Consider the following 40953-nt stretch of genomic DNA (forward strand, 5'->3'; position numbering starts at 1 on the left):
CGCGCGGTTCGCTCCGCGAACACAACGCGCCGCCGCTACGCGGCGGAAAGGAATTCGCGCTCCGCGCGAATTCGGTCAACTCCGTTGACCGGGGCACGAATTGCTCCGCAATTCGGCCGATTGGAATTCGCTCCGCGAATTCCAAAGGCTGGCTAGGGGATTGGGGGGTGGCTCCGTTTCCTGGTGTCTAAATCCGAAATCGGGGAAATAGTATCGAATGTGACGAGTACTCAATTCCTGACCGCCAATGCCGATTTCGAAAATCACCCTTCCTCCCTTCCGTGCCCGAACTCACTTCGACCCAACCAAACTGAGGGTAGCTCAGAGCGCCGCGTCAGCGCATGGCCGAAGAATAATCCTCGGGCCCTCTATGAAGCTCTGAGCGATGTAGCGCCTGATCGGGCACTCTTGCGCCTCGACAGCTGCCGACCCGCTCTCGCTGTTCCACAGCGGACACCCCCTCACCCGACGGCCCATCAACAAGACCGACCAGCACAGACTTTCGGGCTCTGGGCCGGCTACACCGTCCTCTGGTTCGTTAATCATGAGTGACCGGATCAGTCGAGGCGCGGGGACGATTCACTCAGTTTCCGAGCGGTGCGGAGAAACGCGGGCCAGCAGCCGCTTCACAGTCCGGGTGCCCGCCAGGCCGCACAAGGCAACCGCAACCCACTCATCGACCACCCCGAGCAGCGGCTGACCTCCCCCGCACCGCAGCCGTGACCAACTGGCCGCCGACTGGCACAGGCTGCGGGCGCGACCGACCTTGCGGCCGCCACGGGGCGCTGCCCGACCAGATCGCCTGCGCGATGCCGGAGCCCAGCAGCGGCGGCAGTGATGGAAGCCCTTCGCCCTGTCCCCGCAGGGGGTTGCTCATCAGCGTTGGGGGAACCGTGCGCATGCAGTTCGCGGCGATCCTGGGCGTGCCGACCGGCGGGAACCTCTCCTGCTGAGGCACTGAACGCTGCCAACCCCCATAAGACGGCCGCGGGCGGGGAGAGCCACCCTCCCCCGGCCCGCGGTCATGTCACGTCCGGTCGGCGGCGGCAAGCTGTTCCTGGAGCCGGGCGTGGCGGAACTGGTAGACGGCCCCCGCCTGGCGCAGGACGCCCCGCCGATGAGCTTCGTCGAGGAACGCCATGAGCCGCCACGGCAGCCTGCCCATCCCGCACAGCCACAGGCGGACAACGAGCAGCCAGCCCCAGGCGCTCAGGGCGATGGCCAGCAGGCCGATCGGCAGCCAGACGACCATGGGCAGCCCCATGCTGCTCTGACTCATCGGCAGCGACCTGAGCAGGAAGACGCCGAGCGTGGTCCCGAACGCCATCACGACGATGCCCCGCGTGACCGCCGTCGCCCTGTCGCTGCGCAGGCCCGCCAGTGGGCTGGACGCCCGTGCGATGTCGACCGGAGTGGCCAGCCACCGGTGCACCCCGGCCGCGACACCGGTGATCACGCCGATGCTGAGGCCGAATGCCAGTCCGAAGGTCAGCGCGGCTTCGAAGAGGCGACGGGGAGGGACGGCGTACAGCCAGTCCTCGACGCGTGGTGGCAGTTCGTTCTGGAACCCGGTGTCGTCGGCGAAGACGCCGTTGGGCAGCCCCACGCGCACGTTCGTGTAGCTGCCCCGGGAGAGGTGCAGTTCGATGGGACCGTAGAAGGTCGTGCATTCCGGCTCGTGCGCGCAGTCCCGGACCTCGTCCGCTCCGAACCTCGCGTAACTCCTGCCGTCCCACGTGCTGACGACTCCGAGCACCGGTCCGGGAGTACGGACGAACCGCGTCCCGTCCGGGTGCCGGCCGTAGTGCCAGCCACCCGTCGTGAGGGCGTACGCGCCTCCGTCCGCCGTCCGGTGCACGACGGCGCCGGACGGGAAGTCGGCGTTCATGGAAGCCCGTGCGCCCAGCGTCGAGGCGTGGGCCAGGCCGAACGCGGCCCCCAGACACAGACCGCCGAGCAGACCGACGGACAGCGGCCGCAGCAGGGCCGGGCCGGGACGACGGCGTCGCTCCCGCCTGATCACCGGTGCCGCCGCCCGGCCGGTGACGCCCGGCCACACGGCGAGCGCGACGACGAGCCCGGCCAGCGCGCCGATCGCCAAGGACACGGGCTCGGAGACGAATTCGGTTCCGAGTACGAAGGCGACGAAGGCCGCCAGCAGGACGGCTGCCACGCTCAGCACGCCCAGGACGGGAGACCGGAGCCTTTGGCGTCCGAGAAGCGGCATGGTGGACGGGCGGACGTCTCCGGCAAGACCGAGAACAGCGAGCATCGTCGCGGTGGCAAGACCGGCGGCCATCGCCGCGGCAACCGGGCCCAGCCGTCCGCCCGCGTTGAAATGGATCGGGTTGAAGTCCCCCCAGGCGAATCCGAGACTGCCGACGGACCCGACGGCGACCCCCAGGGGCGCGGCGACCGCGACCGACAACACCAGCTCGCGCGGTATCCGCCACCGTCCGGCCGGCTGCCCGGAAAGACGCGCCACCCGGCCGGGTTCCGCCCATGTGCGGCCGCGCGACAGGACCACGTGTCCCGTACAGACCCCGGCGACGAAGGCGAGGGGTGTCGTGGGCTCCCCCAGGCCGACGGAGACCGCCGTCGCCATGCATCCCAGGAGCAGCACCGGCCCAAGGCTCCTGAGCAACCACGGTAGTGCCAGCCGCAGTTCCCACCATGCCAAGTCGCGGGTCCGCCGCCGCTCCAGGTGCCGGGCCAGAAAGCGGAGCCAGTGCCCGGCCCGGTCGGCGTCGGGGGCGTCCCCGAAGGCCGCGGGTACGAACGCGTCGAGGAGGTGCTGCTCCAGCGCCTCCGGGCCGGAGAAGCGCCCGCCGTCGAGCAGTTCCATGGGGTCGGCGCCGGTGTCGCCGTACACCGTGCGGGCCATGGCCACCATCAGCGGTGTGCCGAGGACCTGCTGCAGGGCGGCGCCGGACGGGTCCCCGGGGTGTTCGCGCAGCCGTGTGAGGACGGGGTCCCAACACGTCGAGCGCTGTCCGTCGCTTCCCCTCAACGGGCGGGAGGTACGCACCAGATAGCGGCTCGCCTCCTTGAACGACAGCGGCTGGAGCTCGACCACGGCCGCGGAGGTGAAGACGTCCCCTGCCTCCACCACCTCCCCGTACACCTGCGTACGGCAGGTCAGCATCACCGGACTGCCGGGGTCCAGCTCCGCGTTCAGCCGTCGCACGGCGTGGGCCCGCAGGGGTGCGGCGAGTTCGTCGAGACCGTCGAGGACCGGCAGGATGCGCTCGGCGGCCAGCAGCTCGCCGCCCCAGGTGGCACCCGGGTACGTCTGCGCGATATGGGCCGCCATCCAGGCGCTCAGCGTCTCGCGGTCCGGCTGCCAGGCGGCGAGCGGGAAGACCACGGGAACGGGCGCGCCGGGCTGCCACCGCTCCAGCGCGTCCAGGGCGTAGCTCGACCACGAAGGAGAACTTCCCCTGGTCGAAGACACGTTGATCCGCCTGAAAGCCGAGCATCTGTCGAGGGAGCGGGATGCCCCGCAGGTGCCAGTCCTCGCAGACGCTGAGACCGCTTGCAAGTCTCCTACGCTCATGCCGGGCTGACGCAGCCGAGCAAACTTGCTGTCGTCCGGGGCAAGTTGCGGCATAGCAGGTCAACGACCCACGCGCCAGAGATCCACAAGGAACGCTGCAAGTCAACCACTCCCCCGCAGCCCTCCGAACCTACTTTGAAGTGCTGCAGCTCAGAGGCCATGCGAGGCAAAGTTTCATCTATCGCTGGTCGTGACAGGTAGCGTGGTCAATGGCCGTCGTTCAGGCGGCGATGCGCTCCGCGGTGCTCGTCTCAGGGCGGCTGTCCACGGCGCTGGCCGCCAGTTGCGCGCCGGCACCCTCGTCGCTGAGCTTCTGGGCGAGCGACTCGGCCACTTCTTTCTGGCCCGGCGTGGTAGGCGAGGCGGGCGGCGTCCAGCAGCAGCGGCGCATAGCTGGTCTCCTGGCCCCGGGCCTCTCCTTCCGGGGCAGCCACAGCGGTACGCAACGCAGCGGAGATGTCGTCGATGATGGTACGGATGCGCAGCTGCACCGCCAACAGGCGCCCGGTCGCAGAGGGGGCTGGTGGTTCCGCTGCGACGATGACCATGCGGTCGACATCAACATCAACATCAACGTGATACCGGCCAAGCGGAAGATGTCCGTGGGCGAACTCGCCGAGCGCGTCGGGATCACCCCGCGAACCTGGCCGTACTCAAGAACGACCGCGCCAAGGCGGTGCGCTTCGCGGACCCTCGCCGCGCTCTGCGAGGTGCTGGAGTGCCGGCCGGGGGACCTGCGCTGGGAGCCGGAGGGCGACGGGTGACGCGGTCCGTCGGCGGGAGTCGACCCGGCCGTGGCCCGATACCGCCCGAAGGCGAGAAGATCTGACCATGGCACCCTCAGCACAGCAGGCACCGGGCACCTTCGACGAGCTGGTGGCACGGCTCCAGGAGCGCCTCGACAGGCTCACCCCTTCACATCGGCTGCTCGCCGAACGGGTCATGGCAGACCCGGAAGGCGTGGCGTTCATGACGATCTCCGATCTGGCCTCAGCGGTCGGTGTGAACGAGGCGACGGTGGTCCGGTTCGCCACGGCCCTGGGACTGCCCGGCTATCCAGGGCTGACCCGCCTGTGCCGGGAGCGGCTGCGTGAGCAGGCCCAGCTGCTGCGGCGGTACGACAACCTGGAACAACTGAACCTCGAGGGCAGCGACCTGCTGGACCGCGCCGCCGCCCAGGACCGCGCGAACGTCGCCCGTACCTTCGCCCGGATTGACCGCGCCGAGTGGGACGCCGCGGTCACGGCCCTGGCGAAGGCGCGGCGCGTCCATGTGATGGGCCTGCGCAAGTGCCACGCCCCGGCGTATCTCCTCGGCTACCTCCTGCGCATGCTGCGCGAGGAGGTGGAGGTCGTGGCGGGAGGCGCGGGCACGCTCACCGACGAGCTGCGGCGCGTGCGGGAGGGCGACTGCTTCGTGGCGGTGTCCATCCACCGCTACTCCGCGGAGACGGTACGCGCCTTCGAGTGGGCCCGGACCCGTGGGGCCCGATGCGTCGCGCTGACCGACAACCCGGGCTCCCCCCTGGCTCCCCTCGCGGACCACGCGTTCTTCATCGATGCCTCCGGCCCCGCGGTCCTGCGCTCCATGACGGCCTTCACCTCGCTGGTCCAGGCCCTCGCCGGCGGTGTCGCCCAGGCCGCAGGACAGCAGGTCCGCTCGGCGCTGCTGCTGGAGGAGGAGCTGCTGGAGGAATTCGGCGTCTACGCCGTCGGGAACCGGCGCGCGGTGCCGGGCAACTCGCACGAGTCGGCACCGGAGGCGGACTGATCCCGGCTCCGGGTCCCTCGGAACACGCCCTCACAGCGACGCGGTCAGGCAACCAGCGCGTCCTGCGGGACGCGCACCGCGCACCCGGTGCGCGCCACTATCTCGCCGGCCTCGACACCGGGAGCCGTTTCGAGGAGGTGCAGTCCGTCGTCGTGTACCTCGAAGACACCGGGGTCGGTGATGATCTGCTGGACGCACGCCCGACCGGTCAGCGGCAGCGTGCAGCGTTCCACGAGTTTCGGGGAGCCGTCTCTGGCGGTGTGTTCCATCAGGACGATCACCGGCGGGCGCCGTGGACGAGGTCCATCGCCCCGCCCATCCCCTTGATCATCTTGCCGGGGACGGTCCGGTTGGCGAGGTCGCCGCCCGAGCTGACCTGGAGGGCGCCGAGGATCGCGAGGTCGATGTGGCCGCCCCGGATCATGCCGAACGGCAGAACGGAGTCGAAGAAGGAGGCGCCGGGCAGCACCGTGACGGTTTCCTTGCCGGCGTTGATGAGGTCGGGGTCGACGCCTCCCGCCGCGGGCTCCGCGTCGTCGTCCGGGTACTGGCCCAGGCCGAGGATGCCGTTCTCCGACTGGAGCACCACCTCGACGCCGAGCGGCAGGTAGTTGGGGACGAGGGTCGGAAGCCCGATGCCGAGGTTGACGTACGAGCCGTCGGTGAGCTCGCGGGCGGCCCGCGCCGCCATGTCCTGCCGGTTCCATGCCGTGTCTGTTCTGCCCCACGAGGGTCGTGGCGGCGCGGGGCCGCCGGAGGGCCGGGGTACGGCCGATCAGGGACGCTCAGCGGAGCCGGACGGTCCGCTTCTCGATGTGCTTGTCGGCGGCCTGCTCCGGGGTGAGGGCGAGGACGCGCTGGACGAAGACGCCGGGCACGTGCACCTCGTCCAGGTCGAGTGCGCCGGGCTCGACGAGTTCCTCGACCTCGGCGATCGTGATCCGCCCGGCCGTGGCGACCAAGGGGTTGAAGTTCCGCGCGGAACGGGCGAAGACGAGATTGCCGTGACGGTCTCCACAGGCGGCCCGGACCAGGGCGAAGTCGGTGGTGACGGCGTGTTCGAGGACGAAGTCGGTGCCGTCGAACGACCGGACCTCCTTCGCTGGTGAGGCCGTCTCCACACCGCCGTCGCGGCCGTAGCGCCACGGCAGACCACCGTCGGCGACCTGCGTGCCGACGCCGGCCGGGGTGTAGAAGGCGGGGATACCGCAGCCACCGGCCCGCAGCCGTTCGGCCAGGGTGCCCTGCGGGACTAGTTCCAGTTCCAGTTCCCCGCCCAGATACTGGCGGGCCGGCTCGCCGTTCTCGCCGACGTAGGAGCCGTTGCCCGGGCATCCGCCCCGCGTCCAGCAGGACGCCCAGGCCGATCCCTTCGACGCCGCAGTTGTTCGACACGACCCGCAGGTTCCCGGCTCCCTGTTCGTACAGGGCATGGATCAGTACGGACGGGATGCCGCACACCCCGAAGCCGCCCACCCCCAGCGACGCTCCCTCGGGAATGTCCACGACGGCCTGCGTCGCGCTCGAAACCGTCTTGTCCATCTGCGCACTTCCTTCCTTCGGCGCCGGCTGCTCGGATCTGCCCTGCGTCCGGATCCCTGCGTGCGGATCCGTGGGTTCGGATCAGCCCTGGGTGAGGCCGGTGAGGGCCTCCCGCAAGTGGTCCAGGGAACCGGCGATCCAGGGCAGGGTCAGCGGGGCGTCGCCGCGCAGGGCGGTCCAGCGCTCGTCGGCCGACTCGCCGTACAGCAGGCTGGTGGCGACCCGGGCGCGCAGTGCGCGCGGCTCGTCGCCGAAGGCTTCCCCGGCGAGGAGTCCCACGCCGTACCGCTCCAGCAGGACGTGCGCCAGCTCGGCGCCCGTGGTGATGCCCTGGCGGGCGAGGTCGTCGCGGACGGGCTCGAAGTCGGGGTAGAGGTAGAAGCCGGCCTGGGGAGCACGGCAGAGAGCACCGGCGCGGATGAACTCGTCGTACACGGCGCGGGCCACCGTGGCATGGAGGCGGCGTGCGGCGGCGATGTGGCCGGTGACCTCGTCGGGGTCGGTCAGGATGTGCGCCGCGGCGGCCTGCATGGGGGCGGCCAGGCTGGACCACACCTCGCTCGCGACGCCGATAAGGTCGCGCATGAGTTCGACACCCCACTGGTTGTCCGGAACGCGGGCGAAGCCGATGCGCCAGCCGCCGAGGGCCATCGACTTGCTCAGGCCGCTGGTCACCACGGTGCGCTCGGGCAGGTACGCGGTGGCGCTCGGGGCGGGCTGTCCGTCGTGGCAGAGTTCGGCGTAGATCTCGTCGGACACGACGGCGAGGCCGTGGCGCTCGGCGATGGCGCACACCGCACGGACGTACTCCGCGGGCGCGACGGTGCCGGTGGGGTTGTCGGGCACGGTCAGCAGCAGCACGCCGGGGTTGGCGCCGGCGGCCTTGGCCTGGGTGAGGGCCTGCTCCAGGAGCTCGGGGTCCGGGATGCCACCGCACTCGGCCGGGATCGGTACGTCGATGACCCGCTTGCCCACGATGGCCGCCTGCGCGGCGTAGCTGACCCAGGCGGGGCAGGGCAGTACGAGGTCGCCGGGGAGCGCGGCCAGCAGCGCGAACAGCAGGGCCTTGCTGCCCGGGGCGAACAGCAGCTGGTCCGGCTCGGTCGGCAGGCCCCGGCGGCCGAACCATCCGGCGGCGGCCTCTCGCGCTTCCAGCGAGCCGACGACGGCGCCGTAGCTGTTGCGTCCGGCGGCCCGGGACACAAGGGCGGCGATGTCGTCGGGTACAGGCAGTCCGGCCTCGCCGAAGCCCAGGTGGAGCACTTTCTCACCTGCCGCCTTGCGGGCCTGGAGTGTCTCGTTGATCGCCAGGGTCGCTGAATGCATGGTCACGGGATCCCACTCTCCTCGGGTGGTCGCGCTGCAAGAATACATACGTGATTCCGATTTTATGCAAATGAACTTGCATCATCATCGAATGAAGTCCCCGACCGCCCTGGGGTGCGGGCGATCGGGGACTTCCCCGCTCGGGCAACGGCGCATCAATCCGAGCGGAGTCGACGGGCGTGCCGCCCGCAGGCCGCCCCGGAGTCGGCCCGCATGCTGCGCGCAGTCCTCACGGAGTGGCAGGCGCGTACGCACAGGCCCCCGCCCGGGGGTCCCGGGCAGGCTGCGCGCAGGCCGTCATGGAGCGGGGACGGCGGCGTCCTCGGGGGCGGGACGCGATCCGGAGGAATCACCCCGGGGCCGTACCCGCTGGTGGATGAATCCGGCGACCACGGTGATGGCGGTGACGAGCAGCGTCAGCATCAGGGAGCGCCGACTCCCCCCGCTCACGGCCATACCGCCAATGACGGCCAGCAGCCCCACCAGCGCCAGGATGTCGAGATACGGGTACGCCCACATCTTCACGCGGCGGTTCTCGAAGCCACCGCGATCGAGCCTGGCGCGACCGCGCAGGTGGGTCACGACGATGGCCAGGTACACGATGACCGCGACGCTGCCCGAGGAGTCGAGGAGGAACTGGTAGACGGCTGCCGTCGGCAGGAAGTAGTTCGCCACGACGGTGACGAGGCCGACGCTGGACGCGGCGATGATGGCGGGGGCCGGGACACCGGAACGCATGGTGCGGGTCAGCAGCCGGGGTGCTTCGCCGCGTTTGGCGAGCGAGTGCAGCATCCGGGAGGAGGCGTAGATCCCGGAGTTGAGGCAGGACAGCACCGCCGTGAGCACGATGAAGTTCATGACCGTGCCGGCGTACGGGATACCGAGGTGGTCGAGGACCGCCGAGTACGGGCTCTCGGTGACCGCGGTCGAGTTCCACGGGAGCAGGACGACGACCAGGGCGATGGAGCCGATGTAGAAGAGCAGGATCCGCCAGACCACACTGTTGATGCCGCGCCGTACCGCGCGAGCGGGATCCTTGGCCTCGCCGGCGGCGATGGTGACGACCTCGGTACCGAAGAACGAGAAGAACACGATGAGGGACGCCTGCAGAACGGTCAGCCAGCCCTCCGGGGCGAAGCCTCCCTGGCCGGTGAGGTTGGACGCGCCGGGCGCGGGGGTTCCGGGGACTGCTCCGAGGATGGCCGCGAGTCCCAGCAGGAGGAAGGCCACGATCGCGGCGACCTTGATCATGGCGAACCAGAACTCGAAGGTGCCGAAGAACTCCACCCGGGCGAAGTTGACGCTGATCAGGGCGACCATCAGGACCAGGGCCGCGAGCCAGGTCGGGATCGAGGGCAGCAGCTGGTGGGTGATGGCGGCCCCCACGACCGCCTCGAAGCCGACGGTGACGCACCACTGGTAGGCATAGAGCCAGCCCACGGAGAGCCCTGCCCAAGGACCCAGGTCCCGGCTGGCGTAGCTGGAGAACGACCCGGAGTCGGGCTGCGCCACGGCCAGTTCCGCGAGCATCCGCATGACGAGGATGACGAGCACACCGATGGCGGTGTAGGCGACCAGGACGGCGGGGCCGGCCTGCTTGATGGCGCTGCCGCTGCCGACGAAGAGGCCGGCGCCGATCACACCACCGATGGCGATCATCGACATCTGGCGGTTGCCCAGCGCCGGACGCAGGGTGGCGGATTCGACCGGTGGACTCGGTCTGCTGGGGTGCTGCATGGGGACTGCTCCTCACCGTGGCAGGGGACGGGGACACACTTCGGGGCGGGGGAGGCACACACATGGACTGCAATTACGCTTGCGTCTACTATTGATCCTGCAATCTCATTGGCGTCAAGCCTCTTGCGAGTTCCATTCCGAAAACTTCGGAGGCGAACGTTCCGCGAACATCGGGGATGAACGCCGGAAAGGCGCGGTACATGAGCGTCGTCGTACGTGAGCAGCAGCTGGCCGGTCTGCGCTGGCTCGTGGTGTCGGGACCCCGGCGGGCGGTGTTCCAGGCCCTCGGCGAGACGGCCAGGGCGGACATCAGGGCCGTACAGCAGGCCATGCCGGAGCGCGACGGCCTGAGCCGCCATGTGAGCACCGAGGACGGCGGTGCCCTGCTCGAGCGCGTACTGCGCGCCACGCGCGAGCGCCATCCGCAGGAACTCGCGGAGCTGGAGGCCCTGGCGGAGGGCGCCGGAGTCGACTTCGACGACCTTCTCCTGGCCAACCTCCGCGGCGACCTGGGCACAGGCGACGGAACCGGGTGCACCGACCTGATCTGGCGCGGCGACCGCTCCTTCGTCGCCCACAACGAGGACGCCGCGCCCGCGCTCGACGGCCGTCTGATGCTGCTCACCCTGGCGATCGACGGCCTGGAGCCGGTCACGGTCCAGTGGTATCCGGGGTTCGTGCCCGCGAACACCTTCACCGCCACCGGTCATGGACTCGTCTGGGGCATCAACCACATCCAGGTCGTCCATCCGGTGGACGGCGGCGCCGGACGCCACTTCGTCGCCCGCGCCATGCAACAGGCCGCCACCCTGGATGCGGCCCTGGACCATCTCTGCACGCGCCCCAGCGCGGGCGGCTTCTCCTACGCCTTCGGAGAGCGCGCCACCGGTCGGGTCGCCATCGCGGAATCGGCAGCCGGCCTGACCGCCGTCGTCGAGTCGACACCGGCCGAACCACTGCACTGGCACACCAACCACCTGCGCCATCTGCCCGACTCCCTGGACAGGGCGCCGGAGGGACCCGCGGACGGCGTCGCCCCCTCCACCGACTCCCTCGGCCAGTACGAGGAGAGCGTCGCGCGGGGCCGCGCACTGGAGAAACTGCGCCCCGAGGGGCCCACGCCGTCGAGCGCCTGGTTCCTGAACACCCTCACCGGAGCCCCACTGCCGTGCGGCGTCCATCGCACGGCCGCCGACGGCGACCCGCTCATGACCCTGTGCACGGTGGTCGCCGACCTGACCGCCGACCGCATCGTCGTACGCGGCCCCCAAGGCGGGACCGCCGAGCTCCCGCTGTCCGACTTCGCCCGGGGCATCGCACCCGAGCGGGCCGCGGAGCCGCCCTCAGCCCGGGCGAGTTCGCCGGACTCGCCGACCCCGAAGTGATCACCATGGTCATCACCTTCGCCGTCATCGCCTCCGCCGAAAGCATCCTCAGTGCCGCCGCCGTCGACAAGATGCACGACAAACCACGTACCCAGTACAACGCGGAACTGTTCTCCCAAGGCGTCGGCAACACCCTCTGCGGACTGGGCTCACCGCTCATGACCGCAGTGATCGCCCCCCGACGGGGGACGACACCGCACAGCTCACGTGCCGTCCGCCGGCCCACGGCGCAGTTCAGAGCCGCAGGAGGCCCACTCCGGTGCCTTCGTAACGACGATGCAGCGGTCCCGGACTACGTACGGCCACGACAACGCCGCCCCGCCCGTCTACTGGGGTCTCGAGGACGACAAGGCCGCGCATGCCTACTGGTAAGGAGTCCGAGGGTGAGGTCGCGTCGAGGCGACCGCAAGTGACCGCAAACAGGCCGAATCTGACCCACTGAGACGTACGCGCTGCGGTTACTGACCGTTCGGCGTACGGTTCGTTCCTCCGCCTCCAGACCCTCACCTTGCACTTCGGCGAGCAGTACACGGCCGTCGACCTGCGGTCCACACCAGCTGTCCACCGGTCCCCGCACACCGGGCACTCCATCTCACCGGCGCCGGCCTTCACCGCCGCCAGACGCTTGCGTAATCGCCGTTCCGTACGCCACTGCCTGGCACGACACGACCCAGGCCAGAACCGGGCCTCAGGCCGGGCACCCGGCCTGAGGCGTTCGCCACAAGCCCGACAGATCCTGTCCCGGGACCGGCCGACGCCCTCGGACACAAGGCCACCACAGGCCCCAAGGCTACTCAGGAACGGGGATCAGAAACAGGTACTCATGCCCCCAGGTGACGGCGGCACTTGTAGGGCAACAGCCGTCAGCCGGTGGGCCGGCCTTGCAGGGGACCCGTACACCCGACGTCCGTGGTGCGTGGCGCAGCCGCCCAGGCTGTGGTGAGGGGGCTTGGCGGCTCACCACGCGGGTGCGCCGCAGTTGGGCGCATGTTTCAACGGGGGCTGCGGTAGCGCGACGTACAAGAAGACCAGCAGCAACTCGTACGCCCCCCTCAACATGTCGGTCAAGGACAACAAGTGCGACGGCCATCCCGTCTACCTCCGGGCCGGTGTCCTGGACGGCACCTACCCGCGGGGATACTGCCCGGGCTTCGGGCCGCCAGTGGTGAGGCGGCCGTCGGCCGCGACTCGGGCGGGCGTGAGCCCACCGGTCACGCGCCGCCCGGTCTCCTGTGCGGCGGCGATCATCTCGGGCAGCGGGGCGGGGAACTGCTGGAACTCGTCGGAGTCGGCGAGCAGGTGCCGGCCGGCCCCGGCCTGCTCGCGCGGTGCGTCGCGGGGTTCGGTGCTGGTGTGCTCGTGCCACGGGCCGGTGCTGCCTGTCCGGATGCTCAGTGGCCGATGTCGCGGGCACCGGCTTCGACGAGCCCGCTCTCGTAGGCGAAGATCACGACCTGGGTGCGGTCGCGCAGGCCGAGCTTGATGAGGATGCTCGACACGTGCGACTTGACGGTCGCGGCTCCGATGAAGAGTTCTTCGGCGATCTCCGAGTTGCTGGACCCCCGTGCGACGGCGGCGAGCACGTCACGTTCGCGGCCGGTGAGGCGTTCCAGGCGGCGTGAGACGGCGGTGTTGACGTTGGGCGGCGCGGCGAACCTGCCGATGAGGCGCCGGGTGATCGACGGTGCCAGCAGTGCCCCGCCGTCGGCCACGGTGCGGACGGCGGGGGCGAGTTGTTCGGGTGGGATGTCCTTGAGCACGAAGGCGCTGGCACCGGCGCGCAATGCCTGGTAGACGTACTCGTCCGGATCGAACGTGGTCAGGATCACCACCCGCACGTTCCAGTCTGCTTCGGCCAGGATCCGGGAGGTCGCCTCCAGGCCGTCCATCTCGGGCATCCGGATGTCCATCAGGATCACGTCGGGGCGGTGCCGGCGTGCCACCTCGATCGCCTCGAGTCCGGTTCCGGCCTCGGCGACGACCTCGATGTCGTCGTGGGTGCGCAGGATCATGGTGAGGCCCCCGCGGACCAGTGCCTGGTCGTCGACCACGGCGACGCTGATGCTCATGCCGGCTCGCCTCCGGTGGGCAGGTGGGCGACGACGCGGAACCCGCCGCCCGCGCGCGGCCGGGCGTCGAGGGTCCCGCCCAGCAGCAGTGCCCGCTCCCGCATCCCGACGATGCCATGGCCTTGCGCACCGCCCCGGGTGAGGCCCGGTCCGGGTGGGACGGTGGCGCCGTGACCGTCGTCGAGCACCTCGATGACGATCCCGCTCCGGTCGGCGCCGAGCCGCACCTCGGTGTGGGCACCGCGTCCGGCGTGCTTGAGCACGTTGGTGAGCGCCTCCTGGACGATGCGGTACGCGGACAGGTCCACGCGCGCCGGAAGCCGGCCCGGCACCGCCTGTGCTGTGGGCAAGGAGTCCACCAGCGTGACGTCCACACCCGCCCTGCGGACCTGCTCGAGGAGCTGGGCGAGATCGGCGAGGCCTGGCTGCGGGCCCAGCCCGTCGGGGCCGGTTTGCGGTCGCAGGACCCCGAGCAGGTGGCGCAGCTCGTCCAGTGCCTGGCGTCCCACCTCCTCCACCGCCGCCATCGCCTGGCGGGCGCCCGCGGGGTCCTCGGCGGCCACGGTCCTGGCTGCGCCCGCCTGCACCGTCATCAGGCTCACCCGGTGGGCGACCACATCGTGCAGCTCGCGCGCGATACGGGTCCGCTCCTCGGTGACGATCCGGCGGGCCTCGGCGGCCTGTTCCCGCAGCAGTTGGGCGGCGCGCTCCTTGCGCAGGCGCAGGCGGCGCCCGACGTACCACGCCCCGGACAGGAAGACGGCGCCGACGACAGCTGTTTCCACCCACGGGGCCGGATCGTCGAGGGCATCGATGTTGACCACGACGATGGCCACGGCGAGGCCCACCTGGCCCCACCGGTCGTTGGTGGTGTGCCGCCCCGCGCTGTACAGGGCGATGATCGCCGCCCCGCCCACGTCCGTGTTGCTGCTTGCGAGCGTCATGGCCCAGGCGCCCAGCGTCACGCCCAGAACGGCCAGGGGCGCGCGCCTGCGCCAGTACAGCGCTGCGCCGGCGGCGGCAAACACCGGCAAGGCAGCGAACGGGACATCGCCGAGGGGGCGGATGACCAGCATATCGCCGGGTCCCTCCACCACGAACACCATGGCGAGGAAGGTCACGGTCGCCAGGACGGCGTCCGCGCTGCGGGGCCAGCGGGTGAAGGGGCCCCGGAACCTGCCCGGGGCATTGCCCAGCGGCGTCAGGGATCGCAGCGACGCGCGGTTCACTATCGCTCCACGGTAGGGCGGGCGGTGGCCGCGCGGGTCGTCAGCGGTCACCGGCTCACCGTAGGCCAGGGTCGCGGGCGCGGTCATCAGCCTGCAGGCGGATGCGGCTCTCCGCCCTGCGGGGGGAGAGACGCGCACCGTCCACCCGCACGGCCCGCCTGCGGAGGGGAGCGCCGCCCCGCCCTGAGGCGGGCGACGGTGCCGCTCTGGGCACGCACAGTAAGACCACGCCGTCACCGCCGGCACATGTGCCGTCCGGCCCGCGCCACCGAAGGAGCACCGTTGTGCATCGCCTCATCCGCCGCATCGGCGACGCCAGCGCCCGCAGACCCTGGGCCACGATCGGGGCGTGGCTGGTCACCGCCGCCGTCGTCATCGCACTGGCCGCTGGTGCCGGTGGTGCGTTCGTCGACGACCTCGTCGCTCCCGGCAGTGAGAGTGAGCAGGCGATGGAGCTCCTCGAGGAGCGCTTTCCGCAAGCGGCCGACGGCAGCGCCGTAGCGGTTTTCGCCGCGCCGCCCGGGGAGCGGCTGGAGCGCCACCGGCCCGCCGTCGACGCGGCCATCGCCCGGATCTCCGAGGTGGAGCATGTCGACGCGGTGGTCGATCCGTTCACCGCCGGCACGGTGTCGCCCGACGGGCGCGTCGGCTTCGCCGACATAGCCTTCGACCTGCCGTCCGGCGACCTCGGGCCGAAGCCGCTCGGCACGATCAGCGACGCGATGGAGCCGGCACGACACAGCGGCGTCGCGGCCGAGCTCGGCGGCGAAGCAGCGTTCATCAACGCCCAGAGCGAAACCTCCGGCGCGGAGGCGGCCGGTCTGCTGGCCGCAGTGGTCGTGCTGGTCGTCGCGTCCGGGACGATCGTGGCCGCACTGGTCCCCATCGCGCTCGCCCTGGTGGCCGTCGCCGTCGGCCTCGGAGGCATCCTGCTGCTGGCCAACGCGATGGACGTCTCAAGCGCCGCGCCGACGATCGGCGCGATGATCGGGCTCGGCGTGGGCATCGACTACGCCCTGTTCATCGTGGCCCGCTACCGCGAGAAACGCGGCGCAGGCCAGGACAGCGCCACCGCCCTGTCGAACGCCATGAGCTCCTCGGGCTCCGCCGTCGTATTCGCAGGCGGCACCGTCGTCGTGGCGATGACCGCGCTCGTACTGACCGGCGCGGGCTTCCTGGCCTCGATCGGCCTCAGCACCTCGCTGGTGGTGCTCTTCGCCGTGGCCACCGCGCTGACACTGCTGCCGGCACTGCTGTCGCTGCTCGGCGACCGCATCGACGCGGGACGGCTCATGCGCCGCCGACGCCTCGTCAAGCGGCCCCAGAACACGGCATGGTGGCGCTTCTCCCACCGCGTCTGCGGCCGGCCATGGCCCTACCTGGTCCTCGCCTCAGTGGCGCTGCTCGCGCTGGCCGGGCCCGCGCTGCGGATGCAAACAGGCTTCCCCGACGCCGGCGACGATGCGAGGAGCACCACGCACCGTCGCGCCTACGACCTGCTGGCGGAGGGGTTCGGCCCGGGCATCAACGGCCCGCTCCTGCTCGTCGCCGACCTGCGCAGCCCCGGCGTGAGCGCCCAGACCATCGAGGCGCTGTCGAAGCGCGTCGCCGCCGACCCCGGCATCGCCAAGGTCGGCACGCCGCGGCTCTCCCCCACCACAGACACCGTCGTGCTGCCCGTGATCCCCACCACCGCGTCCTCGGACGCCGAGACGTCCGCGACCCTCGAGCGCGTCCGCGACCTGCTGCCCGCCAATGTCGCCGTGTCCGGCCTGACCGCCATGACCGACGACCTGACCGAGCAGCTCGCCGACACCCTGCCGATCTTCATCGCCGCGATCCTGGCCGCGTCCTTCCTGCTGCTCATGGTGGTCTTCCGGTCCATCGCGGTGCCGCTCAAAGCCACCGTGATGAACCTGCTGTCGATCGGCGCGGCCTATGGCACGGTGGTCGCCGTGTTCCAGTGGGGGTGGCTCAAGGACGTGTTCAACCTGGACGAGACGCTCCTGATCGCCTCGCCGCTGCCCACGATCTTCTTCGCCGTCCTGTTCGGCCTGTCCATGGACTACGAGGTCTTCCTGCTCTCGCGTATCCGCGAGGAGTACGACGCCACAGGTGACAACGCCGAGTCGGTGGCGCGCGGCATCGCAGGCACCGGCCCCGTGATCACCTCCGCCGCGCTGATCATGACGGTGGTGTTCCTCGGCTTCGTCGCCCACCCGTCGCCGATCGTCAAGATGATGGGCCTGGGCCTGGCAACGGCGGTCGTGCTCGATGCGACGATCGTCCGCATGGTGCTGGTGCCCGCGGCCATGGCGCTGATGGGCCGTGCGAACTGGTGGATTCCCCGCTGGCTCGACCGTCGGCTGCCGCACCTGAGCAAAGAGAGCACCGGCATCCCACGCCGGCCCGAGCCCGTACTCGACGACACATCCGAAAGGGCTGACGCGACGGCATTGAAGATGCCGACGACCGGCAGCTGAGCACGGCCATCGCCCGCTACGGACGCCGTCGGGCTGTTCACCGCACGCGCCGCGGACCACCGTGCCACGGTGGTCCGCGGCGCGGCGGCCGGTGCACCGGCTGCAGCCGGCCGCGCGCTGACGCGCACCGGCCTGCGATCCGGCCACCGATGAGCTGCACTGGACCGTCCGCCACCGGGTGGGAGAGCCTCATCCACCGCCAACGCCCCGATCGGGCCGCGCAACTGAGCCAGCCGGGCACGGCGGCAAGAGGGGAACCGGCGCATGCGGCGCGTGGGGTGACGCAATGCCCGGTGAGGGTCAGCGTGCTGAGGGGCCTTGCCGAGTCCGGCGACGTTCGTGCCGGGGCCAGTTCCCGGCCGTGGCGGGTGGGCGAGCGCGGCGGGCCTCGTCGGTCCCTCGGCGGCAGCGCCCGGCTTTGCGGCCCCGGCCAACCGAGCGGGATTTGCGGGCCGGTCCGGCATGGTGCCGGGCCGACGGCACGAGGTGACCGGATGCTGGCGGCCTCCGAGCCATGCGGGAGAGACCGTGGACGACCCCAGCCTTCAAGGAGCCGGGAAATTGGCGACCACCGGCGCGGGCCAGGACACTTCCAGTCAGCCGGGGGTCATCGGCATTGCGCTCGCCGCCGTGCTCACAGCCGCGCTCGCACAGGGTTCCTGGCAATGGTTCGCCACCTACGTCGGGGTGACGCTTCTTGCGCTGATCTTCACCTTCTACCGGCTGCCGGCATGGATGCCTGGCGCCCTGTCTGCGTACATGCGGAATCTGACTGCGTACTCGCTGGTCGTCGGCCTGTGCGTAGCGATCACATTGGCCCCGGCGCTGCAGCGCTGGGCGTGGCTGTTCCCGATGCAAGGCACCCGCGGCGCGTGTCCTGAGCTGGGCAGGTACGAGGGCATCCACGCGGAGGCCGCACTGGCCAACCTGGCCGGCCGCGACCCTGCCGCCATGACTCACGCGCAGGAAATCCAGAGCGAAGCCGCCGTTTCCGACTGCCTTTCGGCCACTACGACCCTGTGGCTGCCGGTCTACGCGGCCGGGGCGGCCGTACTGGTGGGCCTGTGCGCGTGGTCCCTTGACCGGGCTCGGGTCAGGAAAGAGGCGGCCGCGGCCGGCCGGCCTCGCCAGGGCTGAACGCGAGTGCGGACATGACAGGACGGCGAGGAGCAGCTGCCGGGCCGCTGCCGGCCTGTGAGCGACCGCGACGATCGGCACCATGACGGTGATGAGGCATGGGTCCAGGTCAGACGACATGGCCAACGGTGATGCTCAACCGGCCAACTGACGTGCTTGCCGGGGACCTTCACGTTTCAACACCGGACCTGCGCACATGTCGAGCCACGTTTGTGCAGGTCATCGCATTCTGTCGGTTCCTCAAGGGGGCAGCGGCAACGCCTGGGTGCGGTCGCACAGGAGCAGCTGCTGCCTGGCACAGAGGTCACCGGGGCGCGTTGCGAAAGTGACTCAAAGGGTTCGTTCGGTGTCTGGTACGGGTCGTGTGATGCTGGCGTTATGACTGATCAACGCGAGGCTGTCATCGTCCGCTGGCCAGGTCAGGGCCCTTGTGAGGAGGCCGGCTTGGCCGAGTTGCTGGCGGCCTACCATCTGCGGACGGAGGCCGAGAAGGGCGAGGCTGTGGCCGATGCGGACGGGTTGCCGGACCGCTACCGGGCAGAAATCTCGGACCCGCGGACCGCGTTCGCCGACGATGTCGTGCTGGTGGCCCTGAGCGGGGACACTGCGGTGGGCTGCCTGGTGGTGAAGGCCCCCGTGGGCGGCCGGTCAGAGGCCAAGAGGCTCTGGACGGACCCGGCATTCCGGGGCGGGGGCATCGCGTCCGCTCTGGTCAGCGCCGCGCTGGCACATTGCGCGGAAAGCGGCGTCAGCACGGTAGGGCTGTCGGTGTGGAAGTGGCGGGCGGGTGCCATTGGCCTCTACGAGCGGCTCGGTTTCACCGTCACCGAGTCCTGGGACGAGCGGGATCAGCTGGTGTGCATGGAGCGTGCCGTGTGAGTGGTCACAACCACTCGTTGATGGCTGCGACCCGTACGGTTGCCTCGTAGCGGACGGCACGCCCGGCCGCACCGCAGACACCAGAGTCGTCCTGCGGCCACCGTTAGAAGCGAGCCCGGCCGCGTCGATGCCTGTCTCGGCCCCCTGCAGCCCGCCGTTGGCCTGGGCACCAAATTGAGTCAGCATGCTCCTGGAATTCGGCGGGTTCAGCGCCCGCTGATCGCCTCGGCGCAGACCTTGTGGCAGGGCTCGCTCTGGTCGTCGAGGAGGATCGAGCAGTGCGGCGTGGGGGGAGCGGGGCGCCCCTCCTCCCCTGTCAGCCGGTGCGTCCGATGTGAACGACGACGATGGTGACGGTCCTGTCGGTGATCTCGTAGAGAACGCGGTAGCGGCCGACGTGCATGCGGCGCAGGTCGGGTGAGCCGTATTCGGCGGTGCCGTCGGGCCGGGGGTGGTTGGCGAGGAGTTCGATGGCGTCCATGAGCTGGCGCAGGCCGTCGGGGTCGTCTGTGAGGAACTGGGCGTCCGCGTTAATCGCGGGCTCGTCCCAGACGATCTCGTAAGTCAAGAAGTCGGCTCCAGGCCCAGGCGGATGCGTACGTCATCGTGGGGCACGGTGGTAGCGGTGCCTGCTGTCTGCCGGGCGCGGTACTGGGCCAGAGCGAGGTCGTCTTCGAGGTCGGCGAGTTCCTGCGGGTTGATGAGGACGGCGGCGGGCTGTCCGTGGTCGGTGATCGTGATCCGTTCGCGGGCGTGGGAGGCTCGGCGGACCAGCGAGCCGAACCGTGCGCGCGCTTCGGTAATCGGCAGCGTTTCACTCATGTACAGAAGTGTACACTTCACGCGGATTTCGGGAAGGGGTCTGCTGCGGCTGACCGGGGGCAGGGGCGCAGGGCTCAGGTGAAGTCGCCAGCGGCGGTGAGGCCTTGGAGGAAGGCGGGGAAGTCGGCGGCCAGTGCGAGCTCCGTGCCGAGGTCGGCGTCGAACCAGGTGACCGAGGGCCCCCCGGGGGCCACAGGCGCGGTAGTCGAGGGCAATCCAGCAGTGTCTGCGCCGGTGAGCAGCACGAGCGGTGAGGGCAGGTCCCATTCCCTGACCAGGTAGGGGGTCTCCAGGAGGGAGGGGGTGCGTGCGCGGCGGCCGATGCCCATCAGGTCGGTGAAGGGGACGTGGTCCTGGCTCCAGGAGGTGGGCGAGCTGGTGGGGAAAGCGGTGCGGGCCAGCAGGGCCGCGGGGGGCGTACCCCGAGGGCGTGTTCGGCGTCCCGTACGGCCTGCTCGGTCAGGGGCGGCTGGACGCCCCCGTCACCGGTGCCCCAGAAGCCGGGAGCGGCCTCGTCTCCTCGCGTCATGCCAGGCAGCCTAGGGCGCAGCCGACCCGGGCGCAGGCACGTGAGGCAAAGGCCTATCGGCCAGCTTCCAGCGCGGCATCACCGCCCCTGCGCCAGTACACCGAACGCGAAGGAACCCCCGCTCCCCCGCGCTCCCACCGCCAAAGGCATCGTCGAGCGCACCTTCGGCTCCCTCAACGCCCTGTTCTGCCAGCACCTGCCCGGCTACACCGGCCCCAATGTCACCCGCCGCGGCCCGGACGCCGAACGCGAGGCCTGTTTCAGCGTCCCCCACGGGTTCAAGGCTCCTTCGCCGTGTTGGCCTGAAGTAGGGCTAGCCCCCATGTAGTTGTTGAATAGCCGATTAGCCTCTGGCCATGGACTGGGGGACCTTGGTCGGTACCGCGCTGGGCGCGGCTGTCGGCGTGGGGACAACCATGCTGGCCGAGCGTTCGCGCTGGAAACGTGATCATTCCTCTCGTGAGCAGTCCGTCAAACGACAGCTCTACGGTGAATACCTTGCGGCGCTCTCCCTGACCACGCACCGGTTGCGCGATCTCAGACGGTCCCCATCGCTGACGTTGGAGGACCGGGTGCGGCAGGCAGGCGAGATCCTGGGCTCCGGCGGCGCCTACGGGCTGCGCTATCAGATGCTGATCACGGCCCCCGAAACGCTGGGACACATGGCGGATCAGGCATTCACGAGACTTCGTGATCTGCGTGACTGCTTCGATGAACCCGACGTACGCGCCAACTCCCAGTGGAACGAGGCACTATCGGCGCTCACCGACGCCCTCAAAGCGCTCCGGGCAGCCATGCGGGACGATCTCGCCGCTTCCTAGACATGCGGGGTCTTGCGGACAGCTTCGAACGGCGTTTCGGGCTTGGTCACCTGTGCCGGTACTCGCCCGGCATGGAGGCGGCCCCAGCCCCAGATCACCAGGTCTGGGCCGGCTCCGCCTGCACCGGCCAACTTGTCGGCCGGTCCGACGACTTCCTCCACATCACCCTCACGACGGTCTCCCGGCCTGCGATCGCGGAGGAACAGTCCGCGCAGGACGGATCAGACCGCATCGACTGCCACCGCCTCCTGCACGGCCTCGCCCAGACCGGCCGCAAAGTGGCCGCAGCCGTGCCGGCCGGCGCCGGCCTCGGCCTGGCCGCTTTCTGCACGCACCAGCACCGGCCCGGCCGGCCGAGAACGGCCAACCCCCGTCAAGTCCGAGCGGACTTGACCGACAGCATCGGCCCGGGTTCACGACACCCACGGGAAAACGGCCTCTCCACGCCTCCGAGCGAACTTGCCGTCGTCCGCAGCGCGTTGCGGCACCACAGGTCAGCGCGCACACGTTCCAGGCCGAGGCGGAAGTCCGCAGCTCAGCAGTTTCCGCCCGCCGCCTGCTCCTGCCTGAAGCCGGGCAGGTCACAGCCCTCGATGGACTGCATCTCCCGCTGGACGCGGCAGGGCACCGCACCGGCATCCGCCGGTGCCCCTCCCGGCCGCCGCGCACCCTGCTCCTGGCCTTCGGCAGTGGATACGACAGGCCCGTCGGCCTCCGCGGCAGGGTGCTGCGCACCGGTCATCCGTGCCGGCGCAGGTCGTGGAAGAAGTCCGCGATGACGTGGAGCTGCCCGGAGCGGGCCGTCTGGTCGTAGACGTATGTGCCGACGGCGAGGTCGAGTACTCCGAGGCCGAAGGGTGAGAACACCAGGGGCCGGTCCGTGGGGGGTGTCACTCGTCCGGTCATGACGTCGTCGAGTGTGCCGTTGAGGAAGTCGCGGTTGCCGGTGAGCTGTTCGGCCAGGTGCGGGGAGGTGTTGGCGGTGAGGCAGTGTTCGACGTCGTCGACGATGTTGGCCGAGGCGAGGATGATCTCGGGTGCGAGGTCGCGCAGGGACACGTGCAGGACCAGGGGGTTGTGGCCGAACCAGGCCACATCGCTGATGTGCGGCTCGCCGGCGATGGTGGCGAAGACGACGAGGTCGCTGGAGCGGATCAGTTCCTCGGGGCTGTCGTGGACGGTGATCTGTCCGGCGGTGCCGGTCTGCTCCAGACAGTCGCGGAAGCCGGCGGCGCTATCGGGGGACAGGTCGTGGACGCCGATCTCGTCGAAGGTCCAGCCGGTGCCGGTCAGGAAGGTGTGGATGTAGCGGGCGATCAGGCCCGTGCCGAAGAACCCGATGCGGGTGGGGCGTTGCCGGTTGCCGGTGAGGTGGCCGGCGGCGAGGGCGGCCGATGCGGCGGTTCTGGTGGCGCTGATGATGGAGCTTTCCAGGCAGGCGAAGGGGTAGCCGGTGTCGTGGTCGTTGAGGATGAGCACGGCCGAGGCGCGCGGGATGCCGGCCTGGACGTTGTCGGGGAAGCTGGAGATCCATTTGAGGCCGTCGACGCGCACCCGGCCGCCGATCGAGGCGGGCAGCGCGATGATCCGGGAGGAGGGGCGGTCGGGGAAGCGCAGGAAGTAGGAGGGCGGGTTGACCGACTCTCCGGCGGCGTGCAGCTGGTAGGTGGCCTCGATGAGGTCCACGATCTGCTTTTCCCGGTCCCCCAGGGCCTGCTGGACCTGGGCGCCGGAGATCACGGCGAACGGGGGCACGGGGGACGGCTGGGACACGGGGGGCTGGGACACGGGGGGCTGGGACACGGGGGGCTGCGTGGCGGGCGGGCGCTGGGCGGTCATCGGGGGCTCACCTCGGCGGTCGGCGGGCAGTGGGCCAGGTGCAGCGGCTCGGCCATGGCGACGAGTACCTCGCGGGGTCCCTCGTAGGCCTCCCTGCTGTGTGCGGTGCGCAGGTTGTCGACGAGCATCAGGTCGCCGCTCTGCCACGGTTCGCGGAGGGTGTGGGCGGTGTAGGTGTCGCCCAGGAGCCGGATGATGTCCTCGCCGATCGGGTCGCCGCTGCCGAAGCGGGTGTTGAACGGCAGCTGGCCGGCGCCGTAGACGTCGATGAGGTATTCGCGGATCTCGGGTTCGATCGTCCATTCGTTGAGGAACGCGATCTGGTTGAACCAGCAGCGGCGGCCGGTGACCGGGTGGGCCGTCACGGCCGGGCGGTGCTGGCGGGTGCGCAGGCTGCCGTCGCTCTGCCAGGCGAAGTCGATGGCGTGGGTGCGGCAGTAGTCCTCGATGGCGGTGCGGTCGTCGGTGCCGAAGGCCTGGGCGCAGGGGACGCCGATCTCGTCGTTGTAGGTGCGGGTGAGCAGCCAGCCTTCCTGTTCGAAGCGGTGGACCAGCTCGGTGGGCAGTGCCTCAAGGACGGTGGGGGCGTCGGCGATGGCGGTGGCCCCGCCGGTGGCGGGTGCGCTCAGGCAGGCGAACAGCATCAGGCCGGGGGGCCTGTGGGTGTAGCTGAGTTCGTGGTGCATGCACATCGGCTGGTTCGGCGGCCATGCCGAGGAGGAGTACACGCCCGGGGTGCAGGCCTGGCGGGGCGCGAAGGCTTCCTTGTCGGTCATCAGGGCCGGGGCCAGTTCGTGGAAGACGGCGCCGGCCTGGTCCGCGTCGCGCAGGTGCAGGCCGCGGATGAGGAGTGCGCCGTGTTCGGTGACCAGGGTGCGCAGTGCGTGGTGGTGCTCGGCCGCCCAGGCCGGCGCGTCGTGGGGGGGCCGGTGTGCAGGATCGGGGGTGTGCCGGGGTGCAGGTCCGCCTCGGGCAGGGACTGCGGGATCGGGTACGGCATGGTGCTTTTCCTTTCGATGTGGTTCAGGAGGAGGCCGGCGGTTGGGTTGCGTGGCGCTGGGGTGTGCTGTCGAGCAGGGCGGCGAGGTCGGTGAGGACCGGGTGTGCGGTGACGTCCCCCAGGGACACGGCGCGGTCCAGGGCGATGGCGAGCTTCACCGCGGAGAGGGAGGTGCCGCCGCGGTCGAAGAAGTGGTCGCGGCGTCCGATCCGGTCCTCCTGGACGCCGAGGACCTGTCCCCAGGCGGCCGCCAGCCGCTGCTCGGCCGGTGTGGCCGGCATCTCGTGGCCGTCCTCGGTGGTGCCCAGTTGCGCGGCGAGCGCCACCAGCGCCTTCTTGTCGGTCTTGCTGTTGGCGGTCAGCGGCAGGCTTGCGCGCCAGTGGAAGGCGGAGGGGACCATGTAGGCGGGCAGCGAGGCACCCAGCCGGTCGGCAAGGGCCTGGGTGTCGAGGGGGCGGGGGCCGCAGTAGAAGGCGACCAGGTGCTTGCTCCGGTCGGCGCGTTCGGACACCACCACCGCGCCGTCGCGGACACCGGCAAGGCGCAGCAGGGTGTTCTCGATCTCGCCGATCTCGATCCGGAACCCGCGGATCTTGACCTGGGCGTCGCGGCGGCCGAGGAACTCCAGCTTCCCCGAAGGGTGCCAGCGGCCGTAGTCGCCGCCGAGGTAGAGCCGCATGCCTTCGCGGTGCGGATCGGCCAGATAGGCCGCCCGGGTGCGTTCGGGGTCGTTGATGTAGCCGCGGCCGACACAGACCCCGGAGAACGCGATCACACCCGGGGCACCCAGCGGCACCGGTGTGAGGTGTTCGTCGACGACGTAGACGTGCACGTTGTTGACCGGGCGGCCGAGCAGGATGCGCTGCGGCGCCCGGTCCATGACGTCGTGGTTGGTGTCGTCGCAGGTCTCGGTGAGTCCGTAGGCGTTGACCAGGGCGATCCGGGGCTGGGCGGTGAACCAGCGCTCGGCGAGTTCCTTCTTCAGCGCCTCGCCGGTGACCGACACGTAGCGCAGGTCGGGCAGCGTGCGGGGGCGCTGTTCGAGCTCGGTCAGGACGGCTTCGAGATAGGAGGGCACGACCTGCAGGACGGTGACCTTGCCGTCGGTGAGGGTGTCGAGGAAGCGGGGGACGTCGAGGATGACGTCCTGTTCGACCAGCAGGGTCCGCCCGCCGGCCAGCAGCGCGCAGAGAAGTTGCCACAGGGAGATGTCGAAGCACTGCGGCGCGGTCTGGGCCACCACCTGTCCCTCGCCGACCCTAAGGTCGTCGATCTTGGCGTAGAGGTGGTTGAGCATGCCGGCGTGTTCGCACATCGCGCCTTTCGGCTCACCGGTGGAGCCGGAGGTGAAGTAGATGTAGGCGAGCTGGTCGGGCGTGACGTGGATGCCGAGATCATCGTCGGCGTGGTCTTCTTCGCAGGCCGCCTCGATCAAGAGCCTCTCGGTTCCGGGCAGGGAGTCGAGTGCCTGGTCGAGGGTGGTGGTGCTGCCGGGTTCGGTCAGCACCAGGGTGCATTGGGCGCGGGAGAGGGTGGCAGCGATGCGTTCGGCCGGGAAGTGCGGCTCGACGGGGAGGTAGACACCTCCGGCTTTGAAGACCGCGATGACGGCGGCCAGCCAGTTGAGGCTGCGTTCGCTCACCACCGCGACGACGCCTTCGCGGGCAAGCCCGCGGGCTGCAAGGGCGCGGGCCAGCCGGTTTGCCCGGGCGTTGAGCTCCCCATAGGTCCACTGCCGGCCGGCGTGCACGGCGGCGAGCGCATCCGGATGCATCCGCACCCGGTCCTCGAACAGCTCATGCACCCGCCGGTCGGGCAACTCCCGGACCGCTCCGGCCAGTTCCTCGAGCTGGAACCGCAGCTCGTGGCCGGACAGCAGGCTCTGGCGTGCGTGTTCGGCATCGGGGTCGGCGGTGATCAGCGCGAGCGCGGTCAGGTGATAGCCGGCGATGCGGGCGGCGCTGTCGGCGTCGAGCATCTCGGTGCGGTAGCGCAGCCGCAGTACGAGCCGGCCGTCGTGCTCAGCGATGCCCACCCGCAGCGCGGTGTCCCCGGTGAGGTCTGCGCCGGCGCCGGTGGGATCGAGGACGGTCTCGAACGACGGGCCGGTCAGGCCCAGTTCGCGCCGTTGAGCGTCGATGTCCCGGGCCGGGACGTGCTGGTGGGCCAGCAGTTCGGTGGCGGCCTGGTGGGTGTGGTGCAGCAGTTGGCGCCATGAGGCGGGTGCGGTGGTCAGCCGGCACGGCAGCAGGCGGCCGCCCTCGGCGACGTAGCCGGTGGTGATCTCCTGCTCGCCGGACAGTGCCGCGAGCACCTTGGCGTGCGCGGCCAGCAGGAGGGAACTGAGCGGCACCGCCAGCTCGCCCGCCAGCCGGCGCAGCCCGGCCACGGTGTCGTGGGGGGCCGGTGTCTCGTACTGGCCCACGCCGGTCACCGGGTGGGGGGTCCAGCGCGGGGCGGGGGTGAAACCGCCGGCTGTCAGTACGCCGCGCCAGTACTCCCGGCCGGTCTGCGTGCGACTCATATGCGGTGCCATCGGGTCTCTTCCTCTGCTTGTTGCCGGTGCCGCGGTGTCAGGTGCGGTCCGTTGCGGTCAGTTGCCGGGTGCCCAGGTGGCGTGGGTGGCGGTCTGTTCCCGGCGGGCCTCGAGGCGGGTTGTGTCGTCCCGCATCTCCCGGGCCGGGTTGCCTCCCCACCGGGCGTGCGAGGGGATTTCCTCGCCCTTCATGAGGAAGGAGTCGGGGGCGAGCAGGGCGCCGTCGCCGATCGTCACGCCGTAGTGGACGAAGGCGCCGACCCCGAGGGTGCAGCCGGCACCGATCGTGCTGTGGCCGGACTTGAAGGCGCCGTCCTCCTGCGAGTGGCACTGGATCACGGTCCCTGCGTTCAGCGTGCTGTCGTCGCCGACGGTGACGAGGGTGCGCTCCGGGAAGGAGCAGCCGTCGTCGAAGACCCGCTTGCCGATCCGGGCGCCCAGCAGCCGCCAGATCATGCTCTTGAAGGGGGTGCCGTTGAAGACCTGGATGTAGCCGGTCGAGGCCATCTTCCAGAAGCGTTCATGGCGCCAGAAGGAGGGCTCGTAGATCGAGCAGTACAGCGGCCTGTGGGCTTTGAATCCCGTGACGGCCCGTTCGAACAGAGCGAAGTGGACCACGGTGAACGCGAGGGTGAGAACGCCGGCCGGCGCGAACGCCGACGCGCCGATCGAGGGGTAGAGGTCGGCTGCGCCCATCGTGATGAGGGTGATCACGAAGAAGTGGATCCACCGCGCCAGCAGGTACAGGCCGGCGGTGGCGGCATTGTGCTTGTTCTTGGCGGCCAGGCGGCGGCGCAGCTCGTCGCCGGTCTGAAGGTGGTTGAACTGGTTGTCACGCATCACCGTGCGCGGGATCTCGAAGCTGGGCGAGCCCAGCAGGCCCGTCCCCTCGCGCACCGGTCCGTCGATGGGGACCATGACCTTCGTCGCGAGCAGGCAGTTGTCGCCGGTCTTGCCCTGCGCGGGGTAGGCGATGTTGTTCCCGAGGAAGTTGCGGGGCCCGATCGAGGTGCGGGACACCCGGAAGGAGGTGCTCGAGAAGTCGGCGTTCATGAGGGACAGTCCGTCGGCGACCATCGTGCCGGTGCCGACAGCGCTCAGATACGGACTCTCGTGCCGCACCTGCGTGCCGAAGTTCGACCCGGTCTGCTCGACGCCGGACAGGTCGTATCCGAGGTAGCGCAGGTAGTGCACGATGCCGGAGCTGTCGCCGAAGAGGGTGGTGAAGAACCTCCGGTTGGTCATCAGCGCGATCGCCCGCTGGATGCCGTAGTGGAAGCCGTACAGCGGATAGACCTTGCCGGGCTTGATGAGCCGGTTGAGCACGCGTGGCACGGTGCCCACGACGAGGAGGCCGGCGAGCGCGGCGCCGAAGAAGAGGACGACGGAGACGGTCAGCGCATCCAGGTAGAACGCCGCGCTGGTGAACGCCACCGGCTCCGGGCGCAGGAGCGCCTTGAGCTGCGGGATGCCGGCGAGCAGGGCGCTCACGCCGCCTATCGCCAGCGGCAGATACACCGCCAGGATGTTCAGCAGCTGCCAGGCGCCGTAGAGGGTCCTTTTGACGGTGGAGCAGTCGGCGGGGGCGACCGTGCGGTAGTCCACCTCGGCCGGCTGCGCCGGGGACCCGTGCCGGCGTTCGCCGTCGGGCACCCGCTGTCCGGTGTGCAGGCAGGAGGCGTGGCCCAGCTGGGCACCGTCGCCCATCGCGGTCCCGATGTCGAGGACCGTGTGCTCGCTGACCAGGACGTGGCTGCCGAGCGTGACGGGGCCGGTCTGGATCAGGCCGGCGTGGGCGCGGTAGCAGGAGATGCGCACGTCCTTGCGGATGACCGTGCCCTCCTTGATGGTCAGCAGGTCGGTGCAGACCGGGATCGTGCGGGTGAGGATCGTGACGCCTTTGCCGATCCGTGCGCCGAGCGCCCTCAGGTACAGCACGTAGAGCGGCGAGCCGGCGAACAGGCGCAGGGGGCTGGTGCGGATCAGGGTCTTGACGACCCAAAAACGCAGATAGGCCATGCCCCACAGGGGGAACTCGCCGGCTTTCCAGCGGCCGATGAGTGTCCACTTCGCCAGGACGGGCAGGGTGCACAGGCCCAGGAAGCCCGCGCCGGCGAACAGGACCGACCGCAGGTAGGAGTCGGGCAGACCGGAGCCGGCGGAGATCCACTCGTAGCCTTCGACGGCGACGAGGGCGGTGAGGCAGGAGTAGCCGAGGAAGATCAGGAGCTGCAGCGCTGCGCACAGGACGTAGCGCGGCGTGCCGGCCGGTGCCGGCGCCGCGGCCGTGGCCGGCACCCGGGCCGGCGCCGGGTCCGTGCCCAGGGCGGGTGACGGGGCGGGGACGGCGTCGGCGTCGGCGTCGGCGTCGGCGAGCGCGGTGGCCAGGCTGCGGAGGGTGGGGTGCCGGTAGATGTCCTTCATCGACACCGTCGGCAGGTCCGCCCGCTTCCTGACCCGGGCGCAGAACTGGGCCATCACCAGGGAATCGGCGCCCAGGTCATGGAAGAAGTGACTGTCGGCCGGCACCTGCTCGACGCGCACGACGCCGGCCAGCACCTCGGCCAGGAGCCCCTCGGTGCCGGTCGCCGGGCGGGCGTCCTGGCCGTCCTGGCGGGTCGGGATGCCGGCCGGATCGGCCGTCAGGACCTCGACAGATTTCCCTGGCACATGAGCTCCTTGAAGACGTTTGGGTCGGCGTCGGTCGGTGCGGGGCACATTTCGTGGTGCCCGCCTCTCCAGTAGGCCCGGCCGGGGAATTCCTGTCCTGCCCCTGAAATTCGGGGCTTGACGCAACACACCGGTCTTGATAAGCCGACCGCCCGGCCGGTCGTCGCCGCCGTGTTCTGGTGCTTTGTGTGCACGTCGCCCGGCACTCGGCCGCGTATCACAGGCACGGGCCCCCTCCGCACGGAAGCCGCCCGGCATTGCTGGTGACCGCCCCTGTGGCCCATCGATTCCCGCGCACCGGGTGGGCCGGCAGGACAGGCCCCCCTTTGCGGGCCGGACACGGCTGTGGCCAGGGACGCAAGCCGCGGATGACCCGGTGTGGGCGGTCAGCTGCGCCCCCCGGGGCGGGCACGGGCAGGGCCGCCTATGCGCGAACGGGGTGTGTGTCAAGTCCCGAATTTCGGTGGCATGACAAGGCTCCTCCGATTCGGGCGTAGTGGAGATGTTCCGGCGAGCCGCAATCCCGCCGCGAATTCTTCCCCGGGCCGCGCCGAGACGGATGAGCGGCCGGGGGCCGCTGATCCGCAGCTGAGGAGACGACCATGCCCGTCATATCCGTTCCCCAGTCCTTCAACGAGGACGACCTCTACGTCGACCTCGAGGAAATCTTCGGGCAGTCGCTGTTCCTCAAATGCGAGGGCTTCAATTTCGCCGGCTCGATCAAACTCAAGGCCGCCACCGAAATGGTCGAGGCCGCCGAACGCGACGGCCTGCTGAGCGCGGACTCGGTCCTGGTCGAGTCGTCCTCGGGCAACCTGGGCGTGGCCCTGAGCGTGATCGCAGCCAGCAAGGGCTACCGGTTCCTGTGCGTGACCGACTCCCGCTGCAACCTGTCGACCAGGATGATGATGGAGGCCCTGGGCAGCCGGGTCCACGTCATCACCGAGCCCGACCCCGTCGGCGGCTTCCTCGGCGCGCGCATCGACCACGTCCGCGCGCTGTGCGCCCGCGACGACCGCTATGTGTGGCTCAACCAGTACACCAACCCCAGCAACGGCATGGCCCACTACCGCAGGACCGCCCCGGCCATCGCCCGGCAGTTCCCGGACCTGGATGTGCTGTTCGTCGGGGCCGGCACCACCGGGACCCTGATGGGCTGCGCGCGCTATTTCCGCGAGTGGCACCGGCCGGTGCGCATCGTGGCCGTCGACAGCGTGGGCTCGGTGACCTTCGGGGGCGCCCCGGGCCGGCGGATGATTCCCGGCCTGGGCACCAGCAGGCGCCCGCCGCTGCTGGACGAGTCCTATGTCGACGATGTGGTGTGCGTGGCGGAGGCCGACACGATCCGGGCCTGTCACCGGCTGGCCAGGCGCGGGTTTGTGTTCGGGGGTTCCACCGGCACAGTGGTCAGCGGCGCGGTGGACTGGCTGTCCCGGCAGCAGGGACGGGAGCTGACCGCGGTGGCCATCGCCCCGGATCTGGGTGAGCGGTATCTGGAGACCGTCTACCAGACCAACTGGGTGCAGGACCTGTACGGCCAGGACGTCCTCGGCTCCCCGGAGCTGACCGCCGCATCCCAGGCGGCCTGACCCCCGGCACACGGTGAAGCCCCGGAGCAGGAGCCCGGCCTTGGAGGAACAGGCTCGGGTGAGAGTTGCTCAAGCAACCGGAAAACGAAGGCGGCCTGGTCTGCGCCATGCGGGTGGCGATCTGACTCCGCATCTGCGAGCCCGCCACTGACAGCGGCTCGTCGTCTCCCCCGTCGGCCCTGCTTGACCAGCTCGTCATCACGGTCCCGGGGCACCCTGCCGGCCATCGCGGACATCCGCACCCGCCCTCACGGGCCCGGACGCGGCATCCTTCATGCCGCCGGCTCGCCCCGAAAACCCGTCACTTCGCACCGTCCGACGGCCGCCGCCTGCCGGGGCGCACGGCCGCGGCGCGTGAGCGGCCCCGCCGGGACAGAACACGCGGCCTCACGCCCCGCCCTGTTCCGTGCGCCCGCCCCGCCCTGTTCCGTGCGCCGCCGATGCCATGCCCGTTGGCGGCAGCGGGCAGAGCAGTACCGTGCCGAGGAAGGATGCTGCGCCCTGAGGGTCCAACCCACGCCGCACTCACGGCAGTTCAACGTCATCGCGGTCTGGATCGCCTCGGTCCCCGCCCGCGTCCCCCGCAGCCGGCGCCAGTGCCGCGAGCGGCAGGCCGACGAACACAACCCCGCCGTCGACTTCGCCGACGGGATCAGCGGACCACCGCACCCCCGGCACAACCAAGGGCCCGCCCCGCGGTCATCTCTGGCCACGGCAGTCTCAGCCGACCGCCCCTCGCATCCCCCCACGAGGTACCACTCCGCCCGCTGCCCCAATTGTCATAAGCCGGGCCCGGATTGTCACCGAGGCGCACGCCCTGGCTCAGCGCGCTGAGCAAGCAAGCCCCCTGCACGACCTCCGCCTCCGGATGCATCAGGATCGTGCCGGCACTTGCTGCACTGCATGACGCTGTGAGCAGCACACACAGGTTCAGACACAGCTTCTGAGCCTGTTCTTCAACCTCTGGCCGCTGCGCAGTGGCCGGTGGGACACCTTGCGATGCGTGCCGACAGCACGCTGGTCGGACTCGCGGACATGACTGTGAAGATCACCCGCATCAACCCCGGGCAGTCGCATGAGACGCCTGGCTGCCACCACATCACCGTGGTGGGGATGGGCCGTACGGCCTGTCTGGCAGGGCAGTGCCCGCTTGAGCGGAACGGTGACCCCGTCGGTTCCGGTTGCCTTGAGACGCAAGTCGACCAGGTGGGCGCGAACGCGCTCGCCGCCCGCACAGCGGTGCGGGCCCGGCCGCAGCATGCGGTGCGGTCAGTGATCTACGTGCGGAGCGAGACAGGGATGCTCTGGGAGCCTGGTGGCGTTGGCTCACCGGCTCTGCCCTCGGTCCGGCGTTCACCACCGCCGGCACACTCGTGGGCGTCACCCAACTGGGCTTTGCCGGACAGCTCGTCGAGGTGGACCTCACCGTGGCGCTGCCTGACCGAATCTTCTCGTTGCCGGGCCTCGCCCGGCAGGCGTTCCTCCGGCGTTTCGACCCGGAGCACACCTTCGGCTTGTTCAAGCAGACCCTTGGCTGGACCCGCCCCCGGTCACGGGAACCGGAAGCAGCCGACCGCCGGACCCGGCTCATCGTCGCCGCGCACACCCGGCTCCGGCCCGGCCCAGGGCCGAGGACCTCCGCCCCCCCTGGGAAAAGCCGGCCGCATCCGGCCGGCTCACCCCGGCCCGGGCCGGCGGACGTTTCGCAACCTCCGCCAGCACATGCCCTGTCCCGCCAGAGCACCAAAACCCCACCGTCCCGGGCCCGGAGGACCGGCCGGGACGAAGAACAGATGCCGGGCACCCCGCTACGACGCGGGCAAGACCCTCCGCCGTGAGAAGACCCTGGTCGCACTACAGAGGCTGAAGAGGTGAAGAACAAGCCGAGTAGGTGTGTCTCAACCTCGAAGGCAGGTCAGGCCCTGGTTGGTGTGCGCTCGTGGAGGTATGCCTCCAGCCCGGCGGCCCCGGCCAGCATCGCGCGCCCGCGGGCGGACAGCCGACCGTGCCACTCGCGCAGGGCGGCCTCCAGCGGCTCCAGCCCGCCGGCCGCCCGCACCTGGGCGATCAGCGGGGCGATCTGCTCCAGCAGGTAGCCGCCCCGCCTGAGCTGGCGGGCCAGCCGGGCATCCCGCACGTCGGCCTCGCCGTAGATGCGGTAGCCGGTCTGCGGGTCGCGGCGCGGGCGCACGAGCCCGGCGCGCTCCCATTTGCGCAGCGTCGCGGGTCGGATCCCGAGCTTGTCTGCCAGCGGCCCGATGAACGTGCCGTCGGTCCCGGGCACCGCGGTCGGCTCGGGCTCGGACGCCCCCGGACCCTCCAGGTCGCGCAGGGCGCTCTCCACGGCCTGGAGGGTCCGGCGGTCGTCGAGGAGCTGGGCGTGGCTCTCGTCGATCAGGCGGAGCGCCTGATCGGCCGCGCCCTGGTTCACCGCTCGCATGATCGACGTCGCCGTCTGGTGGCCGTGGCCGGGCACCAGGGCAAGAAACGCGCGCAGGGCCCCTGCGTGCAGCGGGGTGTAGGTGCGGTAGCCGTGGGGTGTGCGACCGGCGGCCGGAAGGATGCCGGCCTCCTCGTAGTTCCTGATCGCCTGCGTGGACAGACCGTGCCCGCGTGCCAGGTCCACCGGCCTGAGCCGTTCACCGTTTTGAAGGTTTCGTCCCATGGTCCTGCCGATATCGCGGGAAAGTTTCAACCGAAGGTTCAACGATAGCGTTGAAGGCATGGCTACTGACATCAAGGACACCGCCCATGCCGTCGAGGCCGCCGCCGTCATGAGGCTGCTCCCGGCCCGGCCGCGGCTGCTCGCCCTGGGCGAGCCCACCCACGGCGAGGACACTCTGCTCGACCTGCGCAACGAGCTCTTCCGGCAGCTCGTCGAGCAGGAGGGCTACCGGACGATCACGATCGAGAGCGACTGCATGAGGGGCCTGGCCGTGGACGACTACGTCACCTCGGGCACCGGCACCCTCGACGAGGTCATGGAGCACGGATTCAGCCACGGCTGGGGCACCTTTGCGGCCAACCGCGAGCTCGTGCGCTGGATGCGCGCCTCCAACGACGGCCGGCCCGCCTGCGAGCAGCTCCGCTTCGCCGGTTTCGACGGCCCGCTGGAGATCACCGGCGCCGCGAGCCCCCGGCAGGCCCTCACCGCACTCCACGGCTACCTCGCGGCCCGGGTGGACGCGGACCTGCTCCCCTGCACCGGGGAAACACTCGACCGCCTGCTCGGCGCAGACGACCGGTGGACCAATCCCGCCGCGATGAGGGACCCGGCCCAGTCCGTGGGGCAGTCGGCCCAGGCCAGTCAGCTGCGGCTGCTCGCCGACGATCTGGGAGCGCTGCTCGACGCGCAGAGGCCGCACCTGATCACGGCGGCCCCGCGGGACGACCGGGACCGGGCGCGCCTGTACGGGCGCACCGCCACCGGCCTGCTGCGCTACCACTACTGGATGGCCGACACCTCACCGGCCCGCATGACCCGGCTGGTGGGCCTGCGGGACCAGATGATGGCCCACAACCTCCTCGCCGTCGCCGAACGGGGCCCGGCACTCATCCACGCCCACAACTCCCATCTCCAGCGGGAGAAGAGCACGATGCGGATGGGCGGGATGCCGCTGCAGTGGTGGAGCGCCGGTGCACTGGTGAGCGCCCGGCTCGGCGAGGGGTACGCCTTCGTGGCCACGGCCCTCGGCACGATCCGGCACCAGGGAGTGGACACCCCGCCGCCCAACACCGTCGAAGGACTCCTCTACGCGCTCCCGGAGGACCGCTGCGTCATCGACGCCCCGCGGCTGGCCACCGCCCTCGGCGACACGCGGCCCGCGCCCCGCGTATCCCCCTGGTTCGGCTACTCCCCGCTGGACCCGGCCCACCTGGCGGACAGCGACGGCATCGTGTTCGTCAAGGACGTCCCGCAGAGCGGGCCCCGGCTATTCAGCGAAACGGGTCGAGCTGACACCTGACGGCAGAAAGACGTCGCTGACCTGCGAGGATGCGCATGCCGAGGTCGTATCCGGTGCCGAAGTCCGGGCGCCTGGCCGATGACGACACGCACCCTCGTCCTGCCCTTCGGCGGGCAGGCGGAACGTCTGGACACCCAGTGCCGATCCTGATCAGGAGCCGGCGCCCAGTTGCCGGGCCTCTTCGTCCACTGACTGGTGCGGGGGCTCTTGCGGGTCGGGCGTGGGGTCATCATGGTGATGAGCGCCCGGTTCAGGCGGGCTTCGCAGTGCTGGGGCAGGCGCTCGTGGTCGCGTGCGTTGCGGCGGGCGTTCCTGCACCGGCCGATCGTGCGTGCGCCTTTCCAGCGGCGGGACAGGACGACGAAGCCCCTGGCGCCCTGGGGGGCGGGAGGCGATGCGCAGGGTGAGCCGGAGGCGTTCGCGGGCCCAGTCCACGCGTTCGCCGGCGCAGCCGCGCGCGGCCCAGATGTGGGCCGCGCGCGGCTGCGCCGGCGACGGCAGGCCCTCACCCGGCAGCGGTCCGAGCAGTACACCGCCGCCCTCGACCGCTCCACCCCCACCGTCCACGGCCGCCCGCACCCCGGGCACTGCGCCTGCTCACCACACTGCATCGCGATGACCCGCTGCCGGGTCCGCCGAAGCCTCCGCCACCGCCGCGGCCTGCACCGACCCGAGCAGAACACCGCCTGCGCCGCCATCGTCTGCGCCGGCGGACCACCGCACTCCCGGCCCTACCGCCGAGCCGTCCCACCAGCCCCCACCACCCAGACCCTCCAGCCGTACCCACCTCACGGCCAGGGATCAAAAACACCCGCTCAACCGCCCACTGCAGGACACGGATAGCCACCGGCTCAGCCAACGCCGCCGCAGCCCCGGCCGCACAGCCCCGCTCCCGGCCCCCCGCCACCACGCGAGGCCGTGCGGCGGTGCGAGTGTCCGGGTGATGCGGCCGAGGTGATGACCAGTGGTGGCGGGCGGCGGTGGCGGGCGGCGCGATGGCCTGGCCCGCCCGCAGCGGCCCGGGCCACGCCGCCGCCGGGGCGCTGGAGGCCGGCCCGTGCTGTGCGGGCGAACGGCAGGACGAGCCGGGCGAGTTCGGCGTGCAGGCCTGTGCCGTCGCCGCCGCCCGGGCGCGGGACGTGGCCCGGGGTGATGGTGCGGTCGGCGCAGCAGTGACAGCAGCGGGTCACCGTGTCCAGCACGGCGTGGGACAGGGCCTTGCGGATAACGCCGCGTTCGCCGATGCGGACACTCGTGGTGATGCCGCGGGCCATGCCGGTCTTCTCGCGCGGCGGGTGCCGGGGACATGCACGGGCACCGGACCGGTTCCCGGCGGTCTTGCACCCCGGTGGCCGGGTGTCACAGTCCCAGGGAGATGGCCAGCCGGGTGAGTTCGGCCGTGCTGGTGATGTCGAGCTTGGCCCGGATACGGCGGAGATAGGCGTCGACCGTGTGCTTGGAGAGCCCCATGTGGCGGGCCGTCTGCAGATAGGTGCGCCCAGCGGCGATATGCCGCAGCGTCTCCTGCTCACGCGGGGCCAGCGCAGGTGCGGGGGCGGCGTACGGCGTGGTGAGGGTGAGGCTCATGGGATTTCCTCCGACGGATCGGCACGGTCATCACTGCTCACACCCTCGGAAGCAGGGAACAAATGCCCGAATACTGCAATTTGTCCTCTTTCAAAAAGGCTGCCCGGGCGACTTCATGACGGTGTCCGCCGACTGTCACAGGCCTGTCACAGGCCACGCCCACGCCCACAGCCACAGCCCGGCCGCAGCCCGGCCAGAGAGAAGAGCCGCACGGCTACGGAGATGATCTGCCGTCTCCCGGTCGGCTTGTGGGGCAGGACCCCTGGTGACAGCGCCGGGTTGGTGCTCCGTGCCCCTGAGGATCATGCTTGTCAGGAGGGCCCCGGCCGTGCAGGTTCCCGAAGGGCGAGATGAGCGGCGATGGAGCGACTTCCCACCCCTCCCGGTGAGCGGCCGGACGAGTCGGACGCCTGTCCCGGGTCGGCATACACGGCCACGGCCACCGTCAGTGAGCAGGGCATCGTGACGGGGTGGAGCGAGGGTGCCCGGCGGCTGCTGGGCTACCTGCCCTCGGAGGCCGTGGGGCAGGCAGCCGCCCGGCTGCTCGCCGATGACGTCGGCGAGGCGGCGCGGCGCGATGCGGCCGGGCGGGAGAGGTGGAGCGGCACCGTGGCGCTGCTCCACCGGGACGGCCGCCGGCTTGAGCGGGCACTGCTCGCGCACCGCCGGACGCCGCACGGCCCGGCCGCCGAGTGGCTCCTGGTGTGTGCGGTGGCGGGCAGGCCCGGCACGCCCGGGAGCGAAGCGCTGAGGGAATGGACCTTCACCCAGTCCCCCGACATCCTGGCCGTCTTCGATGCGGACCTGCGGCTGGTACGGGCGAACAGCGGCATGGAGCGCGCGCTGTCCCTCACCGAGGACCAGATGCGCGGGCTGCGCCTGCCGGAAATCGCGCCGTATCCGGTGAGCGAGGAGGCCGAGAGCAAGATGCGCCTCGCGCTGGAGAGCGGCGAGCCGCAGCAGGTGGAGGCCTACATCCGCCCCACCGGTGTCAGCGCGGAGCGCGGCTGGTCGACCTCGCTGGCCCCGCTGAAGGACCCCGACGGCCGGGTACGCGCCGTGTGCCTGACGGCGCACTCCGGGTCCGGGGGGTACCTCGCCCGGCAGCGGATGCTCCTGCGCAGCGACGCCGAAGCCCGCATCGGCACCACCCCGGACATCCAGCGCACCGCGCAGGAACTGGCCGACGTCGCCGTCCCCCGGCTCGCGGACTTCGCCGCCGTCGACCTGCTGGATACCCCCCAGCAGGTCGACCAGCCGCCCCCCGTCCCGCCGGCAGGACCCCTCACCCTGGGCCGCACCGCTGTGCGCTCGGTCCTCGAAGACAGCCCGCAGTCCCTGGCCGCGGTGGACGAGAAGACCACCTACCCGGCGCTGTCACCGGTGGCCGAGTGCCTGGCCCGGGGCCGTGGCGCCCTGTACGGGGGGAGCGACCCCGCCATCGCCCGGTGGGCGGCAAAAGACCCCCAGGCCGCCTGGATCCGCGAGGTGGGGACACACTCGGTGATGGTGGTGCCGATGCGGGCCCGCGGCACCACTCTCGGCGTGGCCTTCTTCAGCCGCCACCAGCGCCAAGAGCCCTTCGAACCGGACGACCTGCTGCTGGCCGAGGAACTCACGGCCCAAGCGGCCCTCAGCATCCACAACGCCCGCGGGCACAGCCGGGAGCGCACCACCACCATGACCCTGCAGCGCAGCCTGCTCCCGCACACGCTGCCCGACCAGGCGGCACTGGAGATCGCCTCCCGCTACCTGCCCGCCGGTACCCAGGCCGGCGTGGGCGGCGACTGGTTCGACGTGATCCCGCTGTCCGGCGCGCGCGTCGCCCTGGTCGTGGGCGACGTGGTCGGCCACGGCATCCGCGCCTCGGCCACCATGGGCCGGCTGCGCACCGCGGTACGCACCCTGGCCGACGTCGAGCTGCCGCCCGACGAGCTGCTCACCCACCTCGACGACCTCGTCATCCACCTGTCCGCCGACGAGAGCGGCACCCAAGGCGCCGCCGAAACCGCCGGCGGCATCGGCACCACCTGCCTGTACGCGGTCTACGACCCCGTCTCCCGCCACTGCACCCTGGCCAGGGCCGGCCACCCCCCGCCCGCCGTGGTCACCCCCGACGGCGCCGTCTACTTCCTCGACGTCCCCGCCGGCCCCCCACTGGGCCTGGGCGGCCTGCCCTTCGAAACCATGGAAACCGAACTGCCCGAAGGCAGCCTCCTCGCCCTCTACACCGACGGCCTGCTCGAACCCCGCCACCACGACATCGACGAAGCCCTCGACAAAATGTTCCAGGTCCTCGCCCGCCCCGCCCCCACCCTGGACACCGTCTGCGACAGGGTCCTGACCGCGCTGCTGACCCACCGCCCCGACGACGACATCGCCCTGCTCATCGCCCGCACCCGGGCCCTGCACGCCGACAAGGTCGCCGCCTGGGACCTGGCCTGCGACCCCGCCATCGTCGCCCAGGCCCGCAAAAACGCCACCGACCAACTCACCGCCTGGGGACTGGACGACGCCGCCTTCATCACCGAACTGACCGTCAGCGAACTGGTCACCAACGCCATCCGCTACGGCAAACCACCCATCCAGCTCCGGCTCATCCACGCCGACACCACCCTGATCTGCGAAGTCTACGACTCCAGCAACACCGCCCCCCACCTCAGACGCGCCCGCACCTACGACGAAGGAGGACGCGGCCTGCTCCTGGTCGCCCAACTCGCCCACCGCTGGGGCACCCGCCACGCCCCCATCGGCAAAACCATCTGGGCCGAACAAACCCTCACCGCAGACTGAAGAGCACCCAGGCCGACCCGTGCACCCAACCCCCGCCCCACCACCCGCCCACCGCCACGGAAACCAGTCCTGCCCCCGCGGCAAAACCGTCCCGGCCAAGCAGCCCCTCACCGCAGACTGAAGAGCATCCAGGCCGGCCGTGCACCCAACCCCCGCCCCACGGCCCACCCCCCACCGCCACGGGCTCGTGCACCGAACCTTCGCCACACCACCCGCCCACCCCCCACCGCCACGGGAACGAGTCCTGCCCCCAGCGGCAAACCCGTCCCGGCCGAGCAGTCCCTCACCGCAGACTGAGGAACATCCAGGCCAGCTCGTGCACCGAGCCCTCGCCCTACGGCCCACCCCCCACCGCCACGGAAACGAGTCCTGCCCCACCGCAGATGCGGCGGGGCAAGAACCCACAAATCCTCACGAGCCTTCCAGCCAGGCAACACCCGGCACCATCACCACACCCGACAACAGGGCAAGGAGACCGTCCGGGACCACCTCCGCAGCTCTGCACCCTGAACCCCCGGCGTGTTCCCCCGCTCGGTCACCTGACGACGACGTCGCCGGCCGGAGCCTGCGGAGCCGGCTCAGGAACAGAGGCACTGCCGGTCTCCTCCTCCGGCGGAACCGGCGCGTCAGGAACAGAGGGGGTACCGGTCTCGTCCTTCGGCGGCGCCTGCGGAGCCGGCTCAGGAACAGAGTGGCCGCCGGTGTCCTTCTTGGGCGGGTCCTGCGGGGCCGGCGCGTCAGGAGTGGAGGGGCTGCCGGTGTCGTCCTTGGGCGGAGCGTGCGGGGCCGGTGTGTCAGGACAAGGGCCGCCGCCGTTGCCGTTGGTGCCCGTACCATTGCGGCCGTTGCCATCACGGCCACCACAGCTGCCCCTGCCGCCGCGGCCGGTGCCGCCCGTGCCGGTGCCGCCCGGAGCCTGGCAGACGGGAGCGTTGCTGCCCGTCCCGTTGCCGCCGGTGCCATCCCCGCCCGTGCCGCTGCGGCAGTAGTCGTCGTGGCTCCCACGCTTCTTGTGACCGTCGTGCTTTCCGTGGCCGCCACGCTTCTTGTGCTTGTGACTATCACTCTTCTTGTGACCGTCACGCTTCTTGTGCTTGTGACCATCGCTCTTCTTGTGACCGTCACGCTTCTCGTGGTCACCGCCGGCTGCCGACACCGCCTGGCTGGGCAGCGCCGGTGCCGCAAACGCCGCGCTCGCCGGGATCAGTACACCGCCGGCAGTAAGGAGGACGGAGGCGGTGGCTACGGCCAGACTGCTCTTCCGGATACTACGCTTCATGAGAATTCTCGTTCCTCTTCCGCATGCTCTCGCGAAGCCGAGAACAAGCGAAAAACCATAATCTTTCGAGACGGGCCTTTACCCGATGCCGGGGTGGGCGCATTCGCCGCACCGTGCGAGGCCGCCTGAAACAGCCCCACCTTCCGCTTTCACGGGAACACTGACGGTCTGGCTGGGCGGCGCGGCCACCGGCTCGGCCACCCAGCCAGACTGCGAACTCACTCGACGCTGTCCGCGCCAGTCAGCTCCTAGCCCGTGGCGTCACCACCCTGAGCGTCACCACCGGTGTTCGTGCCGGTCCCGGACGCGTCACCGCCCTGAGCGTTACCACCGGTGTTGGTACCGGTCCCGGACGCATTACCGCCCTGAGCGTTACCACCGGTGTTGGTACCGGTCCCGGACGCATTTA

Annotated in this window: 26 protein-coding genes and 6 pseudogenes; 13 read left to right on the top strand and 19 right to left on the bottom strand. The window is 70.7% G+C overall.

All coding sequences use genetic code 11. The features are described 5' to 3' along the window. Positions 1–1027: 1027 nt before the first annotated feature. Entirely contained in the window at positions 1028–3454 is a 2427-nt protein-coding gene (locus tag ACH492_RS32870) for a hypothetical protein (protein ID WP_398991967.1), read from the bottom strand. A gap of 311 nt (positions 3455–3765) precedes the next feature. Between ACH492_RS32870 and ACH492_RS32875 the strand changes: the two genes are divergently transcribed. Both ACH492_RS32875 and ACH492_RS32880 read left to right on the top strand, forming a co-directional pair. Further along, on the top strand, positions 3766–4320 hold the full coding sequence (locus ACH492_RS32875; protein WP_398991969.1) for a helix-turn-helix domain-containing protein: 555 nt from the start codon (positions 3766–3768) through the stop codon (positions 4318–4320). A 67-nt stretch (positions 4321–4387) separates the two neighbouring features. Continuing rightward, a complete protein-coding gene (locus ACH492_RS32880) occupies positions 4388–5326 on the top strand; it encodes a MurR/RpiR family transcriptional regulator (protein WP_398991971.1) in 939 nt (312 codons plus the stop codon). Positions 5327–5370: 44 nt separating this feature from the next. On the opposite strand, the pseudogene ACH492_RS32885 reads toward ACH492_RS32880, so the two are convergent. From ACH492_RS32885 to ACH492_RS32900, 4 genes and pseudogenes are all read right to left on the bottom strand, one after another. Beyond that, a pseudogene (locus ACH492_RS32885) lies at positions 5371–6017 on the bottom strand (3-oxoacid CoA-transferase subunit B). 94 nt (positions 6018–6111) lie between these two features. After that, positions 6112–6868: pseudogene (locus ACH492_RS32890) on the bottom strand (CoA transferase subunit A). An 81-nt stretch (positions 6869–6949) separates the two neighbouring features. Then, entirely contained in the window at positions 6950–8194 is a 1245-nt protein-coding gene (locus tag ACH492_RS32895) for a pyridoxal phosphate-dependent aminotransferase (RefSeq protein ID WP_398992198.1), read from the bottom strand. A 297-nt stretch (positions 8195–8491) separates the two neighbouring features. Beyond that, positions 8492–9931 carry an amino acid permease gene (locus tag ACH492_RS32900; protein ID WP_398991973.1) on the bottom strand — a complete coding sequence of 480 codons (1440 nt, stop codon included), beginning with the start codon at positions 9929–9931 and terminating at the stop codon, positions 8492–8494. A 200-nt stretch (positions 9932–10131) separates the two neighbouring features. Between ACH492_RS32900 and ACH492_RS32905 the strand changes: the two genes are divergently transcribed. Next, a complete protein-coding gene (locus ACH492_RS32905; protein ID WP_398991975.1) occupies positions 10132–11316 on the top strand; it encodes a C45 family autoproteolytic acyltransferase/hydolase in 1185 nt (394 codons plus the stop codon). Further along, positions 11280–11492 (top strand): annotated as a pseudogene (locus ACH492_RS32910) (SulP family inorganic anion transporter); the annotation flags it as partial. The gene ACH492_RS32905 and the pseudogene ACH492_RS32910, both read left to right, overlap by 37 nt. A 1215-nt stretch (positions 11493–12707) precedes the next feature. On the opposite strand, the gene ACH492_RS32915 reads toward ACH492_RS32910, so the two are convergent. Next, positions 12708–13385, bottom strand: coding sequence for a response regulator (locus ACH492_RS32915; RefSeq protein WP_398991977.1), 678 nt, complete (start codon positions 13383–13385; stop codon positions 12708–12710). Then, the gene (locus tag ACH492_RS32920) at positions 13382–14665 is read right to left on the bottom strand and encodes a sensor histidine kinase (protein ID WP_398991979.1); all 1284 of its coding nucleotides are present in this window, start codon (positions 14663–14665) and stop codon (positions 13382–13384) included. Before ACH492_RS32920 ends, ACH492_RS32915 begins: the two co-directional genes overlap by 4 nt. A gap of 233 nt (positions 14666–14898) precedes the next feature. Here ACH492_RS32920 and ACH492_RS32925 point away from each other — a divergent pair, with 233 nt between their 5' ends. The 3 genes from ACH492_RS32925 to ACH492_RS32935 all read left to right on the top strand — a co-directional run bounded on the left by ACH492_RS32925 (position 14899) and on the right by ACH492_RS32935 (position 19113). Then, complete coding sequence (locus tag ACH492_RS32925) at positions 14899–17097, top strand: MMPL family transporter (RefSeq protein WP_398991981.1); 2199 nt, start codon at positions 14899–14901, stop codon at positions 17095–17097. A 561-nt stretch (positions 17098–17658) separates the two neighbouring features. Continuing rightward, positions 17659–18234, top strand: coding sequence for a hypothetical protein (locus ACH492_RS32930; protein WP_398991983.1), 576 nt, complete (start codon positions 17659–17661; stop codon positions 18232–18234). A 378-nt stretch (positions 18235–18612) separates the two neighbouring features. Next, positions 18613–19113 (top strand): GNAT family N-acetyltransferase, encoded by a 501-nt coding sequence (locus ACH492_RS32935; protein WP_398991985.1) that lies wholly within the window; start codon positions 18613–18615, stop codon positions 19111–19113. 316 nt (positions 19114–19429) lie between these two features. Here ACH492_RS32935 and ACH492_RS32940 read toward each other — a convergent pair whose 3' ends face one another. The 3 genes from ACH492_RS32940 to ACH492_RS32950 all read right to left on the bottom strand — a co-directional run bounded on the left by ACH492_RS32940 (position 19430) and on the right by ACH492_RS32950 (position 20264). After that, the gene (locus ACH492_RS32940) at positions 19430–19681 is read right to left on the bottom strand and encodes a type II toxin-antitoxin system RelE/ParE family toxin (protein ID WP_398991987.1); all 252 of its coding nucleotides are present in this window, start codon (positions 19679–19681) and stop codon (positions 19430–19432) included. Then, positions 19678–19935, bottom strand: a complete 258-nt coding sequence (locus tag ACH492_RS32945) for a type II toxin-antitoxin system Phd/YefM family antitoxin (RefSeq protein WP_398991989.1) — start codon at positions 19933–19935, stop codon at positions 19678–19680. Before ACH492_RS32945 ends, ACH492_RS32940 begins: the two co-directional genes overlap by 4 nt. Positions 19936–20009: 74 nt before the next feature. Continuing rightward, positions 20010–20264: a hypothetical protein gene (locus ACH492_RS32950; protein ID WP_398991991.1), complete on the bottom strand. Its 255-nt coding sequence runs from the start codon at positions 20262–20264 to the stop codon at positions 20010–20012. A 556-nt stretch (positions 20265–20820) separates the two neighbouring features. Here ACH492_RS32950 and ACH492_RS32955 point away from each other — a divergent pair. After that, a complete protein-coding gene (locus ACH492_RS32955) occupies positions 20821–21285 on the top strand; it encodes a hypothetical protein (protein ID WP_398991993.1) in 465 nt (154 codons plus the stop codon). Between the two features lie 535 nt (positions 21286–21820). On the opposite strand, the gene ACH492_RS32960 is transcribed toward ACH492_RS32955, so the two are convergent. The 5 genes and pseudogenes from ACH492_RS32960 to ACH492_RS32980 form a co-directional block, all read right to left on the bottom strand. After that, positions 21821–22027 carry a hypothetical protein gene (locus ACH492_RS32960; RefSeq protein WP_398991995.1) on the bottom strand — a complete coding sequence of 69 codons (207 nt, stop codon included), beginning with the start codon at positions 22025–22027 and terminating at the stop codon, positions 21821–21823. Continuing rightward, complete coding sequence (gene sbnB / locus ACH492_RS32965) at positions 22024–23058, bottom strand: 2,3-diaminopropionate biosynthesis protein SbnB (protein WP_398992200.1); 1035 nt, start codon at positions 23056–23058, stop codon at positions 22024–22026. The genes ACH492_RS32960 and sbnB overlap by 4 nt, the downstream gene beginning before the upstream one ends. Before the next feature lie 62 nt (positions 23059–23120). After that, a pseudogene (locus ACH492_RS32970) lies at positions 23121–24124 on the bottom strand (TauD/TfdA family dioxygenase). Positions 24125–24147: 23 nt separating this feature from the next. Continuing rightward, positions 24148–26649, bottom strand: coding sequence for an amino acid adenylation domain-containing protein (locus tag ACH492_RS32975; RefSeq protein ID WP_398991997.1), 2502 nt, complete (start codon positions 26647–26649; stop codon positions 24148–24150). A 69-nt stretch (positions 26650–26718) separates the two neighbouring features. Beyond that, on the bottom strand, positions 26719–29331 hold the full coding sequence (locus ACH492_RS32980; RefSeq protein ID WP_398991999.1) for a Pls/PosA family non-ribosomal peptide synthetase: 2613 nt from the start codon (positions 29329–29331) through the stop codon (positions 26719–26721). Positions 29332–29933: 602 nt separating this feature from the next. On the opposite strand from ACH492_RS32980, the gene sbnA reads away from it, so the two are divergent. From sbnA to ACH492_RS32995, 3 genes and pseudogenes are all read left to right on the top strand, one after another. Continuing rightward, a complete protein-coding gene (gene sbnA / locus ACH492_RS32985) occupies positions 29934–30920 on the top strand; it encodes a 2,3-diaminopropionate biosynthesis protein SbnA (RefSeq protein ID WP_398992001.1) in 987 nt (328 codons plus the stop codon). 1035 nt (positions 30921–31955) lie between these two features. After that, positions 31956–32362, top strand: a pseudogene (locus ACH492_RS32990) (RidA family protein); the annotation flags it as partial. A gap of 30 nt (positions 32363–32392) precedes the next feature. After that, positions 32393–32795 (top strand): annotated as a pseudogene (locus ACH492_RS32995) (transposase); the annotation flags it as partial. A gap of 40 nt (positions 32796–32835) precedes the next feature. On the opposite strand, the gene ACH492_RS33000 reads toward ACH492_RS32995, so the two are convergent. Beyond that, positions 32836–33585: a TioE family transcriptional regulator gene (locus ACH492_RS33000; protein ID WP_398992003.1), complete on the bottom strand. Its 750-nt coding sequence runs from the start codon at positions 33583–33585 to the stop codon at positions 32836–32838. Positions 33586–33643: 58 nt separating this feature from the next. On the opposite strand from ACH492_RS33000, the gene ACH492_RS33005 reads away from it, so the two are divergent. Next, positions 33644–34885, top strand: a complete 1242-nt coding sequence (locus tag ACH492_RS33005) for an erythromycin esterase family protein (protein ID WP_398992005.1) — start codon at positions 33644–33646, stop codon at positions 34883–34885. Between the two features lie 851 nt (positions 34886–35736). Here ACH492_RS33005 and ACH492_RS33010 read toward each other — a convergent pair. Together ACH492_RS33010 and ACH492_RS33015 are read right to left on the bottom strand one after the other, a co-directional pair. Then, positions 35737–36159 (bottom strand): hypothetical protein, encoded by a 423-nt coding sequence (locus ACH492_RS33010; protein ID WP_398992007.1) that lies wholly within the window; start codon positions 36157–36159, stop codon positions 35737–35739. A gap of 85 nt (positions 36160–36244) precedes the next feature. After that, positions 36245–36472: a response regulator transcription factor gene (locus tag ACH492_RS33015; protein ID WP_398992009.1), complete on the bottom strand. Its 228-nt coding sequence runs from the start codon at positions 36470–36472 to the stop codon at positions 36245–36247. 360 nt (positions 36473–36832) lie between these two features. Here ACH492_RS33015 and ACH492_RS33020 point away from each other — a divergent pair, with 360 nt between their 5' ends. Beyond that, complete coding sequence (locus ACH492_RS33020) at positions 36833–39265, top strand: SpoIIE family protein phosphatase (RefSeq protein ID WP_398992011.1); 2433 nt, start codon at positions 36833–36835, stop codon at positions 39263–39265. 535 nt (positions 39266–39800) lie between these two features. Here the strand turns inward: ACH492_RS33020 and ACH492_RS33025 are convergent. After that, on the bottom strand, positions 39801–40544 hold the full coding sequence (locus tag ACH492_RS33025; protein ID WP_398992013.1) for a hypothetical protein: 744 nt from the start codon (positions 40542–40544) through the stop codon (positions 39801–39803). Positions 40545–40953: the final 409 nt, after the last annotated feature.

Origin of the sequence: Streptomyces sp. NPDC019443 (assembly GCF_044389785.1) — a bacterium.
Lineage (GTDB): Bacteria > Actinomycetota > Actinomycetes > Streptomycetales > Streptomycetaceae > Streptomyces.

Excerpts from the sequence above, each read along its gene's own strand:
- ACH492_RS32895 (WP_398992198.1), bottom strand. The coding sequence starts at position 8,194 with ATGCATTCAGCGACCCTGGCGATCAACGAGACACTCCAGGCCCGCAAG.
- ACH492_RS32900 (WP_398991973.1), bottom strand. The coding sequence starts at position 9,931 with ATGCAGCACCCCAGCAGACCGAGTCCACCGGTCGAATCCGCCACCCTG.
- ACH492_RS32935 (WP_398991985.1), top strand. The coding sequence starts at position 18,613 with ATGACTGATCAACGCGAGGCTGTCATCGTCCGCTGGCCAGGTCAGGGC.
- ACH492_RS32945 (WP_398991989.1), bottom strand. The coding sequence starts at position 19,935 with ATGAGTGAAACGCTGCCGATTACCGAAGCGCGCGCACGGTTCGGCTCG.
- ACH492_RS32955 (WP_398991993.1), top strand. The coding sequence starts at position 20,821 with ATGGACTGGGGGACCTTGGTCGGTACCGCGCTGGGCGCGGCTGTCGGC.
- ACH492_RS32875 (WP_398991969.1), top strand. The coding sequence starts at position 3,766 with ATGGCCGTCGTTCAGGCGGCGATGCGCTCCGCGGTGCTCGTCTCAGGG.
- ACH492_RS32975 (WP_398991997.1), bottom strand. The coding sequence starts at position 26,649 with ATGAGTCGCACGCAGACCGGCCGGGAGTACTGGCGCGGCGTACTGACA.
- ACH492_RS32915 (WP_398991977.1), bottom strand. The coding sequence starts at position 13,385 with ATGAGCATCAGCGTCGCCGTGGTCGACGACCAGGCACTGGTCCGCGGG.
- ACH492_RS32880 (WP_398991971.1), top strand. The coding sequence starts at position 4,388 with ATGGCACCCTCAGCACAGCAGGCACCGGGCACCTTCGACGAGCTGGTG.
- sbnA (WP_398992001.1), top strand. The coding sequence starts at position 29,934 with ATGCCCGTCATATCCGTTCCCCAGTCCTTCAACGAGGACGACCTCTAC.
- ACH492_RS33015 (WP_398992009.1), bottom strand. The coding sequence starts at position 36,472 with ATGAGCCTCACCCTCACCACGCCGTACGCCGCCCCCGCACCTGCGCTG.
- ACH492_RS33020 (WP_398992011.1), top strand. The coding sequence starts at position 36,833 with ATGGAGCGACTTCCCACCCCTCCCGGTGAGCGGCCGGACGAGTCGGAC.
- ACH492_RS32960 (WP_398991995.1), bottom strand. The coding sequence starts at position 22,027 with ATGACCGGTGCGCAGCACCCTGCCGCGGAGGCCGACGGGCCTGTCGTA.
- ACH492_RS32950 (WP_398991991.1), bottom strand. The coding sequence starts at position 20,264 with ATGGGCATCGGCCGCCGCGCACGCACCCCCTCCCTCCTGGAGACCCCC.
- ACH492_RS32905 (WP_398991975.1), top strand. The coding sequence starts at position 10,132 with ATGAGCGTCGTCGTACGTGAGCAGCAGCTGGCCGGTCTGCGCTGGCTC.
- ACH492_RS33000 (WP_398992003.1), bottom strand. The coding sequence starts at position 33,585 with ATGGGACGAAACCTTCAAAACGGTGAACGGCTCAGGCCGGTGGACCTG.
- ACH492_RS33025 (WP_398992013.1), bottom strand. The coding sequence starts at position 40,544 with ATGAAGCGTAGTATCCGGAAGAGCAGTCTGGCCGTAGCCACCGCCTCC.
- ACH492_RS33005 (WP_398992005.1), top strand. The coding sequence starts at position 33,644 with ATGGCTACTGACATCAAGGACACCGCCCATGCCGTCGAGGCCGCCGCC.
- ACH492_RS33010 (WP_398992007.1), bottom strand. The coding sequence starts at position 36,159 with ATGGCCCGCGGCATCACCACGAGTGTCCGCATCGGCGAACGCGGCGTT.